The organism is Rodentibacter mrazii (genome assembly GCF_001998825.1).
GTDB classification, from domain to species: Bacteria; Pseudomonadota; Gammaproteobacteria; order Enterobacterales; family Pasteurellaceae; genus Rodentibacter; species Rodentibacter mrazii.
In genome coordinates, this window is record NZ_MLHG01000026.1 from 57,672 (window position 1) to 99,795 (window position 42,124).

Sequence of the window (42,124 nt, forward strand, 5' to 3'; positions counted from 1 at the left end):
GCTTAGTTGTACGGGCTGACGAATATTATCGTTATACGCCTTAATTAAGGTAAGCCAACCACCTAATGCTACATTGTTGTCATCTGGTGCATTGTTGATCATGCCTGTATTTGCCGAACGTAATAACGCCCAAGTTTTATCCACGTTGCTTTGGCGACGTTGTACATCAGTGAGATTTTCATCCATTTTGATGCGTGCTTTTACCGCTTCAATCACATCTTTACGATTTTCTGCAATGCTGGCTTGTGTTTCATAATACCGTGATTTCTGAGAAAGGCTGAGTTTTTTGAGATCAATTAAACGTAATTGATTTTCAGCCACTTCATTTGCTCCTTTAGCGGCTGAAAGACGGGCTGCAATTAACGAACGGTCAAGTTGTTGTGCCTCGTTTAATTCGCCTAACTCAGATAATATCGCCTCGGATTGTGCAATCTTGTTCTCTGCAATTAATGCACGCGCAGCGAGTAATTTATAGGTTTCTTTATCTTCAACATTCTGAGTTTGTTCTAATTTGTTCATATAAAATTCAGAACTGGCGTTGGCATCGCGTTGAAGCATTTCAGTAAAGCTGCTGCCAAACAAATTGGAACAGCCGGCCAATGCGACGGATAATAAAATTGGCATTAAACGTTTTTTAAAACCTGCGCCTTGTAATAGAATAGACATATTCGCTTTTGCTCCATTATAAATGAGTCAATAATGGTGTGATCTTACTTATCTCAAACCTTAAAAGCAAACAAAATGAATAATGTAACCGGAATTTTATATATTGTGGCAACACCGATTGGTAATCTGCAAGATATTACTCAACGTGCTTTGGAAACCTTTTCCCAAGTGGATTTAATTGCGGCAGAAGATACACGCCACAGCGGTTTATTGCTCAGTCACTATGGTATTAAGAAACCATTTTTCGCGTTGCATGATCATAACGAGCAAGAAAAAGCCGCTGTTTTGGTAGAAAAACTGAAACAAGGGGGGAATATTGCATTAATATCCGATGCCGGAACGCCTTTAATTAGCGATCCCGGTTTTCATTTAGTGCGTCAATGCCGCGAAGCGGGGATCCGTGTAGTGCCTTTGCCGGGAGCTTGTGCGGCAATTACGGCACTTTGTGCTTCAGGTATAGCCTCGGATCGTTTTTGCTTCGAGGGTTTTTTACCGGCGAAAAGTAAAGCGCGTAAGGATAGATTAGAAAACGTAGCGGAAGAAGACCGCACTTTAATCTTTTATGAATCTACCCATCGTATTTTAGATACCCTTGCAGATATGCAAGAAGTGCTCGGTGAAGAGCGTTATGTCTTGTTGGCGCGTGAGCTCACTAAAACGTGGGAAACTATCGCAGGCGATACTGTGAACAGTTTACGGCAATGGTTAGCCGAAGATCCAAACCGAACTAAGGGGGAAATGGTGTTGATTGTAGAAGGTCAACCTAAGCGAGAAAATGAGGGGGAATTTTCTCCTCAAGCGATTAAAGCCTTAACCTTGATTACCCAAGAACTGCCTCTTAAAAAAGCGGCGGCAATTGTAGCGGAATTATATGGTTACAAGAAAAATGCCTTATATCAATTTGGTTTAGAACATTTATAAGCAATTTCTTATTTCACAAAAACTTGCTGTTTTTTGACCGCACTTTTTAGCTAAGTTTTATTTTATAGATCTCGTCTATTTACGGAGAAGAATATGTTAAAACAGGTTTCGGAAAGTTTATTGACTCCAAGTCATTTATCCACCAAAGAATTATTAAATATTTTTGATCTAATGTCGCACCGCAATATTGATTATGCGGATTTATATTTTCAGCTTAGCCAAGATGAAAATTGGGTATTGGAAGATGGGATTATTAAAGAGGGTGGTTTTCACATTGATCGTGGCGTAGGGGTTCGTGCGGTATCCGGTGAAAAAACCGGTTTTGCTTACTCGGATCAAATTAACCTTGCTTCACTGCAACAATGTGCCAATGCAGTGAAGGGCATTGCGCAACGTCAGCAAGGCAACATTATTGTGCCAAATGCACTTAATGCCGTAAATCCGATTATGCGTTATGCTTCCATTAATCCGTTAGAAAGCCTTTCTAAAGAAAAGAAAATTGAATTATTACATTTAGTTGATCGTACTGCTCGAGCGGAAGATCCGCGTGTCACCCGAGTTTCTGCCGGTTTAAGTGTGGTTTATGAAGAAGTATTGGTGATGGCAACAGATGGCACATTAGCCGCCGATATTCGGCCGCTTGTCCGTTTGTCAATTTCTGTATTAGTGGAAGAAAATGGAAAACGTGAGCGGGGAAGTTGTGGTTCCGGTGGACGTTTTGGATTGGATTGGTTCTTTGAAACGGTCGATGGTGATATTCGAGCCATCAATTTTGCGAAAGAAGCGGTTCGTCAAGCCTTGGTTAATTTAAGTGCTGTGGCGGCACCGGCAGGACTTATGCCGGTTGTGTTAGGCGCAGGGTGGCCGGGTGTGCTATTGCACGAAGCAGTAGGGCATGGTTTGGAAGGCGATTTTAATCGTAAAGAAAGTTCTCTATTTACAGGGAAAATTGGTGAATTAGTCACCTCTCCACTTTGTACGATTGTTGATGACGGCACGATTGCTCACCGCCGTGGTTCTCTCACCATTGATGATGAAGGTGTACCAAGTCAATGCAATGTACTCATTAAAGACGGCATTTTGCAGGGCTATATGCAAGATAAAATGAATGCCCGTTTAATGGGCGTGAAGCCTACGGGTAATGGCCGTCGAGAATCTTATGCGCATTTACCGATGCCACGTATGACAAACACTTATATGCTGGCGGGGCAGAGTCAATTTGAGGATCTAATCGCTTCTGTAGATCACGGCGTTTATGCCCCGCACTTTGGTGGTGGGCAAGTGGACATCACTTCAGGTAAATTTGTGTTTTCTACCTCTGAAGCCTATCTGATTGAAAAGGGGAAAATCACTAAGCCGGTAAAAGGCGCAACGCTAATTGGTAGCGGTATTGAGGTGATGCAAAAAATTTCGATGGTGGCAGATCAAACCGAGTTAGATTTAGGCATTGGTGTTTGTGGTAAAGACGGACAAAGTGTACCGGTTGGCGTAGGTCAACCGGCATTGAAGATTGATGAAATCACCGTGGGTGGTACAAATTAATTCTAAAAACAACCGCACTTTTTGTTTAATTAAAAGTGCGGTTAATTTTTCCGTTGGATTTTTGTTTAAGCGATTAATTATGCCCAATATTTGTCAATTTCAGCCCGAATGGCTTCTGCGGTTGCTTTGCCTTTTTCGCCGACTAATGCCCGACCTGCAATAAAGGCTTTTGCATTTTTAATTTCTTTGAACAGGTGAATATCTTCCGGCACAATGCCGCCGGTAATGGATAATTCAAGCCCGAGATCGGATAATTTTTTCATTAATTCCACATCTTCCGGCGTCCAGCCTTTACCGGCTAATTCCGCATCGCGGGAACGATGATAAATTGCCTGTTTTACCCCTAATTCAACCCATTCTTTGGCGTCTTTTTCTACCGTCCAGTTGCCGTAGATTTCGATTTGAATCTCTTTTTTGACTTTTAACTCAGGGTGAGCGGCATTAAATTCGTCCGCCACTTTTTTACAGGCGGCTTTGGTTGCAGGGTGGGCGGCAGCGGAGACGGTTAGCCAGTCGGCGCCGGCTTCAAATGCCATTTTCGCTAAGATTGCACCGCCGTCGGTGGTTTTTAAATCACACACAATAATATGATTTGGGTGTAAAGCCCGTAAGGTGCTGACGGCTTTCATTCCTTCAGCGCAGGCTAAGATGGTGCCAACTTCAATAATTTCCACTAAATTTTCCGCTTGTTTGGCATCGGCGACGGCTTTTTCCAAAGAAAGGGAGTCGAGGGCGATTTGTAGTAATGGTTTAGACATATTTATTCCTTCTGTTAATTTGAAAGGGGGGGAAGTGCGGTTAATTTTGACCGCACTTTTTGAATTGGGTTAGATTAACCGTTTAGCGCTTTATCAATCGCCGCATAAACTTCATCAGCATTATTACAGTGACGGAAACGGTTTAAATCCACGCCGTCATCACTATCAGGATCATCAAGAACTTGAGTAATTTCCATTAAACCTTGCATATGCTGATCGGAATCACTGCCGGCAAGGGTAATTAACACATATACCGGATCGTCTTCTCCGTCGAAATAAATCGGTTCTTTTAAGGTGACTAAAGCGAACGCTGTTTTAATCACCCCTTCTTCCGGACGGGCGTGTGGCATAGCAAGCCCCGGCGCTAAAATAATATAAGGCCCCATTTTTTCGATATTGCTGATAATGGTATCGTAATAACGCGGTTCTATTGCGCCCGATGCCTCTAATAAATCCGTACCGATTTTAATCGCGGCTTTCCAATCTGCTGCGGTTTGGTTGAGTTTGATTGAATTGTTGGCGATAAGAGATTCTTTTAACATACTGAGATCCTTAAACTATGTAGTGTGAAGTTGTGCGGTTAATTCTCGTTGAAAACCGACCGCACTTTTATTAAGCCTTATTTGCTGTTTTGAAATTTGTTGATGAGTTCGATTAATTCGTCACCAAAGGAATTTGGATTTAGCATATTTTGTACGCCCAACACGTATTTCCCTTCACCGACTTGAATTTCACCGGCTAAATGTTTTGACGAAACAATAATATCCGTGCTGTCCAGTTTGCCTTTATAGTCGGTTACGGCACAGGAATCCATAATGTTAGGAATACCGCGTTTATCCAAATAACCTTTGATCTTCATTTTCATCATCATTGAAGAACCTTGACCCGAACCGCAGACGGCGAGAATACGCACCGGTTTTGTCGCATCATCGGAAACATCGTCATTTTTGACCGCACTTTGCGGTGAATGTTCTTGAGCAACAACCGATTCTTGTTCGCTTTCTTCCGCACCATAGCCGTCCATTTGTTCAAGGGTTTTACCCGCAGCCGCTGCAGCAGCTTCCGCTGCGCGTAATTTTTTCGCAGCAAATGCCATATAAACAAAGGCAGCAGCTAAGATAACAAAGAAGAAGAACGGTACGCTGACGATACCCTGTAATACCGGCGGGAAGAATAATGCCCAGTCTGCCATACCCATCCAGCCATTAAAGGTTGCACCTTGGGTTGCCAATAGGTGAATCACCCACGCCGAACCTAATACTTCAATGATCCCCATGACAAAGCAGATTTTCATCACCGCACGCCAGCCGCCGAAGTGGTTAGCAAATACGCCGATGGTTGCATTGGAGAAGAACATTGGAATAAAGCCCGGAATGATTAATACGGAAGCATCAAAGCCAAGTAATAGACCGACCGCAACGAATTGACCGATTGCCCCCCACATAAAACCGAATACCATGGCATTTGGTGAGAAAGCGTAAATTGCTGCACAGTCAATCGCCAGCACTGCATTAGGAATCACGCGTTCGGAGATACCTTTAAAGGCTTCGGACAATTCAGCAACGAACATCCGCACTCCGATAACAATCACTTGAATTGCAACGGCAAATTTTAATCCGGTTTCAAAAATATAGATTGACCAGTGGGTTTTGCCCGCCATGGTTTGTAGGTTATCCAACCCGAAAGAGAGCAGGATAATGCCGAAGAAGACGGTCATCACCAATACGGTGGCAGAGATACTGTCGTGGAAAATATGTAACCATTTCGGTAATTTCATATTGTCAACGCTGTCGTCTTTATTACCGAGTTTTGGTGCGAGCTTTACGGCGATCCAAGAGGCAATTTGCTGTTGATGTCCGATAGAAAAACCGGCTCCGCCTGTGACGGCTTGAGTCGGTTTATACATAATGTTGGATGAAATTCCCCAGTATAGTGCCATAATGATGGCGGTATAAATGATGGTTTCCATCATTGACGCGCCGATCAGCATATAGAATACGGCAACCAATCCCGCCTGTTGGAACATAATATGTCCGGTCAGCATAATGGTGCGAATACCGGTAAAGCGTCTGAATACCACAAGCAAAATGTTTAGCGCTAAGGCTAATAACACCGCGTAACCAACCCATGCGTAGTTATCCGCCATGGTTTCAATGGTTGCTTGCATACTGGTGTAAGGATCGATCACCGCGCCGGTTAAGCCGTGATATTCGGATAATTTGGTAATAATCGGTTTGAAACCTTTGACTAATTCGCCGGCGCCCACTTGGACTAACATAAAGCCGACAATTGTTTTTATCGTCCCTTTAATCACGGTCGTGGTGTCTTTGCGTAAAAGAATGTAACCGATACAGGCCACGATACCTAAGAGTAACGGTGCTTTATTCAGCACCTGATCTCTAAAGACGATAAATAAATCTAATAATGTTTCCATAACAGAACCTCTGTTGACATTGTTTAAAATGGGAAAAACTTAATGTTTGAGTCCGTTCCGAAGAGTGTCGAAAAAGAAATCTTTCAAATAATATCAATTATTGATGAATAAAAAAGATTAATTTTGAAGAATTGTGAGCAATATCACATTTTATTTTTTATGATGTGAATTGTGAGGTTTTTTCGCTTTTTTGCGTTAAAAATAGTAAAAAACCAACAGGTTATAGGATTAATCTGTTTCTTTACGGAAAGTAAAGGGGAAATTTAGATTTGGATCATGAAATTTATAAAAAGTATTTTACAAAAATAAATGATTTGTTATGATTTATTATGATTGTTTTATTATTTGGATGACCGTAAGGAGTTAAAAATGAGCAAAATTCAAGAAATCACGCGTGAAAGTTGGATTCTTTCTACTTTTCCTGAATGGGGTACTTGGTTAAATGAAGAAATTGAACAAGAGGTTGTGCCGGAAGGCAATTTTGCGATGTGGTGGTTGGGTTGCGTAGGTGTTTGGATCAAAACCCCAGGCGGAGCGAATCTCTGTATGGATTTATGGTGCGGTCGTGGAAAAAGCACCAAAAAAGTAAAAGATATGGTGCGCGGTCACCAAATGGCGAATATGGCGGGAGTGCGTAAATTACAACCTAACTTGCGTGCCGCACCGATGGTGTTGGATCCGTTTGCGATTAATGAAGTGGATTTTATTCTTGCTTCTCACTACCATAGCGATCATATTGATGTGAATGTGGCGGCGGCGATTGTTAATAATCCGAAACTAGATCACGTGAAATTTGTCGGTCCTTGGCATTGCGCAGAACTATGGAAAAAATGGGGCGTACCGGAAGAGCGTATTATTATTGTGAAACCGGGCGATGTGGTGAAATTAAAAGATGTGGAAATCCACGCTCTTGATTCTTTTGACCGTACTTGTTTGGTGACGTTACCGGTTGAAGGGGCGGAGGAGCGAGGCGGTGAATTAGCCGGTCTTTGCCCGTCCGATGAAGAAATGGGGCGCAAAGCGGTGAACTATGTGTTTAAAACGCCGGGCGGTAATATTTACCACGGTGCGGATTCTCATTTCTCTATTCAATTTGCCAAACACGGTAAACAATTTGATATTGATGTTGCGTTAAATAATTATGGTGAAAATCCGGTCGGTATCGCTGATAAGATGACTTCTGTCGATTTATTGCGTATGGCGGAAAGTCTGCGTTGTAAAGTGATTATTCCGGTTCATCACGATATTTGGACAAACTTTATGGCAAGTACCGATGAAATTATTCAGTTGTGGAAAATGCGTAAAGAACGTTTGCAATATAAATTCCATCCGTTTATTTGGGAAGTGGGTGGTAAATATGTTTATCCGCGTGATAAAGATTTAATTGAGTACCATCACCCTCGTGGTTTTGATGACTGCTTTGAACACGAACCTAATATCCAATTTAAATCAATGTTATAGCAAAAAAAGCCACCTTTTGCTTGAAGGTGGCTAATTTTTTGTTCATTATTCGCATCAGAGAAATAGCAAGGAAAATATAATGAACGAAAATTACCGTCATAGACGGCTTTTACAATTGTTACTTGAGAAAAAGGCACTTTCTACAACAGAAATTGTTGAACAACTTGAGATTTCACCTGCAACAGCAAGGCGGGATATCAATAAATTAGCCCAACAAGGTCGATTAAAGAAAGTGCGTAATGGTGCCGAGTCGATACAGTTCTCTCCAATAGATTATCAATATAATAGTGCTGTAATCAATAATATTGATGAAAAGCAACGTATTGCTCAGGCGGCTAGTCAATTATGCCAAGAAGGCGATTCGGTTATTTTAACCTGCGGTTCAACAATGCAAATGTTGGGGGATCATTTATGCGGAAGAAAATTGCAGATCATCACAAACTTCATTCCGCTTGCCAATAAACTGATTGAAAACAATCACGAAGATATTGTGATTATGGGGGGGCAATATAACCGAAATAAAGCAATAACCCTTTCTCTTAATCAAAATGAAAGCCCTTATGCCGCCAATATTATGTTTACCAGCGGAAAAGGGTTTACCACTGAGGGATTGTATAAAACCGATATGATTATTGCTAATTCGGAGCAGCGACTATCTGCAAGGGCAGGTAAGTATGTGGTATTACTGGATAGTACTAAATTAGGGCAGCAAGTCGGTATGTTATTCACTAAATTGCAAGATATTGATTTGTTAATTACCGGTAAAAATGCAGAACCTGATCTTATTCAATCATTACAAGAGAAAGGTTTATCAATAATGCTGGTTTAAGCTAATTAAAGTAAAGGTTTACAAATAAAGATAACTATTCACTGTGTTCGTATATTAGAATAGGACATATTATTTATACTCAACTACTGACAGGAGTGTTCGGTGAGAAAACATAAACTCGGCATCTATGAAAAAGCACTGCCTAAAAACATCAGTTGGCAAGATCGCTTGTCTATTGCTAAAGTCTGCGGCTTTGATTTTGTTGAAATGTCTATTGATGAAACGGACGAACGTTTGGCTCGTCTGGATTGGAGCAAAAAAGAGCGGTTGCAATTAGTAAAAGCTGTTGTGAATACGGGGGTCACTATTCCCTCAATGTGTCTTTCTGGACATCGTCGTTTCCCTTTTGGTAGCCGTGATGAAACCATTCGTCAAAAAGCCTATGAAATTATGGAAAAAGCGATTCAATTCGCTGTTGATACCGGCATTCGTACCATTCAACTGGCGGGCTATGATGTCTATTATGAAGAACAAGACAAAGGCACTATCGCACGTTTTCAACAAGGTTTAGAATGGGCGGTGGAATTAGCCGCCAGTAATCAAGTGACCCTTGCGGTAGAAATTATGGATACCCAATTTATGAGTTCCATTTCCCGTTGGAAAAAATGGGATGAGATCATTAAATCGCCTTGGTTTACCGTTTATCCCGATTTAGGCAATCTTTCTGCGTGGAATGATAACGTTGCCGAAGAATTAAAACTCGGTATGGATAAGATTTCCGCCATTCATTTAAAAGACACCTATAAAGTCACTGAAACTTGCCAAGGACAGTTCCGTGATGTGCCGTTTGGTGACGGTTGCGTTGATTTTGTTGCTTGCTTTAAAACCCTTGCTGAATTGAACTACCGCGGCGCATTTTTAATTGAAATGTGGACGGAAAAAGCAGATGAGCCGATTGCAGAAATTATTAACGCACGCCGTTGGATCGAACAAAAAATGAAAGAAGGAGGCTTCCAATGTTAGAAGCATTAAAAGAGAAAGTATTAAAAGCCAATTTAGCGTTACCAAAACACAATCTTGTTACTTTTACTTGGGGAAACGTGAGTGAAATTGACCGCACTTCTAATCTTGTTGTCATTAAACCGTCAGGGGTTGATTATGAGGTCATGACCGCAGAGGATATGGTTGTCGTTGATTTATTTAGCGGAAAAGTGGTTGAAGGCAATAAAAAACCGTCTTCCGATACGCCGACCCACCTTGAACTATATCGTCAATTTAAAGAGATCGGCGGCATTGTGCATACTCACTCCCGCCACGCAACCACTTGGGCGCAAGCCGGAGAAGATTTATTGGCATTAGGCACAACCCACGCCGATTATTTTTACGGCACAATTCCTTGTACCCGTAGAATGACACCGACGGAAATTCAAGGCGAATACGAATTAGAAACCGGCAAAGTGATTGTCGAAACGTTCCAAAAACGCAATATCGATCCGAATCAAGTACCGGCAGTATTAGTCAATTCACACGGGCCTTTTGTCTGGGGAACGGATGCGGATAATGCAGTGCATAATGCGGTTGTGTTAGAAGAATTGGCTTATATGAATCTGTTTAGTAAAGTATTAAGACCAAGTTTAGGCTCTATGCAACAAGAATTATTGGATAAACATTATCTCCGTAAACACGGTAAAAATGCGTATTACGGGCAATAATTTGCTAATCAATAAGGCGGTTTTTTAACCGCCGTTTTTTATCTAAGAGGAATAAAAATGAATTACAAAGTCGTTGCATTTGATCTTGACGGCACATTATTAAATGCACAGGGCAATATTCTGCCGGAAAGTAAATCCGCCATTCAAGCGGCAATGGATAAAGGGATTAAAATTCTTCTGGTTACCGGCAGACACCACACGGCGGTTAAACCCTACTATCGTGAATTGGGACTAGACACACCAATCATTTGCTGTAACGGCACTTATGTTTATGATGTTGCCACAGATACCACGCCATTTGCTAACCCGCTTTCCAAACAACAGGCACAATCCATTTTCGATATTGCGCAAAAACACTATTGTCATCTTTTAATGTATTCGCGGGATTCAATGAACTATGCCCAACTTAATCCCCATATGGAAAAATTTCTAAAATGGGTGGAAAGTTGCCTGCCGGAAGTTCGCCCCGATGTACGCAAAGTGGACAGTATTCAAGAGGTCATTGACCATCACCACCCGATTTGGAAATGTGTCATCAGCGCTGAAAACAAAGAAATTATGAACAATGTTGTTCGCGAACTGCCGATCTCACAATTCAGTTGCGAATGGTCTTGGGTTGATCGTGTGGATATTGCCAATGTCGGCAATACTAAAGGCAGTAGATTACTGGCTTTATTAAAAGAGTGGAATATTGATCCGCAGGAAGTGATTGCTTTTGGCGATAATCATAATGACATCAGTATGCTAAGTGCGGTCGGTTTAGGTGTTGCAATGGGTAATGCCGAACAAGAAGTCAAACGACAAGCCAAACAGGTTACTACATCAAACAATGAGGACGGCATTGCGCAAGTATTAAAAAATACCTTGTTACTCTAATTTTCCGTTTTTAATACTAAGGGATAAAAGATCTTTATTCTTTCTTAAGAAAAAGTGCGGCCAGAATTGACCGCACTTTCAACGATTCCAAAACGAGATTTTATACAGAATATTTAGGCTGTTTAAACACCGTCACTTCCGGTACTACTCCCGTATATTTTTCTACTTGTACAATACAAGTATTCGGTGAATTACCTTGCGCTAATTTAGATGTGCCTTCATCACGGGTAAGCACATTTGGACTGCCATTTTTACACAGCGGTTTTTCACTTTCACCCAGATCGAGAGGATCATACCATGCCCCCTCATGTAATCCGAGTGTGCCTTTAATAATCCCTTCGGTAACAACTGCTCCCGCTAACACCTGACCGCGAATATTGTGGATACGAACAATATCTCCATCAACGATACCGCGTGGTTTGGCGTCTTCAGGGTGAATCAATACCGGTTCACGATCATTAACCGCATATTTTTGGCGCAATGAAGTATGGGCCAATTGACTATGTAAACGATAGTAGGCATGAGGCGTCACTAAAGCAAGCGGATATTCTTCCGTGCTATTACCGGCAAATTCTTCCGGTTCCATCCAACTCGGATGACCTTTACAATCATCATAATTCATCTTCGCCACAACATCAGAGTAAATCTCAATTTTGCCTGATGGTGTGCCAAGCGGGTTCAGTAACGGATCTTCACGGAATTCCGCATACCGCACCCATTTTTTTGCCGCCTCGTTTGCTTCAAACATTAATGGTTTGTTTTCTTCCCAGAATCGTTCAAAACGAGGCATAGCAACACGATTGTTACGTGCGGCGGTGAAAGCGGTTTTATAGAAATCTTCCAGCCATTCCATTTCCGTTTTGCCTTCGGTAAATTCCTCTTCTTTCCCTGCGCGTTTGGCGAGTTCGGCAAAAATATTGAAGTCATTTTTTGCCTCAAATTGTGGCGCTACAACTTGTTTCATCGGGTAAATTGAGAACATAGAATAGTCCCCCCCCATGGTTAAATCATTACGTTCGTAACTTGTTGTTGCCGGCAAAACAATATCCGCCATACGGGCTGTTGGCGTCCAATTTACCTCATTAACGATGAAGGTTTCCGGTTTTTGGAACGCTTTTACTAATAAATTTGTATTTTGATGCTGTGTGAATGGATTGCCGCCCGCCCAATATACGACTTTAATCTCCGGATAGGTAATTTTTGTCCCATTGTAATCAATGGTTTTTCCCGGATTGAGTAGGGCATCTGCAATACGAGCCACAGGGAAAGAAAATTTTGCCGCGTCATCCAGCCAGGTTTTCTCACCTGTTCCGACAGACGGAGTTGCACTGATTGAACCAATAGTACCGCCCGTAGCTGTTGGTACACCACCATTTGCATAGTGATAGCTAAAACCAAAACCGCCACCCGGTAAGCCAATTTGACCAAGCATTGAGGCAAGGGTAACTAACATCCAGTGGGATTGTTCACCGTGACGTTGACGCTGTATTCCCCATCCGCCCATTAACATGGTGCGTTTGGTAATAAAATCATTTGCTAATTGTTTAATGATTTCCACCGGCACACCACAGATTTTGCTTGCCCATTCCGCAGTTTTAGGTTGACCATCTGTTTTACCGAGTAGGTAATCTTCAAATTTGCTGTAACCTGTTGTGTATTTTTTTAAGAATGCTTTATCGTGTTTATTTTCGCTTACCAAGGTATGAGCGATCCCTAGCATTAACGGCACATCCGTTGCAGTATTCACAGGAACCCATTCCGCACCGAGCATTTGGCAGGTTTCACTTTTTATCGGATCGATACAGATAATGCGCTTACCTGTGGCTTGGAATTTTTTGAAATATTCGATTCCTTTCTGATCCGAAGACATCCAAGCAATACGTAACGTGGTGAGTGGATTCGCCCCCCAAAGCACAATAATATCACTGCTTTCAAGTAATACTTCCCAACTGGTTTGTTGTTCATAGACCTCAATCGTGCCAAGTACATGCGGCATAATCACTTGTGCCGCACCAGTAGAGTAGTCGCCTTTATAACCTACAAAGCCACCGGTAATATTCATATAACGTTGTAATAGTGTACGGGAGGCATGAAGTGCGCCGCTACTGAACCAACCGTAAGAACCGGCATAAATTGCACTTGAGCCGTGTTGTTGGCGCACTTTATGGAGTTGGTTATGCACAAGATCAAGCGCTTGTTCCCAAGAAACCCGTACCCACTCATCACGCCCGCGCATGGTTGTATCACTATTCCCCGGATTTTCTAAATAGCCTTTGCGTACCATTGGGTATTTCACACGGGTTTCGCTATAAAGTTGATCGGCGACCACGGTTTGTAATTCATTAGGAACAGCGGGTTCAATGGCTGCGCCGGATTTTACTGCTTTGCCGTCCTGCACTACCACGCCAATCGGCCCCCAGTGTGCGGCGGTGACAACAGTTTTTAATTCAGGCTCTGCTGCAACCGCACTTTTAGACAGCACCGCACCGACCATACCACTAGAAAGCGACGCACTTGCTACGCCAAGAGATGTATTTTTTAAGAAGTCACGGCGTTTTTGATTAATATTATTCTTTTTCATTTCAACCTCGTTTTTAACATGAGAAGTGAATTATTTCGCAGCCATATCTTTGGCGCTACGTTGTAAATAAATAGTTAAAGCACGCACTTCATCTTTATTCATAGAAGTCCGATCTTTCATGGAGTTCACTACACCGATCCATTGGTTTGCCGTATAGTGATCGGCACTAATTGCTGCGTGGCAACTACTACAATTTGCTTGATTTAACTGGCTACCGTATTGATTAAGTGCGGTTAAATCTGACGACATTTTTTCTTTTGGTACAGAAACAATAAAGCTCACTTCTTTCCAGTCGGAATCTGTGACTTCATCATGTTTGGTTTGTAGGATTTTCATACCTTTACGCGCTTCTTCATCGACTAATGCGACGGTAATGCGTTTACCTAATTCTAGATAAACCACAGAATCTGCGCCAACTTGTTGCCAGCCGTGTAAGGTACCCTGTAATTGCTCGCCTTTTGCTTGCCAATTCGTTATTTCCGCATAAGGCATTAGTCGGATATCACCGCCTTGTTCACCTTGTGCCGAAGTCATTTCTGTTGCATAAATAGACGAATCTTGAGTGATATTTCCACCTAAAGAGGTTGCTGATTGTGCTCCTTCATCACCGTGAGATTCAGGTAAGAAATGTACGATACCTTTGTGGCAATCAATACAGGTCTGTCCATTGGCTTTTGCGCTAATATGGGTTTGTTTGGCTAATTTTGCTTGTGCGGAAAGTTCCATTGCATCAAAACTGTGGCAGCTACGGCAGGTTTCGGAATCCGTTGATTTCATTTCATCCCATACGCGTTGTGCCATTTCTGCTCGGTGTGCTTCGTATTTCTGTTTAGAATCCAGTTTGCCTTGCAATTCATACCACACATCTTTCAGGGCGATGAATTTTGCTTTCAGATAATGCCAGCCTTCTTGCGGAACATGACAATCGGCACATTCTGCACGAATACCTTTTGCATTCGCAAAATGGGTTGAACCTTCCCATTCTTGTTGTGGATGAGTCATGGAATGGCAACTAACACAAAATTTCTGTGAACTGGTTTTATGCATAATTGTTTGTGTTCCCCACAACGTCACTGCCCCGATACCCATGAGGCAAAGTGCGGTCAGAATTTTGGTTTTTTTTGACATAGATATACTCCAACTTAATAAAAAAATAACAAAAGGATAAATAACTCCTAATAGTCGCTTGCATTCTAGAGAAATTAAATTGATGAGTAATGATCTAAGTCAAAGGATTGGAATATAAGGTGTATTTTGGGGAGTTTTTATATCAAATCATTATGTATTGGATTTTATAATGATGGGTATAAAAGTGCGGTTAAAAACATAAGAGATTTTAACCGCACTTTAAAATTGTTCGAATTAAATGAGATTATTTCGCTGCTTTTAATTCTTGATAATATTGTTCGTAGTATTGAATTGCATCACCTACGTCATCCTGCCAATGGCTATTTTTTAATATTTCAGCTGTTGGATAGATTGACGGATCTTCGGTAATTTCTTTTGGTAATACTTTTTTCGCTTCAACGTTGGCAGTTGGGTAGCCAATCGCGAGGGTTAATTTTTCAGCCGCTTTTGCACCTAACATATAATTGATAAGTTTATGTGCGCCATCAGGGTTTTTTGAAGTTGCCGGAATCGCTAAGGTATCAACCCAAAGTACAGGGCCTTCTTTTGGAAATACCATGTCTAATGGTGCTTGCTCTTTTTTAGCGATACGCACGGAACCATTCCATAACTGACCGACTTCTACTTCACCGGAGATGAAAGAGTTAGCCGGGTTGTCAGAATTGAAAGAAAGAACATTTGGACGTAATTTCAATAATTCTTCATAGGCTTGTTTGATGATAGCCGGATCTTGAGTGTTCGGGTCTTGACCAATTTTTAATAGTGCAATGTTAAATACTTCACGGGCATCATCTAGTAATTGTACTTTATTGGCAAACTCAGGTTTCCATAAATCGCCCCAAGAGGTGAAATCCGCCCCTTTGTAAGTATTGGTGTTAAACGCAATACCCGGTGCACCTAATAATTGAGGAAGTGAGTATTTGTTTCCTTTGTCATAAGGTTTGTCGAGCCAATCAGGATCTAATTCTTTAATTACAGGTAATTTACTGTGATCAAGTTCTTTTAACATTCCTTCGCGTGCCATTTTTGACACAAAGTAGTTAGAAGGTGCGATAACGTCATAACCGCCGGCTGCACCTTGGGTTTTGAGTTTTGCATACATGGTTTCGTTTGATTCAAGACTTGAAACGATAACTTTAATGCCGGTTTCTTTGGTAAAATCATCCAATAGACCATCCGGAACATATTCGGTCCAAGTATATAAGTACACAGTATCATTAGCAGTAGCCGGTGCGTTTGCATTTTCAGACTTGTTTTCTTTATCATTACAAGCTGTTAAGGTTGCAGCTACCAAACCGGCGGTGATTAAACCTGCAAATTTTTTCATTTTTGTTTGTTCTCCGTAAAAGAGGGGTAAAAAAACACCTACAGGAATTGTAGGTATAAAAAAACGCCTTGATTGTGCGTCAAGGCGTATTCTATTTGATATTAAAAGGTTTGTGAAACCTTTTGTTATGTCTTAGTAATTATTTTTACGAGTAATGAGCTGGCTTAAAATTACCAGTGCTAATGAAAGCACAATCATGATGGTTGCCAGTGCATTGACTTCAGGTGTTACGCCGGTTTTTACCAATGAGAAGATACGTAACGGTAAAATTTCATAGCTGACACCACTCACAAATGAGGAAACCACAACATCATCCAGTGAGATGGTGAAACTTAATAGCCAACCTGAAACGATTGCAGGCAAGGCAAGCGGAATAATGATTTTGCGTAAAATCGTCACTTCGCTTGCTCCCAAGTCTTTTGCCGCCTCCAACATTTTGGAATCAAATCCGTTTAAGCGGGAGAAAATTGTTACGGTAACATAAGGTAAACAGAAGGTAACGTGTGCCAAGAGTAATGACCAAAAACCTAATGAAATCCCTACAACCATAAACAATGCTAATAAAGACACTGCCATAACGATATCCGGCGACATCATCACAATAAATAACATACCGCTCACCGCTTGTTTACCGCGGAAACGATAACGATACAACGCGATTGCGGTTAAGCCGCCCACAATGGTTGCTAAGGTAGCGGCAAAAAATGCGATAGTTACCGAATGGATCGCTGCTTGAATTAAGGTATCGTTATTGAATAAACGCTCGTACCAGTTCCAACTGAATCCTTTCCAATTTAAACCATAGCGGTCTGCATTGAAGGAGTTGGTTACTAAGATAATAATTGGGATATACAAATAAGCGTATACCACAAACATAAACACATTACGTAGTAAACGGCTCATTATTCTAACTCCACTTTTTTATTCAATAGTTTATTTGCACGATAATAAACGAAAATTAGCAATGCCATTAAGATTGTCAATCCAATGCTAATTGCAGAACCAAACGGCCAGTTACGGGAAATTAAGAATTCACTCTTAATGACGTTACCCACTAACAGGACTTTTGCCCCCCCCAATAAATCTGCCACATAGAACATTCCCATTGCCGGCAGTAACACTAAGAGACAACCGGCAATAATACCAGGCATGGTTAATGGCAAAATAACACGAAAGAAACGTTGGAAAGTATTTGCACCTAAGTCTCTTGCGGCTTCTAATAAGCGACCATCTAATTTTTCAATCGCTGAATAGAGTGGCAAAATCATAAATGGTAATAACAAATACACTAATCCGATGATCACCGCAATTTCCGTATTCAAAATGCGAATGGGTTCACTTAAAATCCCCATATCCATTAACATCGTATTCAAGACACCTTTTACGCCAAGGAATATTTTCATTCCATAGATACGAATGAGTGAATTTGTCCAAAACGGTAGAACCACAAGGAATAACAAGAGCGGTCGATATTTCGGGTTAATTTTGCTGATCATAAAAGCAAACGGATAACCGATTATCAAGCAAATAACCGTGGCAATACACGACATAGACAAAGAGTTCCATACAACTTGCGCATAAAGCGGATTAAACAAGTTTGTATAGTTTTCAATGGTAATCGGGAATGCGTAGAAGTTGCTACCATCTCGAGTTAAAAAGCTAACGGCTAAAACCAACAGATTTGGAATTAGCACAAAGAAAATAAGCCAACTGAAGATAATTGCAACAGTAATTTTTTGAAATTTATTATTGATTATCTTCATCGTTGAGTACAACCTCCCAACCTTCGTGCCATGTAATACCAACACGTTGTCCAACACTGTGATCCATGTGCGGATCATCTTCATTGAAGAATTCACTCACAAGCACACGCATACCGTTATGGTCGAATTCTACAGTAGATTCTAATGTCATCCCCTTGTAAGTGCGGTCAATAATATGACCGATAATTGCCTTAGATTGTTCGTTTTCATCAAGTTCTTCAATCACAATATCTTCAGGACGAAGGAGAACTTGAAGTTTTTGATCTTTTTCTACCGGCATATCGGTATAGATATCACAGACACGGCCTTCTACATTTGCCAGTACCACATTTTCGGATTTACGTTCAATGACAGTTGCATTAAAGACGTTAATTTCACCAATAAAACGTGCCACAAATAGGTTTGCCGGTTCTTCATAAATCTCGCGTGGAGAACCATCTTGTGCAATTTTTCCTTTACGTAACAATACAATGCGATCAGACATGGTGATGGCTTCTTCTTGATCGTGGGTCACGAAAATAAAGGTGATACCTAATTGGCGTTGCAAGACCTTAAGTTCGTATTGCATTTGTTTACGCAGTTTGTAGTCCAATGCGGATAAGGATTCATCAAGCAATAAGACTTTAGGTTTATTTACCACAGCACGAGCGATCGCAATGCGTTGCTGTTGACCACCTGACAATTGGGTCGGCTTACGATCAGCCATTTCTTCTAATTGCACCATACGCAAAGCTTCCAGCACACGAGGTTTAATTTCTGCCTCGGGTACTTTTTGCATACGCAAACCAAAAGCCACGTTCTCAAAAATAGTCATATGCGGAAACAGGGCATAACTTTGGAACACAGTATTAATGTGGCGCTTTTCAGCCGGCACATCGGTAATGTCTTCACCATCTAAAATAATATGACCCGAGTCTAATTCTTCTAAACCTGCTAACAAACGTAATACTGTTGTTTTTCCGCAGCCGGAAGGCCCGAGAATAGTGACAAATTCACCGTTATTAATGGTTAAGTTAAAGTCGTTAATAATGGTGTTAGAACCGTAGGATTTTTTGATTGAACGAAGCTCAATAATAGGCTTGTTTTGAACCTGATTTTCCACTAGCTTTGGTTTTCTCCCTAATTTCACCAAATAAGTTGGTACTGAGTAGAAATAAAGACCTGCAAAGTTGCAGGGGCGACATAAAAACAAGCGCCTATGATATAGCGAATTGTTACTAATGAAAAGGACTTAATGCTTAGGGATACAAAAAAATTTCGAGCAATAAAAACAATCAAAAAATTAACCGCACTTTTTCTTTTCTAGCGGGTTTTTAGTTACTTATTGAATGTTTGTTATATATCAAGAATCTATTGTTAAATTTAGGGGTTGACGTAGATTAACATACTAGCTAATCTACGTCAGCCCCTAGATCATTTTGTGGGTGACATTGAGAAAGCAGAATTAAATTATTTAATTCGTGATTTTGATTTGCAATCTTTTGAGCAATGTAAACAATTTATTCAGGATTGGACGGCAAAATTTAATGCTGAAAGAAAGTTAAAACAACCTGTTGAATGTGTGATTCACGACAGTTATCAAAATATGTATGAGGTTGTTCAAAAAGCGCCACAATCAATTTCTATTGCTGAAAAGGCTATGGATTTGAGCCATAAAGGTGATTCATAAACCGATTCGTGGTGGAACAGATGGCGCATTTTTAGCTGAAAAAGGTTTGCCTTGTCCGAATATTTTTACTGGCGGATACAATTTTCATAGTAAACATGAATTGATCTCTTTGGAGGGAATGGAAAAAGCAGTGGAAGTCATTACTGAAATTGTGAAATTCAAGAAAATGTAAATTTTCCCTTGCTTTTGTAAAGAAGTGTAAATATAATTGCCAACGTTTTATCGAGATTCCTTTTGATAAAGCTAAACTTTAGAGATTTTATTCATAAATTCCTTTTGATACCCCCCTGAGTAATCAGGGGGTTTTTTATACTTCTTTTTAATTCCCAAAAAATGACCGCACTTTATTTGCTTACCGTTATTGATACATTGATGCAACAATTGGTATCTCAATTTGGGCGTGTTTTTAGTGCGGTCATTTTCCACAAAGATTTTACTCATAAAAACGGAGGTTCATTCTCTCCGTTTTTTACACATTGAGCCACGGCGACAATCATTTTATACTGTTACTCATTGATTTTTCTCCCTAATAAGGATAATTCATGAACCCAATGTTACAGCAACTTAAAAACCACCGTTCTATCCGACAATTTACCGATCAACCCATCAGTGCTGAACTTCGTCACGAGATTTTGAATGCGGCGAAAATGGCCTCGACTTCACAGCATATCCAAGCGACACACATTATTCGTATCACCGATCCTACTCTTCGCAAAAAACTTCGTGAGCTTTGTTCCGATCAAACTTATGTGGAAAGTGCGGCAGAATTTTGGGTATTTTGTGCCGATTTTTCTAAACACGCCAAAATCGTTCCAAATGCAGAATTTGACTGGACGGAGTGGTTATTAGTTGGTGCTATTGATACGGGGATTTTTGCTCAAAATGTCCTCACTGCTGCGGAGGCAAGTGGTTTAGGTGGCGTGTTTATCGGTTCATTACGTAATGATATTGAACAGGTCGATAAATTGCTCAAACTTCCGCAATATGTTGTACCGTTGGTGGGAATGTGTTTGGGCTATCCGGCACAAGATCCGATGTTACGCCCTCGTTTTCCTGTGGAAATGCTTTGTTCTGAAAATGAATATCACCCATTAGATCCAGTGAAACTCGCTGAATTTGATGCGGAAATTTCCGCTTATTATCAAGCCCGTTCGCAAAAAAATCTCACTTGGTCGGATTATATGAAAGCCGTTTTTTCCGAACAAAAACGCCCTCAGATTTTGGATTACCTACAATCTAAAGGCTTTTTGAAACGGTAAGAAATGTCATTATTTAATGAGAAATGAGTGGGCTGTAGGAAGGTTCTGCATTTGAAGGCTCACTCACGACAAATATATAAGATGCCCTTTATCTATTATTTATGCTGTTTCTGCCTTATTCAATAATATTGAAAAGTTTTATAAAACCAACCGCACTTTTCCTGATCTAGTAATGCAATCGATTTTCAAATGATATTCTAAGGCTGGCTTAATGCTTCTACCACTGCTTTTACTTTTGGCTGTAAGTGTAGCTTTTTCTGCCAAAGGATATGAATGGGGTCTGGATTAGGTTCGTAATTAGTTAGAACAGGAATAAGCGAACCTTGTTCAATATAAGGTTGTACTAGCCAATCTGGTAGTTGTACCAGCCCTAATCCCATAAGGGCTGCTTGCAGTCGGGCGTCGCCGTCATTCATAATATGTGGTATGTTCACAGGAAAACGAGTCGGCTCGCCTCTTTCGTTATTTAGTAACCAATCAGGTTGTATGCTACCTATACAAATATGTTGGATCAGTTCTGAGGGCACTTGTGGTGTACCCTGAAGGTTGAGATAAATAGGAGAGGCACAAATGCGGTTTTGATTTTGTCCGATTTGGCGGGCGATGATGTCGTTTAAATTGTCTAATTCGCCAAAGCGAACACTGACATCAATTTGCTCGGTAATTAAATCTATTTTGCGTTCTTCAAAGCTGAGGTTGAGGCGTAGTTTAAGGTGTTTTTGTGCCAGTTTGAGTAGTTTTGGTAGCAGATGAATGCGTCCGTAAATATTAGGCAAATCGATCCTCACTTCACCAATTGGTTCGATCTGTTCGTTGCAAAGTAGGCTTTGTACTTGCTCTATTTCATCTCTGATACGTTGGCAACTTGATAACCAAACTTCCCCCTCTCGGGTCAATACGAGTTTACGTGTGGAACGATGGAAAAGTTGTGTGCCAAGCCGTGGCTCTAGCCTTGTTATACTTTTGCCCACCGCCGATCCGGTTATCGCTAATTTTTCGCCTGCGGCACTAAAACTGCCTGTTTCTACAGTGGCTAAGAATTATTCAACACCTGCAAATTTATCCTGCATTTTATTTCCTTAATTATGGAATTATTTTCCGGAATGAATGGAATTATACCTACTTAATCCATTTTTTAAATGGAATATACTCTGCCATATCCAAAAAACAACGAGAAAAAGGGAAAGAATATGAATCCAAAATATGCTCCTTTATTTGAACCTTATACCTTAAACAATGACGTAGAAATTAAAAATCGCCTTACCATTGCCCCTTTGACTATTTATGATTCAGGCGAAGATGGCGAGATGACAGAGGCGGGTCGCCGTTTTTGGCAAGATCGCTTTAAAGGTTTTGGCTTATACATTATGCCGTTTACCAATGTTCACCCGAGCGGAATTGGTTTTGAAAGCCCCAATGCCTTTGATGAACGCCATTTGCCAAGCTTACGTGAATATGCACAAATCGCTCATGCTCAAGGGGCGAAAGCGGTGGTGCAAATTGCCCATAGCGGTTTGCGTGCCGACCCTTTAATGACGCAAGGGCGGAACTGGTGGCGGCAACAGGCGATTATTACGGCAATTTTCGCACAATGACCGAGCAGGAAGTATGGGATATGGTGCAAAGTTATGCCTATGCCGCGGAATTGGTGTTGCGTGCAGGGTTTGACGGTGTGGAAATTCACGGTGCGAATGGTTGGCAAATTCAGCAATTTTTCTCGGCGGCGACAAATTTGCGTCATGATTACTGGGGAGGTAGTTTGGAAAAAAGAATGCGTTTTCCCCTTGCCATTGTGGACGCTATTGATGAAATGCGCCGTAAACATCATCGCCCTGATTTCATCATTGGCTATCGTTTCTCTCCGGAAGAACCGGGTGAACAAGGCATTACAATGAAAGAAATGCTGGCACTGGTGGACGCTTTGTTGGAGAAACCGCTGCAATATTTGCATATTTCCCTATGGGATTTCTATAAAAAAGTCCGCCGTGGGGCAGATACCAATCTGACTCGAATGCAAGTCGTGCATGACCGCATTAACGGACGCTTGCCGTTTTTCGGTTCGGGCAATCTTTATACTGCCGATGATATGCTCAAGGCTTATCAAACTGGCTGGGTGGAAAGCGTCTCTATCGGTAAAAGTATTATGCTTAACCCAAATTTGGTGGACCTGATTGAAAATGGACGTGAAGCGGAAATTCAAACTACCTTTGACTGGGATAACGCCGATTTCTATCATACTAATTCAGTTTTGTTTTGGTCATAACAATAGTCGCTTACGGTGTAAGCGACTATTCATTAAATCATTGTCGGATTAATGCCCCGACATTTGAGACATAGTATTGAGTAATACGACACCAAGCAAAATTAACCCGATACTGATTATCCCAATTAAATCCGTTTTTTGTCCGAAAAAGATAATACTGACGGCGGATGTTAGTACTAACCCTGAGCCTGCCCATACGGCATAAGCTGTGCCAAGAGGCATTGTTTTAAGGGTAATTGAAAGACAATAAAACGAAATAATAAAGCCGACAACAATCCCCACTGTCGGCAAAGGCTTGGAAAAACCATCGCTTAGTTTCAGCATAGATGAAGCGAATACTTCACTTATAATCGCACAGGCTAAAAAGAGCCAATGTAATTGCATAAATTTACCTCCGAAAATAAAAGAGGTGGCAATTTTATCAATAACTTAGAAACTAAAACAGTCTTGTTTTTTAAGATTTTTTGTGCGCAATTTTGAGAGAAATATCATCTATGACACGAGGGTGTTTGGCATTCAAAAAATGATAAAGGCAAGGAATTTATATGCAAAAATTTAATATTTCAACGCATACCGGATCTGTGTTACATGGTGTGTTATTTACTGCTAATCGCTCATCGGATACCGCAGTGATTGCCATTACCGGTATTCATGGCAATTTTTATTCTAATCCTTTTTATTACAATATTGGCGAAACTTTTGCCAACCAAGGCATTGATTTTATTTACGAACAAACTCGCAATGCCTTTAGTCAATTTAATGATGTGAATACGCAAACAGGGTTACCTGAAATTTTAGGATCGTTTAACGAGGATTTTGTTAAAAGTATTGACGATGTGCGAGCCTACATTGATTTTGCAGAAAGTCGTGACTACCGACATATTATTTCGCCGGACATTCTTTAGGGGCAAATAAAGTGATTTATTATTTAAGCCAGACCCAAGATCCACGAGTGACAAAATTTATTTTATTAAGTCCGGCTAATGTAACCCACTTAACCAACAGTGTGAATGAAACTGAGCGTGCTTTTATCCGCAAAATGGTGGAACAAGGCAAAGGTGAACAAATGCTGCCCTTTGAGCTATTTGGCTGCCTGTCACCGCTAATACGGCTTATCAGTGGCTATATTCACCTCTGTTGAATAATGTTCATGTAGAGGAGAGTGGTGATTATCGTCAAATTCGACAAATTCCGCATACTGGGGCATTGCTCATCGGTACGCTTGATCGTTTCACTTATGGCGATCCCCGAGGTTTCTTGCAGACTATCAATCATCATTTTCCTCAAGGGGATAAAAATCAACTGCTTTTTATTGAGCAAACCGGGCATACCTATCAGCAAAAAGAGCAGGAAGTTGCAGATAAACTCTTAGATCTTGTTCAAAAATGGCGTCAATTATGGCATTTATCAGCGTAAAAACGACCGCACCGATGACTGCGGAAGTAGAGACCTTATTAAAAAAACAAATCGGGCAGGCAATGTCTTTAATTGGACAAAGTGAAGCCTCTTTGATGTTAATTCTTGAGGGCAATCAAAGCCTGTATTTACGTGGTGAAAATCAACAAATGTTATTGCAAGGCGTGGTGGACGATTGAAATTTCTTCAACGCTATCATCAAATTAAGTGAGGGTAAAATTCTTCCGGCAGCACCGAACGCGACTTTGGAAAATTTGCAAGATTTCTTACAAAACCATCCGCTTGTTTCATTCATTGAATTGCAATATGCCTTTGGATTATCGCATAAGAAGTCCGTTCAAAGCTGGATTCAACCGTTATTGAAGAATGGCACATTGGCGATAACGGGAAAAGGAGAATTTGTGGCGGTTCAGCGTTAAAAGTGCGGTAGATTTTTAATAAGATTTTGATTATTTGGACAAGATACAAAGCCGAAATAATGTTGTTATTATGAATTTGGGGGGACGTCGAGCTTAACGTCAAACAGCCTATCGACATAATATCGTAAGCTTTCATAAATTACCCTCCTATTTGTCTTTTTTGAAAGATGGGAAAGCACGATTATTTTAAATTGTAGAAATACCGATTGAACCTTACCATTATATATTGGTCTTTATAGAGGTTTTTGATTCATTCTTATAGAGAGGTAAAAATGCAAACACGTCGAGAATTTTTAGTAATGAGTGCCGGTATGGCTTGTGCGGTGAGTATGCCAAGTTTCGTTTTTGCAAAAGTTGCTAATGAACCTTTGAATGCAACGGCAATCACGCAGGTTTTTGGTGATGGGGTGCAGATGGTGGCGGTTGCGATTGAATTTGCACAGGAATTGACGGCAGCAGATATAAGAACGGCTGATTTTAATGTTGAAGGCAGAACCATACAAAATGTATTTATTAGTCAATCGGTGGATTTAACCGAGAGTGATAAGGGGAAGTTCGTGATTGTGGCACTCAAACCTGATGAATCGGGTAGCGGTTTACAAGAAACCGTGCAGTTGGCGAATGCAACGTCTCAATCTCCGACACCGAATGGTGGCAGACCTCGTTGGGTTGCCGGTGATACAATGAGTAAAATTATTCGCTATAAAAAAGCACAGGCTAAAGTATTGGTAGAAGGTAAAACATTAGAAACCCATACGGTAAAAAATGGGGTCGTTGATGAGTTTCAACAGTCAGAATTTTACGATCAAAAAACCGCTAAAACGCTACCCTATAATTTATTTAAACCAAAGGATCAAAGTCAACCCTTGCCATTAGTGCTATTTATGCACGATGCAGGGGCAACCAGCGATCAAACTGAAGTCACCCTTTTTCAAGGATTAGGGGCGGTTATTTGGGCTGAACCGAAGGAGCAGGAAAAGCGTCCTTGCTATGTGCTTGCACCACAATATAACGAGATTATCGCAGATGATGATTGGCGTACGTCTGATATGCTTGATACCACAATTCATTTGGTTCAAAAGTTGATTGAAGAAGAAAAAATCGATCCAAAACGTATTTATGTGACAGGACAATCCGGTGGCTGTATGTTAGCAACAGCAATGAATGTGAAATATCCTGATTTTTTTACCGCCAGTTATTTGGTGGCAGGCAAATGGAATGCTGAAGTTGTCGCACCATTGGCGAAGAATAAAATGTGGTTTATGGCATCGGTGGATGATTTGGGGGCATTTCCTAGTTTTAATGCGATCACCGAACGTTTAGCACAAGCAGGTGCAAAAATCAGCCGAGCGGAATGGAATGGTAGTTGGGAGGCGGATCAATACCGCTTTGCGTATGATGATTTAATGGCTGAACAAAGTCCGATTAATTATACCATTTTCGCTAAAGATACTGTTTTTCGTGAGACCGATAGTCGTCAAGGGGCTAGCGGGCATCGCAATACATGGCGGCTTGCATACAGTATTGAGCCAATTCGTGAATGGTTGTTTGCTCAGACGAAATAATCGTGCAGAGATTGTCTCTTTTGTCGTGGGGGAAACATAATGAAAAAGTTAGGGTTATTCATTGCACTATGGTTTAGTTTATTTGCGTTTGCGAATGAACCGGAAGAGAGTGCGAAAAAAATGACTTTTCCTGAAATACAAGCATTGGCGAGTCAAGGTGATCCTGAGGCTCAGGCTCGTCTTGGCGAGGCTTATTTGAATGGTAATTATGAGCAAAAGGTTGATTTTTCTCAGGCTTTGTTATGGTCAAAAAAAGCTGCTGACCAAGGGAATTCGAGAGCAAAATTAAACTTAGGTGTGATGTCTTTGAATGGCTATCAAGGCGAATTTGATTATCGTCAAGCAAAAGCACTGTTTGAAGAGGCCAATAATGCCGGTGAACATAAAGCTCCCCGTTACTTAGGTATCATTTATGAACGAGGCTTAGGTGTAGCACAGGATTATGTTTTGGCCGCGAAATTTTATCAACAAGGTGATAAGTATGGTGATGTGACGGCACAATATAGGCTGGCAAAGCTGTATGAACAAGGGCTGGGGGTAGCACGTGATTATGCTAAAGCCATTGCTCTTTACCAAAAGCATCAACATCGTATTGATCACATTAGTGCGCCAAGTTTTATTGCATTAGGCGATATTTATGGATTGGGGCTTGGCGTTAAAGTCAATAAGGTTGAGGCGGAAAAATGGTATCGTTTAGCCATAGAGGCGGGGAGTAAGGAAGGCGAAATCAAATTAAATTTATTAAATGAGGGGTAATTATTTTTGACTTCATTACTATAACGGTAAAGTGCGGTTAAATATGTCGGAATAGTTAATACAAGATGTATTCGTTGACTAGGTGAATCCTTTTGTCTGTATTGACAAACCAACAATTTAATTGCACATAATATTTAGAAATATCATGATCTTAATTGGAGAAAAATAATGTTATCAAAAAGTTTATTGGTGGCTACTACACTGAGTGCGATTGCCATTCAAACACAGGCTGTATCGAAAGAAATGGATGATCCTTTGGCTGATACGCCTTATTTTAATCAGACCGAAAAAGGGTTTGATCTAACATTCTCACCGAAAAACTACCGTACTTTGGAAGCGAAAGTGAATGGTGAAACCGTGAAATTTCGTGCGTTTGAGAAAATCGTTTATGTACAAAATCCCATAGAAGCGGATTATCAAACACTCAATTTGTATGTACCGGAAGCCTATTTTCAACAAGGATCAATTAACGGATTTAATGCTGATAATGCCCCTATTTTCTTGCCGAATGCGGTGGGAGGATATATGCCTGCGAAGGCTGCAACCTATGACAAAAAAAGTATAGGTGGGGAGGATAAACCGAATGCAATTTTAACCGCACTTTCTAAAGGCTATGTGGTAGCCAGTGTGGGGGCTCGTGGCAGAACATTGGAGAAAGAGGGAAAATACACGGGTAAAGCACCGGCTGCGATTATCGATCTTAAATCTGCCGTACGTTATTTACATTTTAACGATGCTGTTATGCCGGGAGATGCGAATAAAATTATTTCAAATGGGACAAGTGCCGGTGGGGCATTATCCGCCTTATTAGGGGCTAGTGGCGATAGTCGTGATTATATAGCATATTTCCAACAATTAGGCGCAGCACAGGCATCAGACCGTGTTTTTGCGGTATCGGCGTATTGCCCGATTACCAATTTGGAGCACGCAGATAGTGCTTATGAATGGGAATTTAATGGATTAAATGATTATCAAAGAATGGATATGAGCCGCTTGAATGCCAATAGTTATAATGATCGCAGCCAACCTGCCGCTAAGGCAATGATTGAGGGATCGTTAAACAAAGATGAAATAGCTGTTTCTAATCAGTTGAAAGCTGCATTTCCTGCCTATTTGAATAGTCTCAATTTGAAAGATACACAAGGCAATCCTTTAACGTTAGATCAGGATGGCAATGGTTCATTCAAAACTTATTTAGAAGGTATCATTGTGCGTTCAGCCAATAAAGCCTTGAAAAATGGTACGGATTTAAGCCAAATTACTTGGCTTGTGAAAGATAAAAATGGTGTAACCGGAATGGATTGGAACGGGTATATTCATTCTGAAAAACGAATGAAATCACCTCCTGCTTTTGATGCATTAGACTTAACAAGTGGTGAAAATAACCTGTTTGGTACGGAAAGTATTAATCATCGTCACTTTACTGCCTTTTCACTGGCGCAGAATAAAGCACAGGGTAATCAATCAGAATTAATGGCAGATAATGAGCAAATTAAATTGATGAATGCAATGAATTATGTCGAAACGAGTCCGACCCAACATTGGCGTATTCGTGTCGGTACAAGTGATCGAGATACTTCACATGCCATTGGTGCAATGCTTGCGGTGAAGTTAGAGATGTCCGGAAAGTCTGTCGATTATGAGATGCCGTGGGGTATTCCACATGCGGGGGATTATGATTTAGATGAACTATTTCAATGGATGACGGATATCAGTCGATAAAGTTAGAAAAATCCTCTGCATAATTAATTCGCAGAGGATTTTATTTATTGTCCGATTTATTCGTAATATATCAATCGCAATCAAAGGCGAATAAAAGTGCGGTCAATATATTATCAATTTTCTTGCTTAGGAAGCGTGCCGGAATTCCAACTATGAGCCTCACTTGGACGTTTAATTTGTAATAAGAAACGCTGATTTGCCGGTGCTTGTGGTTGAATGACGGTACTCGATGGTGTGGAGAATGAAATTCCGCCTTTGAGTAATTGTTGGACACTACCGGTATTAAATTTAGCACCTTGCCAGCCTAGCGTGAAATCATAGCCGGATGAAACCCAGAATTCAGAATTTTTACGCACAAGATGTTGGTATTTTGGTGCGATGATAATATGGATTAGAACACGGTCACCTAGACTGTTTAAGTCAAATTTACGTATCGTTCCAACCTCAACACCACGATAAAGCACCGGTGAGCCTTCCGTTAAATTCATTGCATCATTGGTTTCAAGAATAAATGGCATACCTTGGCTGTATTTATTACGGCTTGCTGTGGTTTGTGAAAGGTTAAATTGTGTTTTCATTTTCCCACTTCCTACTTCCACATCAATATAGGGTTGTAAAAGGCTATCTAGGTTTTCGATAGCACCGGCGGAAATTTGCGGAGAAATGATTTTAAAGGTCGAGCCCTCTTTTGCAATGATTTCCATATAGTTTGGATTAATAAATGCTTTTGCCGTGATCTTACGTGATTTGGCATCTAATGTTACACTTTCAACTTCACCAATAGATAATCCTAAATAGCGTAGGCTCATACCTTTACTTAGATTGGTAGCATCATCAGTGGTAAGGGTAATGATTTTTCCTGAAGATTTCGCTCGTAATTCGTTAGGGTATAAGATCTTATTTTTTCCTGCTCCGGTGTTATCAAAACTAATTGCCCCTTTTAATGAGCGTGCAATCGGTGTCGCCTGAATGCTGATACCTTTTGGCGTAATATCAACCTGTGCTGCACTTTCCACCCAAAAGATGCTTCTATCCGTTAATAAATGTTTGTACGGCGGATAAATATAAACATCAATATTAAAATGGTTTGTTTGAGGTTGAATATTGGTAATTTTACCGACTTCATATTGACGATACAGGACGAGAGATCCCTTACTAATGCTTGGTAAAGTTGAAGTTTTCAATGTAATATCGGGTTCGACTAAATTTCCAGTAATACCGGATTCTGCATTTTGTGTATCTTTGTAAAGCGGATACGTTTTGAGTGCATCGCCCAAACCTTTTTTCGCAATAATGCGAATCCCCCCTTGTAGCCATTTTTCCGGATGGGCCGATTCAAAACGAACACCGTCTATACCTAAATTTACATCAAAGTTTGAGGCGGCGACAAAAAGCGTATTTGGGTTAATTAAATTCCGATATGAGGAAGCAATGGCGACTTGGTATTCTACGCCTTCTACATTAATTTTTTGTTTAACAATTTCACCGATTGCAATATTGTTGTAATAAACGGATTGACCCTCCGATACACCGTAGCTTTCCGGTGCTGTGAGTGTAATTACTAGGGTATTTGGCGCGTTCAAGAGTAATTCGTTTTCCTTAATAACATCAAATTGCAATTTTTCTGTTCCATCACCCGGAATGATCTCAAAATAATCGCCTCGGAAAAAACGCTGGGGGTTTGCCAAATCACCTAAACTCGGTTTTTTATTGCGAAAAACAATATGAGTATTGGTTTTCAATAGATTTGCTTGGTTCGGATCAATGAGTAATGTCCCTTTTAGAATATCTTCATTATTTTCATCAATAGTAAGCGCTGAGAGTATGCCGACTTTGTGATCTTGAAAATATACATCTGTACGGCCTGTTTCCAAGCCGGCAACATTTGGCAGAGTAATACTGACTTCAATACCACGTTTAGCGTCTCGTAAATTTGCATAAAGTGTATAGGTTGTATTTTCGGTTGCGTTTTCACTGTTGGCAGGGGAATCGAAAGAAACGGCACCTTGTACAACAGCATTGACGCTTTCCATACTAAAGTTTAAACCGGCAGGGCTAATATTTGCCGTTACACCACTAATGTTCCAAAAGCGAGAATCTTTTTTCACAAAATGCGTATATTCTTTGTCAATGACAACATCAATTTCGACTTTATTATTTTCATTGAAACGGTAATCATAAATTTTACCAACGGGTAATTTTTTGAAATAGACGGAAGAACCGATAGAAATTGAGCCTAAGTCGTCAGCAACTAAATGAATTAATAAATCACCGGGGGAAACTTGAGCGATAGGACCTTTTTCTTGAGCTATAAATTGATCTTCAGTGTCGCCATCTCCCGGTTGTAGCGTAATGTAGTTTCCTGAAACAAGAGAGTCCAAGCCTGAAATACCGGCAAGTGAGACGCTTGGTTGTACAATCCAGAATTTTGTATTTTCACGCAGTACACCGGTCGCTTCAGGGTAGATATTGGCAATTACTTCGACTTTTTGCATATTATCGGTAAAGTTTACCTTCTTGACGACACCGATTTGTAGCCCTTGATAGCGAATCGGTGTTTTATCAGCGACTAAGCCGGATCCATTTGTAAAAGTAATTTTGATTGTTTTACCTTGTTCTTCAATAATTTGGAAGAAAAGAATTGCTCCGATACAAAGGGCAATAAACGGTAACAACCAAAAGGGAGACACTTTTCGGTTTTTGCGTAAAACGGTCTGAATCGTTTTATATTGCGAATCAACATTTGTAGTATGATTCGTTGAATGTTCATTATTCGGTTGTTGTTTTTCGGTCATAAATTTTCCAAATAAGTCGGCTATCGAATTGTGAGGTTGAAATCATTGTGAGAAAGACAGCTGCACCAAAGTAAAAAGCTGCCGGTCCCACTGTAAAATTAATAATTTGTCCTCGCGTGACAAGTGACATCATTAACGCAAGAACGAATAAATCGAGCATGGACCAACGTCCGATAAAATGCACGATATGTAACAAGTGCATTTGCCATTTAATAGAGTGTCGCCATTTGAAGTGCACACAGGCAAGCAAATATAGCATAATAAAAATTTTACTAATTGGCACAAAAATACTGGCAAAAAATACGACGAAGGCGACAAAATAGCTTTTCATTTCAATGAATGAAATTACACCGGACATCAATGTATCTTCGGTTAAAACTCCGGTCAGATAAACACCGGATATCGGTAATAAGTTTGCCGGAAAAAGCATAATAATACCGGCGATTAAGGTTGCCCAAGTACGCTGTAATTTTATTGCTTCGGGAAGATCTAAGCGTGAATCACAACGAGGACAAACATCATGATGATTTATATGTTTTATGTCTGAATGAGGGAACGAATAGTTGCAGGCGGTACACAATTCAATTTTCTCTTCCATTGGTGAGGGCATTTGTGTATGTTCAGGATAAAATTCGTCCCATAATTCATTTAAATTAATCTTGATAAATAATAGAGTAGTTAAAAGCGCCGTAAATATAAATGCCAATAAATAGACATCAATTTCCAATGTGGCATATTCGCGCACCTTAAACATTGATACGCCTAGTGCCACGAGATAGACATCAAACATCACCCAAGGCTTAATATAGCTTAAAAAAAGTAAAACATTACGTGGCCGAATATTAAGTAATTTAGCAAACCATAGCATTAAAACCAAAATTGCAAAAGAAATCGGCATTAATACTGCACAAATAAATACTAGAAAAGCCGTGTATTGATAGCCTGCAGTTGCCATTTTCCAAATTCCTTCCCATACAGAAGCATCAACTTTTACACCGAGCAGATCAATGCTTAACAGAGGAAATTTCAAAGCAAAGGGCATTAGAATAAGAATTGACAGCGCAATCATCGCGCAGCGATGTAGTGACCAACGATTTGTCGTGCTTAATGTATGATGACAGCGAGGGCATTCAGCATGCTCATTTTGAGACAAAGGATAAGGTACTGAGACGACTTTATCGCATTCACTGCAACGAGCGATTTTATTATGAATATTCGCAAAATTCGGTGTAGTCGTCATAATAATGCTTTTGTTATATAAAGTGCGGTCAAAAAAGATTGAGTATTTTATCCTTATTCCTCTTGGTTTGTGAAGTTTAAATGAACAAACGTTTATTAAAATTGATAGAGTAGCAAACAACTTAATTCCCAAACTTACTTGGGACATTGTCAATTCTTATAAAAGTGCGATAAACTATGTAAGTTTTTTATTTCAATCCTAGGACAAACAATGACAGATTCTCAACTTGATGTTCAGCAAACTGAAGAAACTTCATCAAATCTACAAAAATTGACGAACAATAAGGAAATTATTGCTTATTTAGCAGAAAAATTTCCACTTTGCTTTATTTTAGAAGGTGAGGCAAAACCGCTAAAAATCGGTTTATTCCAAGATTTAGCTGAAGCACTAAAAGAGGATGACAGGGTAAGTAAAACACAGTTACGTCATGCTCTTCGCCAATATACATCCAACTGGCGTTATTTACACGGCTGTCGTGAAGGGGCTGAACGTGTTGATTTATATGGTAATCCGGCGGGTGTGTTGGACGCTGAACATGTTGCTCATGCGGCAGAGCAACTTGCTGAAGCAAAAGCAAAATTTGCTGAGAAACGCAAAGCGGAATTAGCAGCAAAAAAAGTGCAACAAAAACGCCAACCGCGTCGTCAAAATAATGTGAAGTCGCCACGTAAACCTAAGCCAAAGGTTGAGTTAAGTGCGGTTGATTTATCTACACTTTCTAAAGGTTCTGTTGTTAAAGTGAAAGTGGGTGATCGAGCTAAGAAAGGTATCATTGTTGAAGTGTTAAAAGATTCGGCTCGCGTAGAACTTGAGAACGGCTTAGTAATGAATATTGTGGCTGATCGTTTATTCGCATAATCGCAATATTGATATTTTATCGGGAAAGATTAAATGAAATTGATAATGACCAAAAGTATTTTAGCTACTGCTATATTAAGTGCATTGTTCCTTCACTCTAATTTGGGGTTTGCTGTCGAATCTAAGTTGAAGTTAAGCGATATTCAAATTCCTTCTGCGACGGAAGAAAATCAGCTGGCGGCAAAACGTGCGACAACGCGCTTAACGCAGTCTCATTATCGAAAATTTCAACTTGATGATGCTTTTTCCGAGAAGATCTTTGATCGTTATATCAAAAGTTTGGATTATAGTCGGAATACTTTTCTACAATCGGATATAGATGAATTACGCCAAAAATATGGCGCCCTGTTGGATGATCAGTTAAACCAAGGTGATCTTTCAGCTGCCTTTGCAATTTATGACTTAATGATGAAACGCCGTTATGAGCGTTATGTCTATGCGCTTTCATTATTAGATAAAGAACCGAATTTAAACGGTAAAGATCAGATTGAAATTGATCGTGAAAAAGCGAATTTTCCTAAAACGGAAGAAGAGGCAAACCGACTTTGGGAAGAACGTGTAAAAAATGATGTGATCAATTTAAAACTAAAAGGTAAAAAATGGCGGGAAATTAAAAACAAATTGGCAAAACGCTATAACTTAGCGATTCGTCGTTTAACACAAACAAAAGCAGATGATATTGTGCAGACGTATTTAAATGCTTTTGCACGTGAAATTGATCCGCATACCAGTTATCTCTCACCACGTACCGCAAAAAGTTTTAACGAAAGTATGAATCTTTCGTTAGAGGGGATCGGCGCGACGTTGCAATCAGAGGATGATGAAACCAGCATTAAATCTCTTGTTCCCGGCGCACCGGCGGAACGTAGCAAAAAATTAAAAGCGGGCGATAAAATTATTGGGGTCGGACAGGAAAAAGGTGAAATTGAGGATATAGTCGGTTGGCGTCTGGAAGATATTGTTGACAAAATTAAAGGTAAAAAAGGCACAAAAGTTCGTCTTGAGATTGAACCTGCCAAAGGGGGAAAATCACGTATTATCACTTTAGTGCGTGACAAAGTGCGTATTGAAGATCAGGCTGCTAAATTAACTGTTGAGAAAGTAGAAGGGGAAAATATCGGGATAATTAAAATTCCAAGTTTCTATATCGGCTTAACGGAAGATGTAAAAAAATTATTGGTTCAGGCTGAGAAAAAACACGTTAAAGGTTTGATTGTCGATTTACGTGAAAACGGTGGCGGTGCTTTGACAGAAGCAGTAGCATTAAGCGGATTATTCATTACTGATGGACCGGTGGTGCAAGTGCGCGATGCTTACCAACGCATCCGCATACACGAAGATGATGATCGTGCAGAACAATATAAAGGCCCGTTATTAGTCATGATTAACCGTTTTAGTGCTTCAGCTTCAGAAATTTTTGCTGCTGCAATGCAAGATTACAATCGCGGTATTATTATTGGACAAAATACTTTCGGTAAAGGAACTGTGCAGCAAAGCCGTTCATTGAATTTTGTTTATGACTTAGCTCAAACTCCTTTAGGTATTTTGCAATATACTATCCAAAAATTTTACCGTATTAATGGTGGATCCACGCAGCTGAAAGGCGTTTCTGCGGATATTCAGTTCCCTGAAATTATTGATGCGAAAGAATATGGTGAAGAAAAAGAGGATAATGCACTGCCTTGGGATAAAATTCCGGCATCTACTTATTCGGAAACGGGCAATGTTCGCCAATATATTTCAGAATTAGAGAAAAAACACCAAGTTCGTATTGAGAAAGAACCTGAGTTTATTGCGTTGAATGAAGAATTAAAAATTCGTGATGAACGCCGTGATCGCAAATTTATGTCTTTAAATTATCAAGAACGTAAAGCCGAAAATGATAGTGATGATGTGAGACGTTTGAAAAATATCAATGATCGTTTTAAACGCGAAGGGAAGAAATTGTTAAAAAATATTGATGCTTTGCCAAAGGATTATGAAGCACCGGATTTCTTCCTAAAAGAAGCTGAAAAAATGGCGGCGGATTTGGTGAAATTGAGTTTAAAACAAGAAAAACTAAGTACACATATTCAACAAGAATCAAATAAAGTAGTAATAAAAAAATAATAAATTTTGACCGCTCTTTGAATAAAGTGCGGTCTGTTTTATAAATCTTTAAAGGAACGCTTATGTCAAAAGGTATGGTTAAGTTGAGCGCACTGGTCTTATCATTATCAATGATGGTATCAGGTTGTGCGTTGGCGGATTGGGCTAAAGATACGGTTTCATCTCCTCATCCATCGACGCTTGATATGTCTAAACTTTCCCCTGAAGAACGGGCTAAATTAGAGGCTGAAATCAAAGAGGATCAAGCTCGTTTGGCCGCTGAAAAGCAAGCTATGCTTGAGATGTCTCTTACCCATGAAATCGGTGAGCAAAGTTTACAGTTTAAACCTATTCTTGCAAAACTTTATGCGGATAATAAATATGATTTATTGTGGCAAGATAAATCTGCGGAAAAACAATTTTTGCGGGAATATGCCGCTATGGTTGCGAGTGGTATTTCCAAACGTTCGGCTAAGTCTTTGGAGAGTTTAAGTCAAGTAGAGCAGAACGGTAACCTAACGTATGATGTACTTTTGACTGACGCGTTTTTAGACTATATGTATTACAGTAAAAACGTGAGCCAGCAGGCGCAACGTTGGCTGTATGCTTCTAATTCATACAAGCCACAGGCACCAAGTGATGAGCAAATTCAGCAATGGTTAAGTGCGGTTAAAAATAATGACCTTTTAACTTATGTGGAAGGTTTATCTACTGATAATTCACATTATCGACAAACTATTCAAGCTTTATCGTCAATGATATCAGGTTCGGGCTTAACGCCGACAGGCAAAAAATTAGCGATTAATGCACAGCGTTTGCGGGTAATCCCTGATTTTCACAATGGTATTTTCGTGAATATTCCAAGCTATCAGTTACAATATTATCGTGATGGACAATTGATGTTGGAATCCCGTGTTATTGTTGGAAAAGATCAACGCCGTACACCGGTCATGTATAGTAAATTAAGTAATGTAGTTGTGAATCCACCATGGAATGCACCTCCACGTTTGGTTAATGAAGATATTGTACCGAAATTGAGACGGGATCCCGGTTATGCGGCTGCGCATGGTTATAGTATTCTTGATAGTAAAGGAAATAGTGTTGATCCTTATTCCATTGATTGGAATAAAGTCGGTAAAAATTTTCCTTATCGTATTCGACAAGCACCGGGGGATAGCGCATTAGGTAATTATAAGTTTAATATGCCGAGCTCGGATGCTATTTATTTACATGATACGCCGAATCGCAGTCTTTTCTCGCGTAAAGATCGGGCGTTAAGTTCAGGATGTGTCCGTGTGGAAAAATCCTCCCAACTTGCCGATATTTTATTAAAAGAAGCCGGTTGGTCGGATAATCGTAAACAAAGTGTTTTGGCAAGTAAGAAAACGACTTCAGCCAATATTCGATCGGATAATCCTGTTTTCTTGTATTATGTCACGGCGTGGGTTGAAAACGGTCAAACCAAGGTACTACCGGATATTTACAAATATGATAATGTCATTGGTAATAGTGAGATTAACTGGAATATCGTAAAAAAATATTTGTAATATTGACCGCACTTGAGTGAACTAAGACTTATCTTTATAAGTCGAAAAACGAAATAATGAAATAAGAGAAAGTAATGAGTAAAATTAATCAAAGCCGACGTAAATGGCTATCTCTAGGCGGTATCGTATTGGGGGCAAGTATTGTACCTAATACGGTTCTAGCAATGGTTTCTACTGCTAAACCCCGTATTTTGGCACTTCGAAATGTTAATACCGGAGAACGTCTAAGTGGCGTATTTTCACCAAAGGGTGGATTTTCAACATCAATGCTGAAAAAGCTTGATCATTTTATGCGGGATAAACGAACAAACCAAATTCATAGGATGGATCCGAACTTATTTCTGAAACTTTATCGTATTCAAAGTAATTTAGGGCTACAAACCGCTGAAATTCAGATTATTTGTGGTTATAGATCACCGGCTACCAATGCAATGCGTCATCGCCAAAGCCGCGGAGTTGCAAGTAATAGCTATCATGTAAAAGGTCAGGCGGTGGATTTTCGTATTGATGGTACATCATTAGTGAAAATCAAACAGACGGCAGAAAAACTGAATAACGGTGGGGTAGGATTTTATCCGCGTAGTAATTTTATCCATGTCGATACTGGCCCGGTAAGAACTTGGCGGGGTGTATAAAAGTATTGAAAAATTGACCGCACTTTGGTGCGGTTTTTGTTTATGAGGAAAAAAATGAATATAGAGATTATTCCCGTTACACCTTTTCAACAAAATTGTAGTTTAATTTGGGATGATGAGAAAAATGCCGCTATTGTTGATCCGGGAGGAGAAGCGGAAAAACTAATTCAGCAAATTGAAAAATTTGGAGTAAATTTAAAAGCAATTTTACTGACCCATGCCCATTTAGATCATGTTGGTGCAGCCGAACGGATTAAACAACACTTTAATGTAGAAATTTGGGGCTCGCAAGAAAATGATCGGTTTCTATTCGATAGTCTGCCGGATCAGGCTGAGCGTTTTGGTTTACCGAATATTAAACCGTTTTTACCAGATCGTTGGTTGAATGAGGGAGATGTGGTTAATATTGGGGATTTTCAATTTGATATTTTGCACCTACCTGGTCATACTCCCGGCCATGTTGGATTCATTGAACAGGAGAAAAAAGTCGCTTTTACCGGTGATGTATTGTTTCAGGGAAGTGTAGGAAGAACAGATTTTCCTCAAGGGAGCCATGAGCAGCTTATTTCTTCTATCCGTGAGAAATTATTTAAGCTTCATGATGATATGATCATTATTGCCGGTCATGGTCCTTATACCACTATTCAACGTGAAAAAGCCACTAATCCTTTCTTAACGTAAAAAATAAAGGCACATTTTCGTGCCTTTATTTGACATAACTACATTTTTTCAACGGTTTTAATACCTAGCAAATCTAACCCTTGTTTTAAGGTTTTTTCCGTTAATAAAGCCAGTTTTAAACGGCTTAACTTAATCGTTTCATCTTCCGAATTTAGAATTGGGCAGTGTTCGTAGAACGAAGAAAATACGCCGGCTAATTCATATAAATAACCACAAAGGATATGCGGTATGCCTTCTCTACCAACGGTTTGCACAGCTTCTTCAAATTGTAAAAGCTTGATAGCAAGGGAACGTTCTTTTTCATCAATTAGCGTTAACGGAGCGTTGTAAAGTGCGGTCAAATTCACCTGAGTTTTGTTGAAGATTGAACGAATACGCGTGTAGGCATATTGCATATAAGGCGCAGTATTACCGTCAAAACTGAGCATATTATCCCAATCGAATACATAATCTGTAGTACGGTTTTTGGAAAGATCCGCATATTTCACCGAACCAATTCCCACCGCTTCGGCAACGGCTGCTTTTTCGTCATTAGACAAATTATTGCTTTTTTCGTTAATTAATATTGTCGCCCGATCAATTGCTTCATCTAATAAATCTGCTAATTTCACCGTTCCACCTGTACGGGTTTTGAATGGCTTACCATCTTTACCTAGCATCATTCCGAAATTTTTATGCTCTAATGAAAAACTGTCAGGTACATAGCCTGCTTTGCGGGTAATCAGCCACGCTTGCTGCATATGTTGGCTTTGGCGCGTGTCAGAAAATACTAATGCCCGATCGGCTTTCAATGTCTCATAACGATATTTCGCTGCGGCAATATCGGTCGTTGTGTAAAGGAAACCTCCGTCTTTTTTTTGTACGATGACCCCCATTGGCTCGCCTTCTTTATTTTTGAATTCCTCTAAATATACGACAAGCGCGCCATCGTCTTCTACTGCCAGACCTTGTTTTTTTAAATCTTCGACAATGCCGGGTAACATTGGATTATAAAGACTTTCACCCATTACATCTTTTTCTGTTAATGTGACATTCAGACGATCATAATTATGCTGATTCTGTTGCATTGTGATGTCCACTAACCGTTTCCACATAGAACGGCAATATTCATCACCACTTTGTAATTTCACCACATAATTGCGGGCTTTTTCAGCGAATTTTTCATCTTCATCATAGTGTTTTTTAGCTTCTCGATAGAATGTTTCTAAATCTTGTAATTCCATTTCGCTTGCGTGTTCATTTTGCATTTTTTCAAGATAAGCAATCAACATACCAAACTGAGTTCCCCAGTCGCCCACGTGGTTGGCACGAATAACCTTATGTCCTTGGAATTCAAGCGTACGGGCTACGGCATCGCCAATAATAGTTGAACGTAAATGACCTACATGCATTTCTTTTGCCACATTCGGTGAAGAATAGTCAATTACAACAGTTTGTTTATCCGCAGTTTGGATGCCTAAATTTGGTTGGCTAAGTGTGTGAGAAACCTGCTCTGTAATCCAGTTGGAATTTAAGAAAATATTAATAAAACCGGGACCGGCAATTTCTAATTTTTCCGCAATATCGGAAAGATCGGCATGTGCTAATACGCCTTGTGCAAATTCACGCGGGGATAAATTCAGTTTTTTTGCGGCAGCCATAATGCCGTTTGCCTGATAGTCTCCAAATTGAGGTTTTCCTGACTGGCGCACAAGTGCATCACAAGATTCATCGGCACCGGCTGACATCATCGCTTGTTTAATTTTATTTGATAAAATAGATTGAATATTCACGGTTTTTCCTGTGTTTAAATTGAATATTAGAAATAATGGATTATGATAGCGTTCTTTATTGATTTCTCAAAGGGAGAATATGAAATTAAACGAAAATCTGCTCATGCTTGAGAAGGAATTAGAGGATTTTGAGAGAAAAATTCAAGAGCTTGCGAATATGATGGCAATTAATTTATCTGATTATGAAATCGATCATATTGCTTTGCGGGCAAATAGTGAACAAAAAGCAAAAAACTGGCTGACACATTTAGTAAAGTGCGGTAGAATTTTATCCGATAATATCATTAATGGACGGTCTATCTATTTAATTCAATTAGAAAAGCCGTTTGCCTTTGCAGGGCAATTTGTTGATGTTATTGAATTACCGTTTCCTAAGAATAAACAATATCCTCAAGAAACTTGGGAGCATATTGAGATTGTTGTTCCTTTCCTCGCAGATGAATCAACAGAAGCGTGGGTAGAGCGAATTAATAAGCAATTTTTATGGCAACGATTACCTAAATTAACAACAAAGGTGAGTGAACCTAAGGCAGAGGGAGAACGGTTATCAAATCCTTCTATTGCGGTTGGTTTCGTTGATAAAAGCGAAAATTATACTTGTATTAAAGTTCACCCTTACTCTATTAAAAAAATACTCGAGGTTTAGCACAATGAAAAAAGTGACTTTAGCATTGGCAGTTTTATTAAGCTTAGGTTTAGCCGCCTGTTCATCAAATAACCCAAAAGATGAAAGCGCATATAAAGGTCAAGTAATTTTTAGTGAAATGAAAGGTGAAAACCTTCAATTGACTGTTCGTAAAAATAATTGTTCTTACAAAGCGGAAGGGGAAACAGAAACTGTTACCCACGCGTATGATTCAACTTTGGTTGTTGGAGCTTGTGTAAAAGTATCTGATAATGGCAACGGCTTAAAAAATATTTCTACTTGGTCACCAAGGAATCCAATTTAATTTATAAATTATAAGGTTGATTAATTATGAAAAAAATGGTAGTGGCATTAGTAGTTGCTGTTACATTTGGTATCACAGGTTGTGCGAATACCGATATTTTTAGTGGTGATGTTTACTCTGCCGATCAGGCAAAGGAAGCACGTTCAGTTAGTTATGGCACGTTAGTTTCTGTCCGTCCGGTAAAAATTCAAGCTGATAATCAGGGTGTAATCGGTACTGTCGGTGGTGGTGTACTTGGTGGTGTTGCGGGTAATGCGATCGGTGGCGGTCGTGGTCAAGCTATCGCAACAGCGGTAGGTGCGATTGCCGGTGCTATGGCAGGTAGCAAGATTGAAGAAAAAGCGAGCCAAGTTAATGGTGCGGAACTTGTAATTAAAAAAGATGATGGAAAAAGCATTGTTGTAGTACAAAAGGCTGATCCTAAATTTGTTGCCGGTAAGCGTGTGCAAATTGTAGGCGGTTCGTCACTCAATGTTTCTGTAATCAACTAATGGATTTTATACTAATAAAAAAAGCGAACACTATGTTCGCTTTTTTTATTTTTAACTAAA

General features: G+C 40.0%; 42 protein-coding genes and 2 pseudogenes (1 of these 44 running past the window's edge). 28 read left to right on the top strand and 16 right to left on the bottom strand.

The window, feature by feature from the left end:
• Window positions 1–666, bottom strand: the start of a protein-coding gene (locus BKK47_RS05020; RefSeq protein ID WP_077493805.1) for a penicillin-binding protein activator. Its footprint begins 1,056 nt before the window's first position; only the first 666 of its 1,722 coding nucleotides appear in the window; its start codon is at window positions 664–666; its stop codon lies off the left edge, out of view.
• Between the two features lie 75 nt (window positions 667–741).
• Here BKK47_RS05020 and rsmI point away from each other — a divergent pair, with 75 nt between their 5' ends.
• Both rsmI and tldD read left to right on the top strand, forming a co-directional pair.
• On the top strand, window positions 742–1,587 hold the full coding sequence (gene rsmI, locus BKK47_RS05025; protein WP_077493806.1) for a 16S rRNA (cytidine(1402)-2'-O)-methyltransferase: 846 nt from the start codon (window positions 742–744) through the stop codon (window positions 1,585–1,587).
• 93 nt (window positions 1,588–1,680) lie between these two features.
• Entirely contained in the window at window positions 1,681–3,129 is a 1,449-nt protein-coding gene (gene tldD / locus BKK47_RS05030; RefSeq protein WP_077493807.1) for a metalloprotease TldD, read from the top strand.
• 77 nt (window positions 3,130–3,206) lie between these two features.
• Here tldD and BKK47_RS05035 read toward each other — a convergent pair whose 3' ends face one another.
• The 3 genes from BKK47_RS05035 to BKK47_RS05045 all read right to left on the bottom strand — a co-directional run bounded on the left by BKK47_RS05035 (window position 3,207) and on the right by BKK47_RS05045 (window position 6,321).
• Window positions 3,207–3,887, bottom strand: a complete 681-nt coding sequence (locus BKK47_RS05035; protein WP_077493808.1) for a 3-keto-L-gulonate-6-phosphate decarboxylase UlaD — start codon at window positions 3,885–3,887, stop codon at window positions 3,207–3,209.
• Between the two features lie 74 nt (window positions 3,888–3,961).
• Window positions 3,962–4,429 (bottom strand): PTS sugar transporter subunit IIA, encoded by a 468-nt coding sequence (locus BKK47_RS05040; protein ID WP_077493809.1) that lies wholly within the window; start codon window positions 4,427–4,429, stop codon window positions 3,962–3,964.
• A 77-nt stretch (window positions 4,430–4,506) separates the two neighbouring features.
• Entirely contained in the window at window positions 4,507–6,321 is a 1,815-nt protein-coding gene (locus tag BKK47_RS05045) for a PTS ascorbate-specific subunit IIBC (protein ID WP_059366612.1), read from the bottom strand.
• Between the two features lie 369 nt (window positions 6,322–6,690).
• On the opposite strand from BKK47_RS05045, the gene ulaG reads away from it, so the two are divergent.
• From ulaG to BKK47_RS05070, 5 genes are all read left to right on the top strand, one after another.
• Window positions 6,691–7,782, top strand: a complete 1,092-nt coding sequence (gene ulaG / locus BKK47_RS05050) for an L-ascorbate 6-phosphate lactonase (RefSeq protein ID WP_059366610.1) — start codon at window positions 6,691–6,693, stop codon at window positions 7,780–7,782.
• Window positions 7,783–7,861: 79 nt separating this feature from the next.
• Entirely contained in the window at window positions 7,862–8,611 is a 750-nt protein-coding gene (ulaR, locus tag BKK47_RS05055; protein ID WP_077493810.1) for an HTH-type transcriptional regulator UlaR, read from the top strand.
• Window positions 8,612–8,713: 102 nt separating this feature from the next.
• Window positions 8,714–9,574 carry an L-ribulose-5-phosphate 3-epimerase gene (locus BKK47_RS05060; protein WP_077493811.1) on the top strand — a complete coding sequence of 287 codons (861 nt, stop codon included), beginning with the start codon at window positions 8,714–8,716 and terminating at the stop codon, window positions 9,572–9,574.
• A complete protein-coding gene (araD, locus tag BKK47_RS05065) occupies window positions 9,568–10,263 on the top strand; it encodes an L-ribulose-5-phosphate 4-epimerase (RefSeq protein WP_077493812.1) in 696 nt (231 codons plus the stop codon). Before BKK47_RS05060 ends, araD begins: the two co-directional genes overlap by 7 nt.
• A gap of 57 nt (window positions 10,264–10,320) precedes the next feature.
• Window positions 10,321–11,139 carry a pyridoxal phosphatase gene (locus BKK47_RS05070; protein WP_077493813.1) on the top strand — a complete coding sequence of 273 codons (819 nt, stop codon included), beginning with the start codon at window positions 10,321–10,323 and terminating at the stop codon, window positions 11,137–11,139.
• A gap of 100 nt (window positions 11,140–11,239) precedes the next feature.
• Here the strand turns inward: BKK47_RS05070 and torA are convergent, their stop codons facing one another.
• The 6 genes from torA to potA all read right to left on the bottom strand — a co-directional run bounded on the left by torA (window position 11,240) and on the right by potA (window position 19,040).
• The gene (gene torA / locus BKK47_RS05075; protein ID WP_077493814.1) at window positions 11,240–13,720 is read right to left on the bottom strand and encodes a trimethylamine-N-oxide reductase TorA; all 2,481 of its coding nucleotides are present in this window, start codon (window positions 13,718–13,720) and stop codon (window positions 11,240–11,242) included.
• A gap of 30 nt (window positions 13,721–13,750) precedes the next feature.
• Window positions 13,751–14,848, bottom strand: a complete 1,098-nt coding sequence (locus tag BKK47_RS05080; protein WP_077493815.1) for a NapC/NirT family cytochrome c — start codon at window positions 14,846–14,848, stop codon at window positions 13,751–13,753.
• A gap of 244 nt (window positions 14,849–15,092) precedes the next feature.
• Window positions 15,093–16,175, bottom strand: a complete 1,083-nt coding sequence (locus BKK47_RS05085) for an extracellular solute-binding protein (RefSeq protein ID WP_077493816.1) — start codon at window positions 16,173–16,175, stop codon at window positions 15,093–15,095.
• A 132-nt stretch (window positions 16,176–16,307) separates the two neighbouring features.
• On the bottom strand, window positions 16,308–17,078 hold the full coding sequence (potC, locus tag BKK47_RS05090) for a spermidine/putrescine ABC transporter permease PotC (protein ID WP_077493817.1): 771 nt from the start codon (window positions 17,076–17,078) through the stop codon (window positions 16,308–16,310).
• Window positions 17,078–17,938 carry a spermidine/putrescine ABC transporter permease PotB gene (potB, locus tag BKK47_RS05095; RefSeq protein ID WP_077493818.1) on the bottom strand — a complete coding sequence of 287 codons (861 nt, stop codon included), beginning with the start codon at window positions 17,936–17,938 and terminating at the stop codon, window positions 17,078–17,080. The genes potC and potB overlap by 1 nt, the downstream gene beginning before the upstream one ends.
• The gene (gene potA / locus BKK47_RS05100; RefSeq protein ID WP_077493819.1) at window positions 17,922–19,040 is read right to left on the bottom strand and encodes a spermidine/putrescine ABC transporter ATP-binding protein PotA; all 1,119 of its coding nucleotides are present in this window, start codon (window positions 19,038–19,040) and stop codon (window positions 17,922–17,924) included. The genes potB and potA overlap by 17 nt, the downstream gene beginning before the upstream one ends.
• Window positions 19,041–19,346: 306 nt before the next feature.
• On the opposite strand from potA, the pseudogene BKK47_RS12685 reads away from it, so the two are divergent.
• From BKK47_RS12685 to nfsA, 3 genes and pseudogenes are all read left to right on the top strand, one after another.
• A pseudogene (locus tag BKK47_RS12685) lies at window positions 19,347–19,779 on the top strand (M20/M25/M40 family metallo-hydrolase); the annotation flags it as partial.
• A 161-nt stretch (window positions 19,780–19,940) separates the two neighbouring features.
• Window positions 19,941–20,087, top strand: a complete 147-nt coding sequence (locus BKK47_RS12430) for a hypothetical protein (RefSeq protein ID WP_158074749.1) — start codon at window positions 19,941–19,943, stop codon at window positions 20,085–20,087.
• 62 nt (window positions 20,088–20,149) lie between these two features.
• Window positions 20,150–20,866, top strand: a complete 717-nt coding sequence (gene nfsA / locus BKK47_RS05120; RefSeq protein WP_077493823.1) for an oxygen-insensitive NADPH nitroreductase — start codon at window positions 20,150–20,152, stop codon at window positions 20,864–20,866.
• Between the two features lie 197 nt (window positions 20,867–21,063).
• Here nfsA and BKK47_RS05125 read toward each other — a convergent pair whose 3' ends face one another.
• Together BKK47_RS05125 and BKK47_RS12780 are read right to left on the bottom strand one after the other, a co-directional pair.
• Entirely contained in the window at window positions 21,064–21,654 is a 591-nt protein-coding gene (locus BKK47_RS05125) for a LysR substrate-binding domain-containing protein (RefSeq protein WP_279626164.1), read from the bottom strand.
• 102 nt (window positions 21,655–21,756) lie between these two features.
• Window positions 21,757–21,894 (bottom strand): annotated as a pseudogene (locus BKK47_RS12780) (LysR family transcriptional regulator); the annotation flags it as partial.
• 162 nt (window positions 21,895–22,056) lie between these two features.
• Between BKK47_RS12780 and BKK47_RS12785 the strand changes: the two are divergent.
• Window positions 22,057–22,461 (top strand): oxidoreductase, encoded by a 405-nt coding sequence (locus BKK47_RS12785; protein ID WP_077493825.1) that lies wholly within the window; start codon window positions 22,057–22,059, stop codon window positions 22,459–22,461.
• A complete protein-coding gene (locus tag BKK47_RS12335) occupies window positions 22,419–23,129 on the top strand; it encodes an oxidoreductase (protein WP_279626163.1) in 711 nt (236 codons plus the stop codon). The genes BKK47_RS12785 and BKK47_RS12335 overlap by 43 nt, the downstream gene beginning before the upstream one ends.
• Window positions 23,130–23,177: 48 nt before the next feature.
• On the opposite strand, the gene BKK47_RS05140 is transcribed toward BKK47_RS12335, so the two are convergent.
• The gene (locus tag BKK47_RS05140; RefSeq protein WP_077493827.1) at window positions 23,178–23,513 is read right to left on the bottom strand and encodes a DMT family transporter; all 336 of its coding nucleotides are present in this window, start codon (window positions 23,511–23,513) and stop codon (window positions 23,178–23,180) included.
• Window positions 23,514–23,674: 161 nt separating this feature from the next.
• Between BKK47_RS05140 and BKK47_RS12690 the strand changes: the two genes are divergently transcribed.
• From BKK47_RS12690 to BKK47_RS05165, 8 genes are all read left to right on the top strand, one after another.
• Window positions 23,675–24,034 carry an alpha/beta fold hydrolase gene (locus tag BKK47_RS12690; protein ID WP_244149110.1) on the top strand — a complete coding sequence of 120 codons (360 nt, stop codon included), beginning with the start codon at window positions 23,675–23,677 and terminating at the stop codon, window positions 24,032–24,034.
• A gap of 11 nt (window positions 24,035–24,045) precedes the next feature.
• A complete protein-coding gene (locus tag BKK47_RS12695) occupies window positions 24,046–24,270 on the top strand; it encodes a hypothetical protein (RefSeq protein WP_244149111.1) in 225 nt (74 codons plus the stop codon).
• The gene (locus BKK47_RS12700; RefSeq protein WP_244149112.1) at window positions 24,267–24,545 is read left to right on the top strand and encodes a hypothetical protein; all 279 of its coding nucleotides are present in this window, start codon (window positions 24,267–24,269) and stop codon (window positions 24,543–24,545) included. Before BKK47_RS12695 ends, BKK47_RS12700 begins: the two co-directional genes overlap by 4 nt.
• Window positions 24,527–24,724 (top strand): hypothetical protein, encoded by a 198-nt coding sequence (locus BKK47_RS05150; RefSeq protein WP_077493828.1) that lies wholly within the window; start codon window positions 24,527–24,529, stop codon window positions 24,722–24,724. Before BKK47_RS12700 ends, BKK47_RS05150 begins: the two co-directional genes overlap by 19 nt.
• 66 nt (window positions 24,725–24,790) lie before the next feature.
• Window positions 24,791–24,964, top strand: coding sequence for a hypothetical protein (locus BKK47_RS12435; protein WP_158074751.1), 174 nt, complete (start codon window positions 24,791–24,793; stop codon window positions 24,962–24,964).
• A 272-nt stretch (window positions 24,965–25,236) separates the two neighbouring features.
• Window positions 25,237–26,529 (top strand): prolyl oligopeptidase family serine peptidase, encoded by a 1,293-nt coding sequence (locus BKK47_RS05155; RefSeq protein WP_077493829.1) that lies wholly within the window; start codon window positions 25,237–25,239, stop codon window positions 26,527–26,529.
• Between the two features lie 39 nt (window positions 26,530–26,568).
• On the top strand, window positions 26,569–27,285 hold the full coding sequence (locus BKK47_RS05160) for a tetratricopeptide repeat protein (protein WP_077493830.1): 717 nt from the start codon (window positions 26,569–26,571) through the stop codon (window positions 27,283–27,285).
• A 168-nt stretch (window positions 27,286–27,453) separates the two neighbouring features.
• Complete coding sequence (locus BKK47_RS05165; RefSeq protein WP_077493831.1) at window positions 27,454–29,007, top strand: subtype B tannase; 1,554 nt, start codon at window positions 27,454–27,456, stop codon at window positions 29,005–29,007.
• 113 nt (window positions 29,008–29,120) lie between these two features.
• On the opposite strand, the gene BKK47_RS05170 is transcribed toward BKK47_RS05165, so the two are convergent.
• Window positions 29,121–31,802 (bottom strand): PqiB family protein, encoded by a 2,682-nt coding sequence (locus tag BKK47_RS05170; protein ID WP_077493832.1) that lies wholly within the window; start codon window positions 31,800–31,802, stop codon window positions 29,121–29,123.
• A complete protein-coding gene (locus BKK47_RS05175) occupies window positions 31,777–33,042 on the bottom strand; it encodes a paraquat-inducible protein A (RefSeq protein ID WP_077493833.1) in 1,266 nt (421 codons plus the stop codon). Before BKK47_RS05175 ends, BKK47_RS05170 begins: the two co-directional genes overlap by 26 nt.
• Window positions 33,043–33,252: 210 nt before the next feature.
• On the opposite strand from BKK47_RS05175, the gene proQ reads away from it, so the two are divergent.
• The 5 genes from proQ to BKK47_RS05200 all read left to right on the top strand — a co-directional run bounded on the left by proQ (window position 33,253) and on the right by BKK47_RS05200 (window position 38,851).
• Entirely contained in the window at window positions 33,253–33,900 is a 648-nt protein-coding gene (gene proQ / locus BKK47_RS05180; RefSeq protein ID WP_077493834.1) for an RNA chaperone ProQ, read from the top strand.
• A 33-nt stretch (window positions 33,901–33,933) separates the two neighbouring features.
• Window positions 33,934–36,009 carry a carboxy terminal-processing peptidase gene (prc, locus tag BKK47_RS05185; protein ID WP_077493835.1) on the top strand — a complete coding sequence of 692 codons (2,076 nt, stop codon included), beginning with the start codon at window positions 33,934–33,936 and terminating at the stop codon, window positions 36,007–36,009.
• A gap of 62 nt (window positions 36,010–36,071) precedes the next feature.
• Window positions 36,072–37,535: a L,D-transpeptidase family protein gene (locus BKK47_RS05190; protein WP_077493836.1), complete on the top strand. Its 1,464-nt coding sequence runs from the start codon at window positions 36,072–36,074 to the stop codon at window positions 37,533–37,535.
• 74 nt (window positions 37,536–37,609) lie between these two features.
• The gene (gene mepK / locus BKK47_RS05195; protein ID WP_077493837.1) at window positions 37,610–38,170 is read left to right on the top strand and encodes a peptidoglycan L,D-endopeptidase MepK; all 561 of its coding nucleotides are present in this window, start codon (window positions 37,610–37,612) and stop codon (window positions 38,168–38,170) included.
• 54 nt (window positions 38,171–38,224) lie between these two features.
• Window positions 38,225–38,851, top strand: a complete 627-nt coding sequence (locus BKK47_RS05200) for an MBL fold metallo-hydrolase (RefSeq protein WP_077493838.1) — start codon at window positions 38,225–38,227, stop codon at window positions 38,849–38,851.
• A gap of 38 nt (window positions 38,852–38,889) precedes the next feature.
• Here the strand turns inward: BKK47_RS05200 and argS are convergent, their stop codons facing one another.
• Window positions 38,890–40,623: an arginine--tRNA ligase gene (gene argS / locus BKK47_RS05205; protein WP_077493839.1), complete on the bottom strand. Its 1,734-nt coding sequence runs from the start codon at window positions 40,621–40,623 to the stop codon at window positions 38,890–38,892.
• 79 nt (window positions 40,624–40,702) lie between these two features.
• Here argS and BKK47_RS05210 point away from each other — a divergent pair, with 79 nt between their 5' ends.
• The 3 genes from BKK47_RS05210 to BKK47_RS05220 are packed head-to-tail and all read left to right on the top strand — an operon-like array spanning window position 40,703 to window position 42,064.
• Window positions 40,703–41,269, top strand: a complete 567-nt coding sequence (locus tag BKK47_RS05210; protein WP_077493840.1) for a VOC family protein — start codon at window positions 40,703–40,705, stop codon at window positions 41,267–41,269.
• Between the two features lie 4 nt (window positions 41,270–41,273).
• Window positions 41,274–41,573: a hypothetical protein gene (locus BKK47_RS05215; RefSeq protein ID WP_077493841.1), complete on the top strand. Its 300-nt coding sequence runs from the start codon at window positions 41,274–41,276 to the stop codon at window positions 41,571–41,573.
• A 26-nt stretch (window positions 41,574–41,599) separates the two neighbouring features.
• Window positions 41,600–42,064, top strand: coding sequence for an outer membrane lipoprotein (locus tag BKK47_RS05220; RefSeq protein ID WP_077493842.1), 465 nt, complete (start codon window positions 41,600–41,602; stop codon window positions 42,062–42,064).
• Window positions 42,065–42,124: the final 60 nt, after the last annotated feature.

Coding starts and splice junctions, on each gene's coding strand:
- rsmI (WP_077493806.1), top strand. CDS start 742: ATGAATAATGTAACCGGAATTTTATATATTGTGGCAACACCGATTGGT.
- tldD (WP_077493807.1), top strand. CDS start 1,681: ATGTTAAAACAGGTTTCGGAAAGTTTATTGACTCCAAGTCATTTATCC.
- BKK47_RS05035 (WP_077493808.1), bottom strand. CDS start 3,887: ATGTCTAAACCATTACTACAAATCGCCCTCGACTCCCTTTCTTTGGAA.
- BKK47_RS05040 (WP_077493809.1), bottom strand. CDS start 4,429: ATGTTAAAAGAATCTCTTATCGCCAACAATTCAATCAAACTCAACCAA.
- BKK47_RS05045 (WP_059366612.1), bottom strand. CDS start 6,321: ATGGAAACATTATTAGATTTATTTATCGTCTTTAGAGATCAGGTGCTG.
- ulaG (WP_059366610.1), top strand. CDS start 6,691: ATGAGCAAAATTCAAGAAATCACGCGTGAAAGTTGGATTCTTTCTACT.
- ulaR (WP_077493810.1), top strand. CDS start 7,862: ATGAACGAAAATTACCGTCATAGACGGCTTTTACAATTGTTACTTGAG.
- araD (WP_077493812.1), top strand. CDS start 9,568: ATGTTAGAAGCATTAAAAGAGAAAGTATTAAAAGCCAATTTAGCGTTA.
- BKK47_RS05070 (WP_077493813.1), top strand. CDS start 10,321: ATGAATTACAAAGTCGTTGCATTTGATCTTGACGGCACATTATTAAAT.
- torA (WP_077493814.1), bottom strand. CDS start 13,720: ATGAAAAAGAATAATATTAATCAAAAACGCCGTGACTTCTTAAAAAAT.
- BKK47_RS05080 (WP_077493815.1), bottom strand. CDS start 14,848: ATGTCAAAAAAAACCAAAATTCTGACCGCACTTTGCCTCATGGGTATC.
- BKK47_RS05085 (WP_077493816.1), bottom strand. CDS start 16,175: ATGAAAAAATTTGCAGGTTTAATCACCGCCGGTTTGGTAGCTGCAACC.
- potC (WP_077493817.1), bottom strand. CDS start 17,078: ATGAGCCGTTTACTACGTAATGTGTTTATGTTTGTGGTATACGCTTAT.
- potB (WP_077493818.1), bottom strand. CDS start 17,938: ATGAAGATAATCAATAATAAATTTCAAAAAATTACTGTTGCAATTATC.
- BKK47_RS12430 (WP_158074749.1), top strand. CDS start 19,941: ATGACCGCACTTTATTTGCTTACCGTTATTGATACATTGATGCAACAA.
- nfsA (WP_077493823.1), top strand. CDS start 20,150: ATGAACCCAATGTTACAGCAACTTAAAAACCACCGTTCTATCCGACAA.
- BKK47_RS12785 (WP_077493825.1), top strand. CDS start 22,057: ATGAATCCAAAATATGCTCCTTTATTTGAACCTTATACCTTAAACAAT.
- BKK47_RS05140 (WP_077493827.1), bottom strand. CDS start 23,513: ATGCAATTACATTGGCTCTTTTTAGCCTGTGCGATTATAAGTGAAGTA.
- BKK47_RS12690 (WP_244149110.1), top strand. CDS start 23,675: ATGCAAAAATTTAATATTTCAACGCATACCGGATCTGTGTTACATGGT.
- BKK47_RS05150 (WP_077493828.1), top strand. CDS start 24,527: ATGGCATTTATCAGCGTAAAAACGACCGCACCGATGACTGCGGAAGTA.
- BKK47_RS05155 (WP_077493829.1), top strand. CDS start 25,237: ATGCAAACACGTCGAGAATTTTTAGTAATGAGTGCCGGTATGGCTTGT.
- BKK47_RS05160 (WP_077493830.1), top strand. CDS start 26,569: ATGAAAAAGTTAGGGTTATTCATTGCACTATGGTTTAGTTTATTTGCG.
- BKK47_RS05165 (WP_077493831.1), top strand. CDS start 27,454: ATGTTATCAAAAAGTTTATTGGTGGCTACTACACTGAGTGCGATTGCC.
- BKK47_RS05170 (WP_077493832.1), bottom strand. CDS start 31,802: ATGACCGAAAAACAACAACCGAATAATGAACATTCAACGAATCATACT.
- BKK47_RS05175 (WP_077493833.1), bottom strand. CDS start 33,042: ATGACGACTACACCGAATTTTGCGAATATTCATAATAAAATCGCTCGT.
- proQ (WP_077493834.1), top strand. CDS start 33,253: ATGACAGATTCTCAACTTGATGTTCAGCAAACTGAAGAAACTTCATCA.
- prc (WP_077493835.1), top strand. CDS start 33,934: ATGAAATTGATAATGACCAAAAGTATTTTAGCTACTGCTATATTAAGT.
- BKK47_RS05190 (WP_077493836.1), top strand. CDS start 36,072: ATGTCAAAAGGTATGGTTAAGTTGAGCGCACTGGTCTTATCATTATCA.
- mepK (WP_077493837.1), top strand. CDS start 37,610: ATGAGTAAAATTAATCAAAGCCGACGTAAATGGCTATCTCTAGGCGGT.
- BKK47_RS05200 (WP_077493838.1), top strand. CDS start 38,225: ATGAATATAGAGATTATTCCCGTTACACCTTTTCAACAAAATTGTAGT.
- BKK47_RS05210 (WP_077493840.1), top strand. CDS start 40,703: ATGAAATTAAACGAAAATCTGCTCATGCTTGAGAAGGAATTAGAGGAT.
- BKK47_RS05215 (WP_077493841.1), top strand. CDS start 41,274: ATGAAAAAAGTGACTTTAGCATTGGCAGTTTTATTAAGCTTAGGTTTA.
- BKK47_RS05220 (WP_077493842.1), top strand. CDS start 41,600: ATGAAAAAAATGGTAGTGGCATTAGTAGTTGCTGTTACATTTGGTATC.